Genomic DNA, 57,671 nt, shown 5'->3' with positions numbered 1-57,671 from the left:
CCCAGTTCACCGTCATGGTTCCCAACCGTGAAGCCGTGATCGCGCACCTGAAGGAAGCCGGCATCCCGACGGCGATCCACTATCCGCGTCCCATCCACGCCCAGCCGGCCTACGCCGAGTTCGCGGCGGCCGAAGGCGCGACCCCGGTGTCCGACACCCTGGCGGCCACGGTCATGAGCCTGCCGATGCACCCGGACCTGGACGAAGCGACCCAGGACCAGATCGTTGCCGCGCTGCGCGCCACACTGAGCTGATCCCCCCAAGGCGCGGCGCCGCATGCGGCGCCGCGCCCTCCGCGGTATCCCGCGCGCCAACGCGGTACGATGCGGCCATGAATATTCTGCTCATCAACCATTACGCCGGCTCGCCTCGGCATGGCATGGAATTCCGGCCATACTATCTGGCCCGGGAATGGGTGCGGCAAGGCCATCGCGTCACCATCGTCGCCAGCAGCGTTTCCCACCTGCGCCAACAAAACCCCGCGGTTTCCACGGGTGTCACGCGCGAAGCGATCGACGGCATCGACTACCTCTGGGTACGCACCCGCCCCTACGCCGGCAACGGCGCCAAGCGGCTGCTCAACATGCTGCAGTTCACCGCGAAAGTCCGCGGCATGGCGCGCGAGCTCGCGGCCATGCGGCCGGATATCGTCATCGCCTCATCGACCTATCCCTACGACATCTGGCCCGCCGCGAAAATCGCCCGCGCCGCCGGCGCCAGGCTGGTCTACGAAGTGCACGACCTCTGGCCCCTGACGCCACGATTGCTAGGTGGATTTTCCAAGCGCCATCCCATGATCTTCTCCATGCAGCTGGCGGAAGACTACGCGTGCCGGCATGCCGACAGGGTCATCTCGCTCTTGCCCGGCACCGCGCCGCACCTGCGAAGCCGCGGCATGGCGCCGGACAAGTTCACGTACATCCCCAACGGCTTCGATCCCGCCGAGGCGTCCGCCCCCCTGCCCGCGTCCATCGAGACGCAGATCACCGCCTTCGCGCAGGATTTCAAGGCGCTCTGTGTCTATGCCGGAGGCCACGCAGTCTCGAATGCGCTGGACCCGCTGATCGACGCTGCGGCCCGCCCGGAAGCAGCGGATGTCGGCTTCCTGCTCGTGGGCAAGGGCGTGGAAAAAGACCGCCTGGCGCATCGCGCCCGCACGCAGGGCCTGAAGAACATCCTGTTCCTCGATCCGGTGGAAAAACGGGCAGTGCCCACCTTGCTGAAGCTGGCCGACATCGCCTACATCGGCTGGCACGACAGCCCGCTCTACCAGTTCGGCACCAGCCCGAACAAACTGTTCGACTACATGCTCGCGGCCTTGCCCGTGGTCCATGCGACCAGTTCACCTTATGATCTGGTGCGTGACGCCGGCTGCGGCGTCAGCGTGGCCGCCGACGACGTGCCCGCCATCGCCCGGGCGATCGCCGAGCTCGCGCACCTGCCCGAGCACGAGCGCCACGAACTCGGCCAGCGCGGCAAGCGCTTCGTGCAGCAACACCACGGCTACCCCATTCTCGCCCGCCAGTTCCTGGAGTCGCTTGGCGATACGCCGCAAGCCTCCACTACAATTCCCGTTCCTCAACGCTTCTAACCGCCTGACGAGCCAACATGTCTTTCATCCCCTTTGCACTACCGGACATCGGCGACGCCGAAATCGCGGCTGTCACGGAAGCCATGCGGTCAGGCTGGCTCACGACGGGTCCCAATGCCCGCTCGTTCGAACAGGAATTCGCAACCTTCATCGGCGGAGGCGTGGAAGCCGTGGCCGTGAACTCCGCCACGGCCGGCCTGCATCTGGCGCTGGAAGCCATCGGCGTGGGCGAGGGTGACGAGGTCATCACCACCACCCACACCTTCACCGCCAGCGCCGAAGTGGCGCGCTACCTCGGCGCCGAGCCGGTGCTCGTGGATATCGATCCCGACACATTCTGCGTGAGCCCCGAGGCAGTCGAGCGCGCCATCACGCCCCGCACCAAGGCCATCATCCCGGTCCACTACGGCGGCCTGTCGTGCGACATGACGGCGATCCTGGATATCGCGCGCCGGCACGGCCTGCGGGTCATCGAGGACGCCGCCCACGCCCTGCCCTGCACCTGGAAAGGCGAGCTGGTCGGCAGCCTGGCCAGCGACATCACCGTCTACAGCTTCTACGCCACCAAGACGCTCGCCACCGGCGAAGGCGGCATGGTGGTGACGCGCGATCCGGCGCTGGCCAAGCGTTGCCGCGTGATGCGGCTGCACGGCATCGACCGCGACGCCTTCGATCGCTTCACCTCGAAGAAGCCCGCCTGGTACTACGAGATCGTGGCGCCGGGGTTCAAGTACAACCTGCCCGACACCGCGGCCGCGATGGGCCGTGTGCAACTGGCCCGCGTGCGCGCGATGCGCGACCGTCGCGCGGACATCGCCGGACGATACGACAAGGCGTTCGCCGCACTGCCCGTCGTGCTGCCCCCGAGCCCCGAACGGCTGGCCGGCCGCGGTTACGATGCGCAAGACACGCACGCCTGGCACCTGTACGTCCTGCGCCTGGCTCCCGAGGCGCCGCTCAGCCGTGACGATTTCATCGTTCGCATGACCGAAGCCGGCATCGGTTGCAGCGTGCACTACGTGCCGCTGCATTTGCAGCCTTACTGGCGTGACCGCTACGGCCTCCAGCCCGCGATGTTCCCGCATTCGCAGGCCGCCTACGAACGCATGGTCAGCCTGCCGATCTATTCGCGCATGACCGACGACGAGACCGCGCGCGTGATCGGCGCCGTGGAATCCCTGCTGCGCGCCTGATGAAACGGCTGTTCGACTTCATCGTTTCGCTGCTGGGTCTGATCATCCTGTCGCCGCTGTTTCTGGTGGTGGCGATAGCGATCAAGCGCGACTCGCCCGGGCCGGTGTTCTTCCGGCAGGTGCGCGTGGGCAAGGACGGCAGGACTTTTCGGATCCACAAGTTTCGTAGCATGACGGTAAACAATGCCGACAATACGAAAGAAATTACCGTCGGCGGTGATGCGCGCATCACCCGCAGCGGCTTGTGGATCCGCCATTGGAAGCTGGACGAACTGCCGCAACTTATCGACGTATTCACCGGTGACATGAGCATCGTCGGCCCCCGGCCCGAGGTGCCCCGCTACGTCGCGCTCTACCCAGAGGCGCTGCGACGTATCGTTCTGTCCGTCCGCCCTGGCATCACTGACCTGGCGTCTATCAAGTTCCGGCACGAGAACGACCTGCTGGCACAGGCCGAGGATCCCGAACAGGCCTACCGCGAACAGATCCTGCCGGAGAAACTCCGGCTGCAAAGTGAATATGTGCGCACGCGCACATTCATCGGCGACCTGGGAATCGTGATCGCTACATTCACTGCAATATTTAAGCGGTGAGTCAGTAACCGCGCGGCGCCCATGCCGGCGCAACGACTGCTTGAATCGACACATATGGATTCAGTCCGATAAGCGCGTCCGCGGCGCCCCCTGGCATATTCCGTTGAATAGACTGCCTGTCTCCTTCAATGTGAAAAGCCAACCCTAGTTTGATTACTGATACCGCTTCAGAACCTTCTTTAGCCGCTTATTCCGCCGACCAGACCGATACCCCGCCATTCAGAGTCGCCCTGCTCGGTGCGACTTGTAGCATCCATACCGTGCGATGGGCCAACGGCCTGAGCGAGCGAGGCCATGACGTCCACCTGTTGTCCCTGGACGACCCGTCACCCGACATCTTGCCCGCGGTGCATCAATACAAGCTTCCCTACGGGTCCCCTTTCGGCTATTTCCTCGCCGCCAGAAAGCTGCGCTGGCTGCTCGAGCGCATCAAACCCGACCTGCTCAATACCCACTACGCCACGGGCTACGGCGTGCTGGGCCGCCGCTCGGGTTTCATGCCGAACTTGCTATCCGCATGGGGCAGCGACATCTACGACTTCCCCGACAAGAGCCGCTGGCACCGCGGCACGCTCGTCAATAACCTGAACCGGGCCACCGCGCTCGGCGCTACAAGCCAGGCAATGGCGATTAAAATGCGTGCACTCTCGCGCACGCCGGTATTCGTCACGCCGTTCGGCATCGACGAAACCGTGTTTTCGCCGCGGATGGTTCAGCACGCCTCCGGCCGAATCATCATCGGCACCGTAAAGACACTGGAAGCGCTTTATGGAATCGACACCTTGATTCAAGCATTCGCCAGACTCAAGAAGCGGCTGGCCGCGGCCCATCCCGATGTGGCCAAACGGCTGATGCTGCGCATTTATGGCGGCGGCAGCCAGTTCCACATGCTGAACGCGATGGTCGCGGATCTTGGACTGAACGATTGTGTTGAACTCAAGGGGCAGATCCCGCATTGCCAGGTGCCGGCCGCACTGGATGACCTGGACATCTACGTCGCATTGAGCCGCCGCGACAGCTTTGGGGTCGCGATCCTGGAAGCCTCTTCATGCGGCGTGCCGGTGGTGGTATCGGATGCGGATGGCCCCGCCGAGGTCGTGCTCGACGGCGTGACGGGCTTTGTCGTCCCCATCGAGGATGCCGAGGCCGCGTCACGAAAACTCGAAGCCCTGGTGCTGGATCCCGAATTGCGCGCCAGGATGGGCGCCGCGGGCCGCATGCGCGTGCGTGACCACTACAGCTGGAGCCACAGCCTGGATCTGATGCAGCAGGTCTACCGCGAAACCCTGCGCCGGCATCGCGGCGCGGTGGCGCATGGGGCGCCATGACATTGCTGATCCTCCTCGTCATCCTGAGTTTCTCGATCATTCATCTGCTCGAGTACCTCAGCTATTACGCCCGCATCGCGGGCAGGCTCGCCGGCCGCCCCGTGACGGGCTATGCCGTCCAGAACGCCACCACCACGATCACTCGCTTTTTCTATCTGGCGCTGATGCCCTTGCTGGGATTCCTGATCGACAAGCAGATCCCGGTGTCCACCTACCAGAAGATGGGCCTGTGCGCCCTGCTGGGCGCGACCCTGCTGTCGCTGCTGGCCTTCTGTATCCGGTTCCACTGGATCACGCTGCTGGGGAACTTCATCCAGCGTCGCTCCGGCAAGCCCAAGTTGCGTACCGCCGACGTGCGCGCGCAACTGGAAATCCATTCCGTCTTTCCCAGGCTCCGAATTGTCGCGCTGGCCGCGGCCGTGTTCCTTTGCTACGCGCTGGGCGTGCTCGTGTCCTACTACTTCGCGCTGGTCTTCCACGACTACCGCAGCACCATCTCGCAGCTGTCCGGCATCGTGAATGGCTTCGCCACGGTGCTGCTCACGTTCGTGCTCGAACCCCGCATTGCCGCGATCGTGGACGATCATCCCTCCCATGACGTCTACCACGCGGTGCAGGCCATGCTGACAGGACGCCTCGTGGCCGTGGGAATATTCGCTCCGACGCTGTTCTGGAGCCTGGGAAATGCGCTTGGCTGAGGCCCGCGCGACGCCCCTGGCCGACGGACTCGTCCTCGCCGGGTTCGCCCTGTGCCTGGGCGGATCTTCCCTCTACCTCCCCTACCCGCTGCGCCCTTTCCACTGGGGATTGGCGCTGTTCCTGCTGGCGCTGGCAATGGACCGGTCCTGGCGGACGGCTGCCTGGCAGGGTCGACTGAAAGGGCCATTGCTCCTGCTCCTCCTTCTTCTGGCGATCCAACCGCTGTGGGTCACCGAGCCCGACCGGTACATCCGCTATGGCATCTATCTCCTGATCGGGGCGGCCTCCGCCGTCCTGGGCGAAACGCTCGCGCGCCGGCGCAAGCCCTTTCTGTTCCTGCTGCCCTGGCTACTGGCCTACTGGTTCGTCACCGCCTATTTTCCGATGTTCGACATCTGGACCGATGCCCAACGGTTCCGGCCAAGGTATCCGCTTACCGGCGGGGTGTGGGACAACATCAACGACATGGCCACCGTGCTGGTATTCGCCAACCTGATCTGGCTGCTCTGCAGGCGCCGTCTTCCGTTGTGGCTGTTCAGCGCCTGTTGGTTCTATGCGCTGCTGCTCAATCGGCGCGCGGACCTCGCCGCCGCGCTGGTGCTGGGCGTTGCCTACCTGCTGTGGTTCGTGGAAGGCCACAAGACCCGCGAGCGCCTGAAAATGCTGGCGGCATGGGGATTGGCAACCGTGGCCGCCATCTCCCTGATAAGCGAACCGCTGCACCTGGTATCACTGCCCAGCATCCAATCGACCGCCTCCCCGCCTGCGGTCGCGGTCGCACCGCCCCCTCCCGCTACCGTGCCATCGACCGCCGCGAGCATCTCCGCCCCCCCCGCCTCGGCGCCAGGCCCTGCCGCCCCTGCGCCGTCCCCGCCGGGCAGCGCCTCGCCGGCCATCGACGCCGCTGCGCCCACGGCGCCCGGCGCACGCTCGACGCCGGCACTCACGCCTGGCTCCCCGCCCGGGACCGCGTCAATGCCCCTCCACGCCCCTGAGGCGAATGTCCGTATCCGGGCCCAGGGCGGCGATGAATCCTCCGCCTTCCGGGCGCGGCTGACCATGGACATGCTCGCGCAATGGCGCGCGATGCCTTGGTGGCAATGGTTCACTGGCCTGGGCGCGGGGCAACTGGACCTGACCTGGCCTGGCAACAATGCCCCGTGGGCCTCCCCTCACTTTTTCTGGCTCGAGATGTTCTTTCACGTTGGCCTGCTCTGGTTCGCCCTGCTCGGCTGGCTGGCGGCGCGGCTGGATGGACGAGGCCGCGTCTGTCTGGTGGTTGCCGGCATCGCAGGCCTGGCACCCAGTTCCATGGTCTATTTCCAGCCTTTCTGGGTGCTGCTTGGCATGCTCGTCGCGAGCGTGCCGCAACGGCACGCCGCTCCCGCTCCGCGCGCGCCACGGATCCCCTGAGTCACGGACATCGTTTTGCCACGATAATCTGCGATGGGCCGCAGGGCCTGTAAAATTTCATGCATAGATAACAAGGCACCCTCCGACGCCCCCCATGATCCTTCCCCTAGCCATCCGGCGTCTTTTTGTAGATTTGCCCCGCCCCGCCAAGCAAGCCCTCGCTGTTTTGCTTGACGCGATCATTCTATTGATCTCGTTCTACCTGGCGCTGTGGTTGCGCTTCGAGTTATTTTTCCTGAATAACTCCTATTTCGCATTGTCGCTGGCAGCGTGCGGGGGTGGCGTGCTCGCCATGGCGGGATTCCGGGTCTACAACTACATCCTGCGTTACATGAACGAACGGGTGATCCTTGGTATCACCGGCGGCGTGGCGGTGTCGGTCATGGTCGTGACCGCGGCCAATACCTTCCTGCAATTGGTAGGGCTGTCACGGGCCGTGCTGGTCATCTACGGGTCGCTCGCGATCGCCGGATTGGTGGGCACGCGCTGGGTCGCACGACGCGCGCTGTTCACGGACACCAAGGACGTCAGCGACCTGCGCATCCCCGTCATCATTTACGGCGCCGGCGGCGCTGGCTCGCAGCTGGCCACGGCATTGCGCGCCGGTCCCCACTACCAGCCCGTCGCCATGCTGGACGACGACCGCCGCAAGCATGGCCTGATGATCGCCGGCCTGCGGATCCATCCCCCGGAACACCTGCCCAACCTGGTCGAAAGGCACGGCGTGCGCCAGCTGCTGCTCGCGATGCCGACCGCTGGCCGCGCCCGCCTGCGCGAGATCGTCGACTCCGCCGAACAGTACCGCCTGCGCATCCGGCTGGTGCCGAGTCTGCGTGAACTGGTCGATTCCAACGGCCTGCGCCTGCGCGATGTTCGGGTGGAAGACTTGCTCGGGCGCGATCCGGTCGCCCCTGTCCCGGACCTGCTGGGACGCTGCGTCACGGGACGCAGCGTCATGGTGACCGGCGCCGGCGGTTCGATCGGCTCCGAACTCTGCCGCCAGATCGTTGCCTTGAACCCGACCCGGCTCGTCCTGTACGAAATCTCGGAGCCGGCGCTGTATGCGATCGAACAAGAATTGCAGCAACTGATCGGCACGCGCCCCATCGACCTCGTGGCGGTGCTCGGATCCGTTCGCGACTACCCCCACAGCCTGCACAGGATGGGGCTGCATCAGATCCAGACCATCTATCACGCGGCCGCCTACAAGCACGTTCCGATGGTCGAGCAGAACGTCGCGGAGGGCGTCGCGACCAACGCCCTTGGCACCTTCTCGCTGGCGCGCGCCGCCATCGCGGCCAACGTCAGCGACTTCGTGCTGATCTCCACCGACAAGGCGGTCCGCCCCACCAATGTCATGGGCGCCTCCAAGCGCCTGGCGGAATTGATTCTGCAGTCGCTGTCCCAACGCCAGAACGCCACCCGGTTTTCCATGGTGCGATTCGGCAATGTCCTGGGCAGCTCCGGCAGCGTCGTGCCGCTGTTCCACCGACAGATCCTGGCGGGCGGCCCCGTCACGCTGACCCATTCGGATATCACGCGCTACTTCATGACCATTCCCGAAGCGGCGCAACTTGTTCTCCAGGCTGGCGCGATGGGGGAATCAGGCTCGGTCTTCGTGCTGGACATGGGTGAGCCGGTGCGCATCCGCGACCTGGCCGAACGCATGGTCCGGCTCTGTGGCCTGACCGTGCGCGACGCATCCGACCCCGACGGCGACATCGAGCTGCGCGTGGTGGGGCTGCGCCCGGGCGAGAAACTCTATGAAGAACTGCTGATCGGCGGGGACGTCAAATCGACCCTCCATCCCCGCATCATGCAGGCGCGCGAAAACGACTTGCCGTACGAACAACTACGGACCGGCCTGGACCGGATGGAACAATCGCTGGCTCACTGGGATCGCGAAGAGATCGTGGCCACCCTCAAGACCCTGGTCGCCGAGTTCAATCCCCAGGCGGAGGCCTCTGTCTCGCGCCGCGTCGCCAGTATTGCCCAATGACGGTACGGGTCGCACACCTCACCACCGCGCATCCGCGCTTCGACGTCCGGATATTCCACAAGGAATGCCGCAGTCTTGCCAACAGCGGCTATCAGGTCGACCTGTATGTCGCCGACGGAGCCGGCGACACCCGGCGCGATGGCGTATCCGTCATCGACCTGGGCCGCTCGCGTGGCCGGGCGCACCGCATGCTGGGCAAGACCTGGGCGGCCTGGAACGCCGTGCGCAAGACGGATGCGCGCATTATCCACATCCATGATCCGGAATTGCTGCCCGTCGCGCTGGCCCTGCGTTGCATGGGCCGCGACGTCATCTATGACGCCCATGAAGACGTCCCCCGTCAGATCCTGAGCAAGCCCTGGATCAAGCCGTGGATCCGGCATGCCATCGCCTGGTCGTTCGAGCGGCTCGAGAACTTCGTGGCCAGGCGTTGCGCCGTCGTGGTCGGCGCCACGCCTCATATCGCCAAACGCTATATCGCGCAGGGCATCCATAGCATCGACGTCAATAATTACCCGATACCGGGAGAACTCGGCGATGCCGGTCCGCCGGCGAATGGCGCGGAACCCCGCGCCGCCCGCCCGAGGACGATCTGCTATATCGGCGGCATCACCCGAATGCGGGGCGCGGTCGAGATGCTCAGGGCACTGGAAAAGACCGATGCCCGGTTGATACTGGCGGGCCCCATGGAAAGCGAGGCGTTGCACGCCGAGCTCGCCGCCCTGCCTACCTGGAACCGCGTGGACTACCGCGGAGTTCTCGACCGGGCCGCGATACGCGACGTGCTGCATGAATCGCAGCTCGGCCTGGTGCTCCTGCATCCCGTTCCCAATTATCTCGACGCCTTGCCGGTCAAGATGTTCGAGTACATGGCCGCGGGCCTGCCCGTGCTGGCCTCGGATTTTCCGTTGTGGCGAGGCATACTCGACGCCTCGAACGCGGGGATCTGTGTCGATCCGCTGGATATCGACCGCATCGCCCAGGCCATCAACACGATGCTGGATTTGCCCGAATCCGAACGACAGGCAATGCGTGCCGCCGGTCGCGCCGCGATACGGGATCGCTACAGCTGGAAAAACGAAGAGGCAAAGCTGCTTGCCGCCTATGCGGTAATCGCGGCGCCATAGGCGCCGGCCGGGTCAAATCCCGGGAGTCCGGCAGGGGTATTCAAGTATCATTACGCTCTGTTCAAGCGGATCGGCGGGATGAGCGCGCGCAGGCGCGGCCCGCCCGGAAAATTGCCGCTCCACCACGTTCGGCCTCAGCCTGACTGATTGTCCAATATGACTACCAAGATTCTTACCGTTCTCGGCGCTCGCCCGCAGTTCATCAAGGCCAGCGTCGTCTCCGCCGCGATCGCGGCGGACCCGCGCCTGCAGGAAGTCGTGGTCCATACCGGCCAGCATTTCGACAGCAACATGTCGGACGTGTTCTTCGACGAACTCGGCATGGACAAGCCCGCGCATCAGCTGGACATCCACGGTGGCGGCCATGGCGAAATGACCGGGCGCATGCTCGGCGCCGTCGAACAGGTGCTGCTCAGCGAGCGCCCCGACATCGTGATGGTCTACGGCGATACCAATTCGACCCTGGCAGGCGCCCTGGCGGCGGCCAAGCTGCACATCCCGGTCGCGCACATCGAAGCCGGCCTGCGTTCTTTCAACATGCGCATGCCCGAGGAAATCAATCGCGTCCTGACCGACCGCGTATCGCGCTGGCTGTTCACCCCGACCCGCAGCGCCAGCGAAAACCTCATCAAGGAAGGGGTCGCCGAAAGCGCGATTACCCAAGTGGGCGATGTCATGTTCGACGTCGCGCTGCGGCATGGCGCGCGCGTGACTGAAGCGGGCGGTGCGCTGGCGCGCCTGGGCCTGACGCCGGGCGAGTATGTCCTCATCACGGTGCACCGCGCCGAAAACACGGATGACCCCCAGCGCCTGCGCGCGATCATGCAGGGACTGGAACAGGTCGCCGCGAGCCGCACGGTGGTCTGGCCCATCCATCCCCGCACGCGCGCCACGCTGGCACGCCTGGGATTGCTGGACAACCTGCGCAATCGCTTCGTCATCACCGACCCGGTCGGCTACCTGGACATGGTGCAACTGGAAAAGTACGCCGCCCTGATCGCCACCGACTCCGGCGGCGTGCAGAAGGAAGCGTTTTTCCACCGCGTGCCGTGTGTCACCCTGCGCGATGAAACCGAATGGGTCGAGCTGGTGGAAGCCGGCTGGAACCTGCTGACGCCGCCCTTGTCCGCGGATGCCATCGTAGCCGCCTGCGAGCGCGCGTTGACCATCCGCCCGACCGAGATCCAACCCTATGGCGCCGGCGACGCGGCGACTATCATCGCCACGCATCTGGCAGGCTAGGCCATGTGCGGCATTATCGGCGGCTGGTGGCGAACCCCCTTGCCCGATCTGCAAGCGCGGATAGAGCAGGGCATCCTGACCCTCAAGCATCGTGGCCCCAACGACCACGGCGTCGAAACCTCGCGCGCGGCGTGGGGCGAAACCGTGCTGGGCCAGACGCGGCTGTCGATCATCGACCTCAGCGCTGGCGGACACCAGCCCATGCGCTCGGCCGACGGCCGCTATCTGCTGGTCTATAACGGCGAGATCTACAACTACAAGGAACTGCGGCAGGAGCTGCGCCAGGCCGGTTATCAGTTCCTGTCGGACAGCGATACCGAAGTCCTGCTGGTCGCCTGGATGCACTGGGGCAGCGCTTGCCTGAGCCGGCTCAAGGGCATGTTCGCCTTTGCCATCTCCGACGCGCGGGACGGCACGCTAAGCCTGGTCCGGGATGCGTTCGGGATCAAGCCGCTTTTTTACCGCCACGTCGACGGTCAACTGATCTTCGGCTCGGAATTGCCCGCCATCCTGGCGCTGACGCCGCAGGAACCCCGGCTCGACTGGCAATCCGCCTATGACTACCTGGTGCACGGCCGCTACGATCACGGCGATCGCACGTTCGTCGAAGGCATCAGGCATGTGCCGCCCGGCACCATCCTGACACTCTCGCCCCAGACTGGCGCGGTATCGACACCAGCAACCTGGTGGACTCCGTCCATCAAGGCCCGCGAGACGATCAGCATGGCCGATGCCGCCATGCAACTGCGCGAACGCTTCCTGCAGAACGTCAGGCTGCACTTGCGCAGCGATGTTCCGTTGGGCGCCGCCCTGTCGGGCGGCGTGGATTCCTCCGCCATCGTCTGTGCCATGCGGCACATCGAACCGGACCTGCCCATCCATACCTTCAGCTTCATCGCCAAGGGCTCGCAGAAATCCGAGGAACGATGGGTCGACCAGATCAATGCCAGCGTCGGCGCCACCGGCCACAAGGTGGTGGTCGAGCCTCATGAATTGGCGGCCGACCTGGACGATATGATCCGCGCCCAGGGCGAGCCGTTCGGCAGCACCAGCATCTACGCGCAGTACCGCGTGTTCAAGCTGGCCAAGGAGCACGGCATCACCGTCGCCCTGGAAGGCCAGGGCGCGGACGAACTGCTGGCGGGCTATAACGGCTATCCAGCCCACCGGCTCGTCAGCCTGCTGCAGCAAGGCCGCCTGGCACAGGCCTGGGCCTTCATGAACCGGCAGAAGGACTGGCCGGGCCGGCCCGCGAGCCGGACCATCATGCAGGAAGCCGTGGCGCTGATGCTGCCCGATGCGCTTTACCACCGCGCCCGCAACGCGGCTGGCCGCAAGTCGGCGCCTTCCTGGCTGAACGTCGAACAATGCATCGAGGCCGGCGTCATCACCCGGTTCCCGCGCGATAACTGGCCGTCACCGGAACGCGGCCGTTGCCTCATGGGCGAACTGGCGCAATCCCTGACCAGGCGCGGCCTGGGCTGGCTGCTGCGACACGGAGACCGCAACTCGATGAGGTTTTCGATCGAGAGCCGCGTCCCCTTCCTGACCACGGACCTGGCGGACTTCCTGCTGGGACTGCCGGAAGAACACCTCATTTCCGCCCACGGAGAGACCAAGCACATCTTCCGGGCCGCCATGCGCGGCATCGTGCCCGATGCCATCCTGGACCGGCGCGACAAGGTCGGTTTCGAAACCCCGGAACTCGAGTGGTTGCGCGCGCTGGCCCCGCAGATCCGTGGCTGGCTGTCCGAAGACACCGGCGCGTCCTTCCTGGACCGGACGCAACTGGTGACGGAATTCGACGCCGTCATCGAGGGCCGCAAACCCTTCGGCTGGCAGACCTGGCGCTGGATCAATTTCCAGCGCTGGATGCATGTCATGAACATCCGCACCTAGGCGTCGCATCGATGAGCAAAACCGTCGCCCTTCTGGTGCTCAATCCGTTCACCAACGACAGCCGCGTCCTCAAGGAAGCGCTGTCTCTCAAACGCGCAGGCTACGAGCCGTTCGTCGTCGCCTTGCACGAACAAGGGCTGGCCGAGCGCGAAACCGTGCACGGCATCCCCGTCAGACGCATACGCCTGCTCAGCCGCGGCTGGCCAAAAATCCTGCCGGTCCAGGTCTTCAAGTACTTTGAATGGCTGTGGCGGGCCTTTCTCCTGGCGCGCAAATCCGACGTGGCGCACTGCAACGACCTGCCCACGCTGCCTGCCGGCGCCATGGCCCGCATACTCAGCCGCAAGCGCACACGGGTCGTCTACGACGCTCACGAATTCGAGATCAACGACGTCGCGAACGAAGCGCGCTGGAAAATCCGCGTCAAAAGCATCATGGAGCGCTTCTGGATCCGGCACGCGGACGCCACCCTGACCGTCAGCGAGTCCATCGCGGATGAGTACGTGCGCATGTACGGCATCCCCAAACCCGCGCTGGTGCTGAACTGCCCGCCGCTGGCGCCGCTGCCGGACGCGGACCTTTTCCGTTCGACGCTGGGCATTTCGCCGGACAGCCTCATTTTCCTGTACCAGGGAGGCCTGGCTCCGGGCCGTGGCATCGAGTCGATCATCGGGGCGTTCAAGGACATGCCGGACGACTCGCGCGTGGTCGTGTTCATGGGCTATGGCCCGCTGGACGCCATGATCCGTGAGGCGGCCGCCGCGCATGGCAATATTTACTACCATCCGGCAGTGTCCCCGGACGTATTGCCGGCCTATACGGCATCGGCCGACATCGGGCTGTGCCTGATCGAGAACCTCTGCTTGTCGTATTACTACTGCCTGCCCAACAAGCTGTTTGAGTATCTGATGGCCGGCCTGCCCGTGCTGGTTTCCGACCTTCAGGAGCTGCGCCGGTTCGTGGAGTCCCATCCCGTCGGGCGCATCGTGCCTCGCAATGACGCTGGCACGATCCGCGACGCGGTCATGGCCGTGGACCAGGCCACCGCCCGCGAGCATGCGCAGGCCGTCCTGGCAGCGAGGAACGAGTTCCATTGGCAGGCACAGGAACAGGTGCTGCTTGCGGCGTACGACGCCGTCGCCAACGCTCGCAGACCGGCCTGACCCACACGCCCGCCTCAAGGATCGACCAAAAAAAATCGCCGCCCGAAAGGCGGCGATTTTGCGTGTGCGGATCGAAATCCGCACAACTTACTTGGCCTGCGAGTACGCCGCGACCTTGTCCGCGTGCTTGGCCATGGTGCGCTCAATCATTTCCAGATTGCTGCGGGTCCAGTCGATGGTGCGTTGCAGACCATCGGCGATCTCCACTTTGGCTTCGAATCCCAGTTCGCGACGGGCCTTTTCCGGGCTGCCGAAACGCTTGCCGGAGTTGTCCCACGGACGCTTGGGCAGGCGATCCAGTTCCGTCGAATTGCCGGTGATCTCGTTGATCTTCGCGGCGAGATCGGCAATGCTGGTTTCCTTGCCGCTGGCGATGTTGTAGACCCCGCCCGGCGTGCCATCGGCCGCGCAGGCGATGAGGCCATCGGCCACATCGGTCACGAAGATGAAATCGCGCGTCGCCACGCCGCCGTTTTCCAACGGCAGGGGCATCCCCTTGAGGGATTTGTAGACGAACGTCGGCGTGACATTGCGCCACACCGTCGCCGGCGTGCCGCGCCATTGACCGGCGCCAAGGATTTCACCCGGACCGTAGACGTTCTGGAAACGGGCGCGAACCGTCGGCAGCTGGTGCTGCTTGTGGTAGTACACCGAATAGAACTCGCCGAAGATCTTCGACATCGAGTACGGGCTGTCATTGTTGTGCAGCGACACGATGTCGGTTTCTTCCGTCGCCTTGGCATCGTCGAAGGTCTTTTCGGCGATCGAGCAGCCGGCGGCCGAATACACCACCTTCTTCAGGCGCTTGAAGCCCTTCAGGCGCTCGTACAGCTTGAGCGTCGTCAGGGTGTTGTTCTCATGGTCCGCCAGCGGATCGTGGATCGAGCTTTGATTGCCGTGATACGTCGACAGGTGGAAAACGTAGTCGTATTCGTCCTTGAGCGAGGCCAGCAGCGCGTCGTCGGTAATCGACGTGTGGCTGAAGCGAACCGCCGGGTGATCCGGCACATTGACCTTCTCCGCGGACAGCAGGTTGTCGACCACGTGCACGAGGTTGACGTTCAATTCCAGCAGGCGCTTGACCAGGTTGCTGCCGACGAAGCCGGCGCCGCCGACGACCAGCACATTCGAATTGGCGAGTTTGGATGCGTTCATGATTCTCTTACCTGAAGACGTCAGGCCTTGGGCGCTGCGAGGTGACTGAAGATGTCGGTCACGCCGTATTTGTCGTACCAGGCCAGTTGGCCCGTGATGGTGTCCTTGAAGCTGACGGCGGCCTTCCAGCCAAACGCTTCCTCGGTACGGCGCGGATCCAGCACCACGCTCTGCACGTCGTCCTCGCCCGCCGGCACCACCGGCACGGGTTCGGCCAACGTCGCACCCACGTACTCCAGCACGACATCGAACACTTCCTTGATGGAGTGCCCTTCGCCGGTGGAAACGTTGAAGACGCCCGTGGGTCGTCCTTCTTCCAGCGCCAGGTCGGCGATGCTCAGGAAGTCCGACATATCCAGGAAGTCCCGGACGGTATCGCTGCAGAAGCACTTCTGGCCGGCCTTCAGGCGCTTGTAGAACGTCGGGATCGGCCCGATCGCCAGGCGCGGACCGGTCACGTTGGCCAGGCGCAGCGAAACCACCGGCACGTCGCCCATGAACAGGAACGCCTCGCCGGCCGTCTTCGAAATGCCGTAGCTGGTGAACGGCGCGGTGGGGTGGTCCGCGGGGATGGGGACTTGCTTGGGGCGGCCGTAGCAAAGGGCGGTCTGGAAGTTCAGCAACCGCTTGACGCCCAGGCGCGACGAGGCCTTGGCCACGTTGATGGAGCCCTGCACGTTGGTCGCGGTGTCTTCCGACCAGTCGGACGGATCCTTGTACGCGGCGGCGCTGTGCACCACGTGCGTCGGCTTGAATTCGTCGAACACGCGGTTGACCAGTTCCGCGTCCGTCACGGAACCTTCCACCACGGTCAGGCCCTTCACGGGCGGCAGGACTTCTCGCTTGCCGGTCGCGAAGTTGTCGATGACCAGGATTTCATGGCCCTGCGGCAGCCAGTGTTCGATCAGGTTCGAACCCAGGCAACCGGCGCCACCGGTAATCAGGATACGCATGGGGATCACTTGTTCTCGTTGATCTTCAGGTGGGTATAGCCACCCGACACGCCGTACTCGCGGAAGTACGCGATGGCGGCGGCGACCGTTTCCTTCAGCGGGGTGAATTCGATCTTGCCGAAGTCCTGCACCGTACGGGAAGGATCCAGCAGGATGGAAGGCGCATCATCCGGACCCAGGTCACGGATTTCGGGTTCCGGATAGGACGGCAGGCCCATCGCTTCGACCACGGCGTCGTAGAGTTCCTTGATCGCCACGTCGGTGCCCGACGAGAAGTGGTAAGCGCCATGGCCCGTGCCATCAACGGCGCGGACGGTGGCGCGCGCCAGGTCCTTGACGAACACGAAGTCGCGGCGGGCCTTGGTGACGAAGCACTTCTTGCCTTCCGACAGGCGCTGGAAGAAGATCGGCAGCGGACCGCTGACGTTGCGCGGGCCAACCACGTTGGCCAGGCGGAACGTCACGAAATCCAGGCCCGAGTATTCCAGGTAGTCTTCGTTGGCCGACTTCGAGATGGCGTAGCTGCTGTTCGCCGGATTGCGCGGATGGTCCAGGCGCACGGGCTGCTGCACCGGCTTGACGCCGTAGCACAGGGCGGTCTGGAAGTACACGAAGCGGCCGACGTTGTTCTTCTTGGCGGCCTGGATCACGTTCGAACCACCGACACAGTTGGTCAGCGTGTCGTTGTACCAGTCGTCCGGGTCCTTGTAGGAAGCGGCCGTGTGCACCACGGCGTCCGGCTTCAGGTCACCGATGAGCTTGTTGACCAGCGCATGATCCGCGATGCTGCCTTCCACGAAGGTCAGGTTCGGATGATCCTTCAGGTGCGCGCGACGGCCGGTGGCAAAGTTGTCGATGCCGACAACCTGATCGCCACGCTCGAGCAGCAGTTCGGCGATATGCGATCCGATCTGCCCACAAATACCGGTAATGAAGACTTTTTTCATGGCTATGCCTCAATGCTCAAATTGTTTGCTGATGTACATCATGGAACTGCTTTTGCCACAACTCCAGGCTAAGGAAGGCCCAGATGTTGCGGCTGAATAGACCTTCCTGCTGCATCATCTTTTCGATGTCGAACCCGGGCGCGAGGTACTCGCGCGTCCGGGCGTTGGCGCTGCGGAAGGTGTCGAGGATGAATTCGCGCGCCTTCCCGCCCTGGCGCATCCAGACTTGCAGGGGTACGGGGAAACCCATTTTATCCTTGCGCTCGCGAATCGCCTTGGGCAAGGTATCCTGGAAGGCCAGGCGCAGCAAACGCTTGAGTTCCCCATTCTGGAACTTGACGTTGGCCGGCACCGTGGCTGCCAGCTCGATCAACTTGTGGTCCAGGAACGGCACCCGCGACTCGATGCCATGCGCCATGCTCATGCGATCCTCGACCTGCAGCAAGGCCGGCAGCAGGGTCTTGAAGTCGAAATGGGTGATCGAATCGAAATACGATTCCTTGCCGACGTTCTTGCCCCAGAAGATCTCCTTGAAATCGTCGAAGGACGATGCCTTGCCCTGGAACATGTTCCAGTTCACCACATTGCCGAACGTGTTCGAACGATTGATCAGGCGGAAATAGCGCTTGTCGCGGGAATCGAAGATCCCTTCCGCCATGAATTCCTGGATCAGCGGCTTGTAGTTGCGCAGCGTGCGCAGGTTGGGAATGATCGACTCGTACGTGACGATGTAGTTGCCGTCATTCATGGTGCCATCAAGGGCGCCCTTGATGCACTGTTCCCAATACGCGATCAGGTAACGCGCATAGCCGCCGAAGGTTTCGTCGCTGCCCTGGCCGCCCAGCACGACCTTGATATGGTCCTTGACCAGGCGCGACACGGCGTACTGCGGAAACGAGCCCGGCCCGGCCACCGGCTGGTCCAGATGGTAGATGACCTTGGAGATATCGTTGACGAAGTCGTTTTCGGTGATATCGACCTGGTGCAGCTGGATGTCGTGCTCGTCCGCCACCACCTGGGCGTAGTGCGATTCATCGAAGGCTTCGCCGATGGCGAACTTGCCGGTGAAGCCCTGGAAGCGCTGCCCGGCGCGCTCGCCACGCGCCATGGCCGCGACCAGGCTCGAATCCACGCCACCGCTGATATAGGCGCCGACTTCGACGTCGCTGCGCATGTGCATGCGGACGGAATCACGCAGGCGTTCGCGCACCTGTTCGACGAAATAGACTTCCGTGTGATTCCAATCCAGGTTGTAGTGCACTTCCCAGTACTGCCGCTGGCGCAGGTTCAGATCGGCATCGACATAACCACAATGCGCCGGCTTGAGCTGGCGAACACCGTCGAACAGCGTCTTCTCGCCCAGACAGAACTGGAAGGCGAAATAATCGTGCAAGGCGTTGGCGTCGGTCGCCACGCGATCCAGGAATGGCGTCAGGCCCTTGATTTCCGAGGCGAAGTAGAACCCGCCCTGGCTGACCGCGTAGTAGAACGGCTTGATACCGAACCGGTCACGCGCGACGAACAATTGGCCCCGCGCTTCATCCCAGATTGCGAACGCGAACATGCCTTCCAGCTTCTCCACGCATGCTTCGCCCCACTTTTCGTAGGCGCGCAAGATCACTTCCGTGTCGGACGTCGTGTCGAAGAACTGCTCGCCGATCTCCTTGCGGAGTTCGATGTAGTTGTAGATCTCGCCGTTGTAGGTGATCACGTTGCCGGATCTGCCCCGCATCGGTTGCGCGCCGGTATTCAGGTCGATGATCGACAGGCGCGCATGGGCCAACCCCACCTTGCCCTGCGGATGTATCCATTTACCGTGGCCATCGGGACCGCGATGCAACTGGCGTTCAATGCCCACGGCCAGTTGCCGGTCGATAGAACCGGCCGGACGACTATCCCGCCAGACTGCACCAAATATTCCGCACATGTTCTTGGATTCTAAAAATGGGTAATCAAAATAAAACAAACCAGGCGCATACTGACGCGGGCTCCTCGGCAAGCAGGCGGCCTATGCGCCTACGACCGCCGCCGCGTCACGCCGGCCCGCCAGCCGCTACAACGGTTGCTTCCACCAATTTCCATCAAGCAGGCCAAACCACTCCGCCATGCTGACCCAGCGCCAGATGGCCCACGAATTGTTGGCCTGCCCCGCCTGGTGCGCATCCCAGACCTGCTGCAGGCCGGCGCGGTCGTAACCCTCGATGTCCCGCAAGCGAGACGAAAACAGCCGCTCTTCGGCCCAGCCCTTGAGGCTGCCCCTGAGCCAATGGTCCAGCGGGGCGGCATAACCCACCTTGTCCGCGCGCCAACGGATCGAAGACGGCACACTGGCGCCCGCGGCTTGCCGCAGGACCCATTTCTGCCAACCATCCCGTATCAACAGGTTGTCCGGCAACCGCATGCAGAAATCCACCAGGTCATAATCCAGGAACGGCAACCGGCTCTCGCGGGAAAACGCCATGCTGTTGCGATCCGCATAGCGCAGCAGCATGGGCAGGCTGTTGTAGAGCAACGCCTCTCCCAACGTGCGCCGCAACCGCAACCCCGGCACGGGCTTCACCAACCCCTCAGTATAGGGGCCGTGCCACACCCCCGGGCGGGCCAATGCATAGCCAGCCACTTCCCGCAACGAATAGGCGGTGGCGGCGTTGAATCGGCGGCCGCTGTCCTGGTACCCCTGGGCCGCGATGCGCAGGCGCCGGTTGAACAGATAGGTCTCCTTGCCGGCGCGCCAGAACTGGCGCCGATCCAGCATATCCAGCTGGAACTGCTTGAACCAGAACTGATAGCCCGCCAGCAGTTCATCCGCGCCCTGGCCGTCCAGCAACACCGTGGTCTGGTTCTCCCGGGCCAGTCGCGCGACGCACCACTGCAGGTAGATCGAGGCCGACATGACCGGCTCTTCCTGGTGCCAATGCATCCGCATCGACTCCTGCTCCAGTCCGGTGGCCGAGGGCCGCACCTTGTGCGACGTAACGCCGGTGTAGTTCACCACCTCGTCGATCTGCGGCCCTTCCGACATGGTCGGGTCTTCATCGAAACAGGCCGAGAACGTATTCTGGACGAAGCCTGCCTTGCCGCGCTCCTTGGCCAGCACGCCCACGATCGTGGAGGAATCCAGCCCTCCCGACAGGCTCGAGCCGATCGCCACATCCGCGCGCAGGCGCATCTTCACGCTGCGCGCCAGCAATTCCTCGAACCGGCCAATGGCGTCGGCGGGCTTGATGGACTCATCCACGTCATTGTAATCGGGCGTCCAGTAGCGCCAGCGCGACCGTTCGGCGCCATCGGCGCCCAGCTTCAGGGCATGGGCGGGCGGCAACCGCTCGATGCCGTCGAAAAACGTGTCGCGCCCGTCCTCGTACCAATGCGCCTTGGAGAACGCATTCAAGGCCTCCATGCGCGCACCGACGATGAAATCCGGATGCGCCAGAATGGCTTTCATCTCGGAAGCGAGCGCCACAGTGCCATTCGGGGCGCGGCCGATGAATAGCGGTTTTTCGCCGAATCGATCCCGCGCGACAAACAGTTCGGCGCGCCGGGCGTCCCACAGCGCGAACGCGAACATGCCATTGAAGCGTTCAACGCAACGGTCACCCCAATGGGCGTAGGCGGCCAACAGCACCTCGGTATCGCTGTTGGTCCGGAACAGGTATCCCTCGGCCTTCAGCTCTTCCCGCAACTCGATGTAGTTGTAGATCTCGCCGTTGTAGACCAGCACCAATTGTCCATCCAATGCCGCCATCGGCTGATCAGCATGGTGCGAGGTATCGATGATCGACAGGCGACGGTGGGCGAGCCCCACGCGGCGATCGCCATGCACCCACGACGACGCATTGTCAGGACCGCGATGAGCCAGGCGGTCTCGCATCAGCGCGAGCACGGGATCGGCGATCGGCGCCCCCGGGGAAATCAGTGCAACGAAACCGCACATAGCGTATGTATTCCGATTCGATATCGCAGTATTGAGGCGCCCGGGGTGCTGTCGTCCCGCGCCGGCGCCACGGATGTCTTTGGGTAAAGGCCTGGAAAAATCAGAGGTACCGGCTTATCCAATAACGGGCCTTCTGCGGCAGCAGGCGCCATACGAAGCGCAGGCTGCGATAGCCGATCCTGCGCCCCTCCACCCTCAGCAGTTTCCATACCGTGGGCGGAACCACGTATTTCAGCGGCAGATCATTGACGACCTCTTCCCGCTTCAAGCCTTGCTTCAACAGCGAATCCATCAACAGCCAGGCCTGCGCATCCACGTACGACAACTGGCGCAGGCCGCCGCTGCGGCTTTGGGACAAGGCCGGCACGCTGTAAAGCTGGCAGCGTGGCCGATGCAGGTAGCGCGCCTCGAGATCGCTGTCCACGCCAGCCACGAAATTCCGGTAAGAATAACGGCCGCTGCCAATGATATCGCGATAGGCGCGGCTGGTAAGTTCCTCGAGATAATCCAGGTCTTCCAGCTTGGCAAAGACCTCGTCGATATTCGAATAATCCTGGCGCAGTGGAATGTAATGCACTCCCGCTTCCAGGACACCCGAGTATTCGCCTTCGAACAATACCAAAGCCGTCCCCAGACGCACCGCCTCGAAAATCTTGGGCGATATCTGGTTCATCTTGATATTGCGCTCGAGCGGCTCCAGCAATTGACGATAGACATCGTCGAAGGTCGCGCCCTGCTGGGTCCGCAGCAAGTCGTCGATGCGCGCCCGCAGCGTGCCATCGAAGTCAAAGACGTTGGAACCGCTCTCGGTGCCCAGCGTTGAACGCGCCGATCCCAGGAAGCGGTACCAGTCCGCGCCATAGATGCGCTTGGTGTCGTCGACTTCAATGTCGACATTCAAGCCGCGATCATCCGCCAGCTTGCGGACATCGACACCAATCTTGTACTTCTGCCAGCCCAGCGTGCCGTAGAAGTAGGGCAGCATGCGGCCGCGGTAGGCAATCCGCACCTGCCGTTCGCGCAACGGCGTCTGATATCTGTAGAGATGCGGGTCTTCCGGCACATAACCGGTCAGCGTGGGCAGGAAATCCGTTAACGGGAAACGCGCCCGCGGATAGACATATTCCAGGTACTGAGCAGGCACGCAGGTATAGACGATATCGAAACCGATCCGGTCCATCCATTTACGCGCCACCTCGGTGGTGTCGTATTCGTCCTGGATGAAAAGCACTTTCAAGCCACGGAAGCGTTCCAATGCGCGCGCCACGGACTCGGAAAGGTGGTTTTCGATGGAGATGCGGATCGAATAATGCACCAGCGCCACGTCATAGGCGCTCAGATCCGGATCGGGCCAGGCATCGCCATAAGGAATGCCGCCAGTGGCAGGCATGTAGTGGAAATTATGACGGGAATACTGCGAGAACGCCTCGGCATGCTCCGCAATCGTGCTGACGTGCGTGGACCTGTCGTCATACAGCATGACCGCATTCAGGCGTCCTGCCACGGGCCGCTCGCGGCAATCGCGCAGGCCCTGCAGGATCGCTCTTTGAACCGCGGCAAAACGCGCGTCGTACGACACCAGCGCCGCGGCCTCGTCGCGCAGCCGCAGCATCTCGGGATCACGACGGCTGGGCTGCGTCGCGATGATCGCGGCGGCGAACTCCTCGGCCGTGGTGGCCGTCTGGAACAACTCGGGTTGCTTGTCCAGCGCCGTGATCGGCACGGTCACCACCGGCAAGCCGCAAGCCACGTACTCGTACGCCTTCAAGGGCAGCGAATTGCGGATCCAGTCGTCGGCGATATAGGGAATCAGGCCGACGCTGGCGCGGCACATCTTGTCGCTGAACTCACGCGCCCCGAGCTCGCCGAAGTACTTGACGTTGGGATGCGTCAGCAACAGCTTCCAGCCCGCCAGATCGGCATCAGCCTTGCCACAGAACCAGAAGGTCCAATCGGGTAGCTGGTGCACGAGGCTGTGCAGCAGCTCGAAATCCAGCCGCTTGTTGATTCCGCCCTGGAAGATGGCGACCTTGTCCTGGATGGCAGCGTCGCCAACGGCACGGCGCAGATCCGCCAGGAACTGATGGTCGCAACCGTTCTCCGCGACGATCAGGTTGCCGCCATATTCGCCCACGTTCCGATAGGCGCCGGCCACGCCATCGCTGACCGCCACCACCAGGTCGACCGCGCTGTGCAACAGACGGCGCAGCGCTTGCGAGATGGCTTGCTGATTCAGGCTCCAGCCCTCGCTCGGGGTGAAGTAATCCTCGGTCGCGTGATAGACCGTATAGGCGTTGGGCAAGGCCTCGATCAGCGGTTGGTAATGGCAGCAATCGTATATCCACAGCAATGGACGCCGGATACCACGGCGTTGCAGCAGATCAAGAAACCCCGTGACCGTCGCCTGGCAACAATCGGAGGTGGAGTGCAATATCTCCAGGCCCTCCACGCCGCTCTCTTCCACTCGCAGGGAGCTGCCCGGCAATTCCCAGGGTTGCACGAAGAATACCGGTAGCAGTTTCGCAAAGCGGGTCGCGTAGTGGTAGCGGTTGCTGCGCGGCTCGGTATGCCAGTTCGACCAGGTGAGCATGATCACCGCGTCGAATTCCTGAGAGAGCAGATCGACGGGGGCAGTGCTTTGTGCGAGAACGGCGGATTGCGTGGAAGTCATGGCTGTTTATTCGAAGATGATCGTGGACTGGCACCTGAACTCTGGTTATAGAGCACCTTCAAAACTTCCCTTGACCCGCCGGAACGCTCTCAAGCCCGTATAAAAGATGATCGCCGAAAGCACCGCGACGTAAGCAAGGCCCGAAGCATGCGGCGACGCATGGTGAATCAGGGGCTGCCTATAACCTTCAACAATGATGTAGAGCGGATTGAATTCCGAGATCCGTTTCACCACATTCGGCATCATGTCGATCAAATAAAACACCGGTGTGGCAAACATCAGGACCATCAGCAGATTGGGCAGCACGAAGCTCACATCGCGGATGAAAACGGTAATGGCGGACAACCAGAGAGCCAATGCCGCGACAAAGAAGAACTGCAGGAAAATGACCAGAGGTACCCAGATGATGTGCCAGGTCGGCGCATTGCCATCCACAATCAGCAGGATGGTGAGAAAGATCAGACTCACTCCCAACGGCACGAACCCCATGGCGGCCGAAGCGAAGGGCAGGATTTCCGTCTTGAACGCCAGGTTCTTGACCAGCCCGGACGCGGCAACCACCGCGGTGGAGCCCGCGATGATCGACTCCGATATCGCCAGCCAAGGCCCGTAGCCGCTGATCAGCCAGGTCACGTAGGCCAGGGTGGTGTCGGCGCCCGGCAGCCTCGACTTATAGACGAAGCCGAATACGAACGTGAAGATCCCCAACATGATGAGGGGATTGGCGATTGCCCAGATGCTGCCCAGCCGGGATCCCAGATAGCGATCCCGCAGATTCAGGATGAAGAAATTGTAAGTTAGGGACAGATCCCGTTTATCGAAGCCGAGCATATCGTTATTGAGTCTGATCCATTACGGGAATTGCGCGAACGCGGGACGGGTACAACATCAGCGGCCGTCCGCCCGCAGGCGGTTTTTGCGTGAAAACCTCGAAAATGACGCTGCGATTGGCCTGTTCCTCACCGCCGTGCCAGACGCTCTCGGCCATCCGGTACACGCCCTGCCCCAGCACCAGCGGCCGCATCGCCATGTTCAACCTCACTTCCCCGCCAGCGCGGTGTCCGGCCGCGGGCACGTCGATGCGTGCCACCAGCACCCCGTCCAGCCTGGTGACCTCGAACGTCACGCGGGTCGTGGCATCGCATTCGGCAGCCCGGATTTTAGTACGGATGACCAGATCTTCCCCGGCTTCCACCAACATCCTGGCGCCGTTGCCGTCCCCCTGCAACAACTGCAGGCTGTCGACAGCCCAGCCGGGACGGCTGAACTCCTGGCTCGCCTCCGACTTGAACCGCTCCAGCAGACGGGCTTCGTCCTCACCCCGCACGGCATCGACGTACGCGCTGCAAACCATGGCGGGCGTGTCATCCATGATCACTTTGCCCTGGTCGATCCAGAGGCACCGGTTACACATGCTCTGGATCGAGTTCATCGAATGGGACACGATGATCACGATCTTGCCGCGCTCGCACAGTTCGCGGATCTTGGCCGTCGCCTTGTTCGCGAAGTGCGCGTCGCCCGCCGAGAGTGCCTCGTCGATGATCAGGATTTCCGGCTCCAGGCACGAGATCATCGCGAAACCCAGGCGCGATTTCATGCCGGTGGAATAGGTCCGGACCGGCAGGTCGATGAACTCGCCAGATTCGGCGAACTCGATGATCTCGTCGATCACGGCGTCGATCTGCTCGCGCGCGCGGCCCTGTACCTCGCCGTCGATATAGATGTTCTCGCGGCCCGTCGCATGCTCGCGCAGGCCGACCCCCAGGGTCATCACCGCCGTGACCTTGCCCTGCACCTCGATGGAGCCGCTCGTGGGGCGCGTCAACTCGGCCAGCATGTGCAGGAAGGTCGACTTGCCGGCGCCATTGCGTCCGACGATACCCACCCGCTCGCCCATGCCGATGTCCAGCGTGATGCCGTCCACCGCGATCTTCTGGCGCTTACCGCCCGCCTGTCCGATATCGCGCGGCAGCGTCGATCTCGCTTCGACCGCGGCCAGGTCATAGTGCTTGCGCAGGTTCTCGACACGAATAGAGAAACTCATCTTATTCCTTCCATTCCTCGAACGTGACGGGCAGCAAGGCAGCGGCCTCGGTATCGGGGCCTTCCACGTGCAATCGGTATCCGTTCCCGGTGGTCCAGCCTCTTGCGTCCAGGATCGACGCGTCGTCCAGCGACTTGTTCACCTTGAGCAGCCCCACATTCAACGAGTAGTCGCCCGGCGGCAGGGGCAGGGCATCGATGGCAAGCTCGATCACGTGCTTGCCCCGGGTGCTGGCAATCAGCGTCCGGTCGCCAAGCAGCAGGATCTCCCAGCCCACGCCAATACGCATCATTTCAATGGAATAGGAGAACGCCAACGGCACGTCCTCGTCCAGCTCGACCTCGAGCCGCAGCACGGTGTCGGCCCCCGAACGGGCGGTCTGGATTGCCGGATTGGCGCTCGAAAAGCGCGCCACGTCGCCCTCGGGTATCGGCAGGTCAAGGTACTTCACCACCGACTGGTCGCTGGGCCCGGACTGCACCAGGCGGCCGTTTTTCAAGATGTGCGATTGCTCGCACAAGCGCAGCGTCGACACCCAGTCATGGGTGACCAGGATTCCCGATGCCCCGTTGAGGAGCAGCTTGCGCATGCGCAGCCAGCACTTGGCCTGGAAATGCTCGTCGCCGACCGACAGCAACTCGTCGATCAGATAGACGTCGTGCTGCAATGCCGTGGCGGTGGCGAAATACAGGCGCGCCGCCATGCCCGAGGAATAGCTCAGGATGCGCCTGTCGAAATTCTCGCCCAGCTCGGAAAAGTCCTGGATGTCATCCAGCAAGGCGGCCTGTCGCGCCCGGGCCACTCCCATGATCGCGAAATAGCGGCGCGCGTACTCCCGGCCGGTGAGATGGCGGTTGCCCATGCCCCCCATTTCGAACAATCCACAGACGCTCCCCACCACCGCGACCTGCCCCGTGGTGGGCTGATAGACGCCGCCAAGAATGCGCAGCAGCGTGCTCTTGCCAGCGCCGTTGCGCCCGAGGATGCCGACGATCTTCCCCGTGGGCACCTCGAGGGATACATCTGAAAGGGCCTCGAATTGGCGGCCTTTGCTCGCCAGCCCGAACAATAGACGAACGAAGCTGTTATCCCGATCGATCGAGAATGTCTTGCTGACATTCTGACAACGGAGGGCGATCCCCCCGCCTTCAATTTTTGCCATTTCCATGCCTTGCTGAATGTCAGCAGAATTGCGCACCGCCGGTCCCGCCTCGCTCAGGACCTGAGCAACGGGTCCCCTTTTAGCAGCTTTAGGTAAATCTTGTCGAACCGTTTTGCCCCTTCCTCCGACGAATGCCACTTCAAGGCAAACGCCCGGCTGCGGCGTCCGATTTCCGCCCGCTCCCCGGGGTTGTCCAACAAATTCTTCACCACCTCGTAAACCGTCTCCGGCGTGGCATTGACCACCGGCAGCTCATCAACATATTCCGGACACTCTTCGCGCATGCTGTCGAGCCATTCAGGACGAAGAAAGCAGACGTATGGCTTGCCCAGCATCATGGCCTCGCGGCCATTCGCGCCGAAAAACCCGAACGTAAGCATATCCAGCACGATGTCCGCCTGCATCTGGTAATAGCGGATTTCCTTGTTCGGGACGTCCGAGAAAGTCAGGTGCTCGACCGGATAACCTTCCTGACGGAAACGTTCGATCAACGGCAAGTAGATATGGGTCGACTTGATATTGACGCCGCTCTCGTCCGTTCTGGTCGCACTGTTGCCCACCACGTGGTACAGCTTGATCGAATCGGCCGGCAGATCGAGGCGATATTTCTCGGGGATCGGCAAGGCGGGATCCCAGAATTTTCCGTCCAGGCAGAAAAACCCGGGGGCTTCGTGCACACGGGGATCATCGTTGTAATCGGCACGGTTGCCGCCCAACGTGCATTGGTAATCAGCGATGCTGTTGCGATAGCGCCCCCACGCCAGGTTCTTCTCGTCACTGCATACTTCGGGGTGGTTGCGCCAGTTACAGGATGCGCACACGGAAACCGGCTTCCATTGGCTGAACTTGGTTTGCGAGACACCATCCAGGCAACCAGTATGGGAATAAGCCACTTTCTTCCCCAAGCGCCGCAATAGTGATATCTCGAAATCCTTGCCGAACCGTTCCGCGATGAACGTTTGGAGTGGATAACCGAAAACGATTCCACCGATATTGGAAAAATGGAATATGTCGTACTTCCAAAGAGCCCTCAGATAGAACTCGAACTGGTTCCGGACGCTGGCCTCATCCTGCTCCGAGAAACGAAAATCCTCTCCGTGATAGTAGATCTGCGAACCTTCGTTCAAATCCCAGTTCAACACATCGGCGGTCCATCCGAGCTGGCGAAGTCCACGCGACAGATACCAGGCATGATAATAGGACTGACCGGAGTACAGGATCGCCTTGCGCGGAAAGAACTTTGCCCTGAACCTGAAAAACGGGATCACCAAATACTTGAGCAGAAACTCCCTACGCGCATAAATCTTAGGGTGCAGGACGATATCACTTATTTTCATAAATTACTGGTTTTGACATTCAACATTTCCCCCACCGCCTCGGTACCGCAGTGCATCAGCGCATCAATGATGGAGAGGCCGGGTTGGAAATCATCACTTTTGAATTGCTGGTAACGGGGATGCACGAAATTCTGATATTCAAGGCCCAGGCCATGCGTTTCGAATTTCTCGTCCTCCTGGTAACCGGAGGCTCCTCCCCCGCAAAGGTAGGCACTGGCGCCAACCGCGGCCACGGTGGCAACGAGCAGATCAGTGGCGCTACCCTCGGTAGCCAGGCTTGAAGCCCTGACCGTACTGCAATCGAGACCGATCCTGTCGCATATCTCGTTAATAGCTGTAATATTGTATTCGCTCAACAAGACCTGATCATTCATTATCAAGAGGTCGAGCCATGGTTGAATATTCTTGAAATGGCGAGCCTTGGCATATTGTGACATTACCGTTTTGCGCAGGCTTTCACGCCAATTTGGCTCGCGATCACTGAACCTGACTTCACGAATCGGTTTGACACCGTGGTAGGTCCGGTCCAGCGGCGCACTGATCCAACGCGCCTGGCCGCCAACCAGCAATTGCACCCGATTCGCCCAGCCGCCTCCGGTCTTCTGAAGTTGCGCGTCGTCCAGGAATACAAAAACGTCCGAGCGCGACATTTTTTCAAAATAACCCAGCCACGGGAAAAAATTCGGCTGATGAATGGCACATAGCCTGCGATCGACGCTGTTCATTCCTGATATTCCAACCAATCATTCAATTTCCGGCGCAGCGCCGGGATCTCGGCCATGGGCACGAATTGCCGCACGTGGCGCCGCTCTTCGCCTCGCTGCACGTAGGCTCCGCCCAGCGGTTCGACCTGGGCGCGAATCCAATTGAACATTTCACGATCGCTCATCGACGCCAGGTCAAGCCTGGGGGAATCCGCCTTCAACCGCGAATTCCTGCTGGCCGCCCGTTCGTCCTGTGGCACGCCGACCCCCGCCTGCGCCACGATGTCCCGAAGGCGGTCCCGGAACAGTTCCTCCGTCGCTACCAGTGCCTTTTCGTGCAGCGTCTTCCAGGTATCGGTATCGGTGATCGGAAAGACTGCCTGGGCGACAACCGCCCCGGTATCGAGACCCGCATCCAAGCGGTGAATCGTGACCCCCGAAAATGCTTCGTCCCGAATCAGGGCCCATTGGATTGGATTGGGACCTCGATTGCGGGGCAACGCCGCGGCATGGACGTTCAGCGCGGCGCCATCATCCATCAACCCCAATATCTCTGGCCGAATGATCATCGAGTATGAATTCGACAGCAGCCGATTCGGCGCAAGCGCGGCCAGCGCGGTTACGAACGCCGGAAACTCTGGTTCATCATGACGCGGCTGTACCAACAAGGGCAAGCCCAGCGCCTGCGCCTGGTCGCGTAGCCGATCGATGTATTGAGGCCGGATGCCGGCAGCGACGACGACGGTTATCCAGCCCGCAGGCAGATGCGGCAACACTTGCGCGAAGCCGGCATCGTCCACAAACAGCGCGATGCGCGGCTCACTCCTCGGTGTTTTCATTGACTCGCTCCATGCATACCCGTGCGCCTTCCCGGCCGCAGGCTCAAGCGAGCCGATGGCGCACGCTCTTGACGATCTCGCCCAGCCTGAGGCGTTTGCCAGCGGCATCCACGACGTCGCCGATGCGGCAGAATCCTTCGCCGGCGCACGCGATGTCCACGCTCATGTCGGCATGGATGGCGGCCACCTGTCCGGCCACCGCCAGATATGCGCCACCGGACTGCCAGGTGGCCGATTCGACATGGAAAAGATGCCCGTCATACTCGAAGAACGCGCCGCTGTATGGCGGACCGCTGGCATTGATCAATCTCACCACCTGCGGCGCGGGCAGCGCCCAGACCACCCTGCCGTCCGAAGGCCGGCGCGGATAGCACCTGAGCGGCGCCACCCCGGTTTCCGCCTGCCGATAAAGCACGTAGGACGGATCCGCGGCCAGCCGATCGAGCGCCTGCGTGAACAGCCCGGGAACGCTGGCCTCGATCCAACCCATGACTTCGCCGATACGCGTGTCGACCCCGATGGGCAACATCGCCTTGGCGATCACATCGCCGCTATCCAGTTCTCCGCCGACCATCTTGTGCACGCACAGGCCAATGGCGTTCTCGCCATGGATCATCGCCCAGGCCTGGCATGCGTTGCCGCGATAGCGGGGCAGATCGCCGCCATGGGCATTGAGAATGCCATGCTGGAAAAGGCCGATGGCGGCATCGGAAATAACCGTCGGGAAGTTCAGGCTGACGGCGACTTGAGCGTCATGTTGCGCCATCCAGGCCAGGCAGTCCTGGTCGATCCGGGCCGCGACATGCACCGGTACGCCCAGCGCCTCGCCCTTTGCGACGAAATCGGCGACGCCTTGCCGGTATTCCGGCGCCTCCTTCGCGGTCAGGATGTAGCTCAGCTCGTGGCCAGCGGCACACAACGCATCAATGCTCTTGAGCAGCGCCTCGTGGCGCCCGATCGCGGCGAATCTCATAGGTGCCTTGCCAACAGGTTCTCGAGAAACGTGCGGGCCCCCGCCGTTTCGCTACGGAAATCCAGCAGCTTGTCTGCGTCCCTTTGCACCGCGCGGCTCGCCTCATAGCGGTCCAGCGATTCGGAGTTCAAGTAGAGGTGGATCGGATGGAAGTCCAGCACATTGATGCCGTCCGGCTGATACCAGTAGTCCGTATCCGCGTCCAGCGGCCAGCCGTACAAGCAGGCCACATCATCCTCCCAGAGGTAGGGCACGCGCACCATTCCGGATTCCCAATAGCGCCACGGCCGCAGCGTCATGCCGGCATCCCAGGGAATCAGCATGTTGCAGTCGTACTTGAGGCCTTCCCCGGCGAATGCGGCCAGGATGCCGGTACTCTGGGCGACCGAATGGGACCTCACGGCCCGGCAGCCCGGCGCCAGGGCCAGCACATCGCGGACCACGGTGCCCGCGTCGCCCCGAGCGCCCGAGAACAACAACGGATTGAAATTGGGGTGCACGCCGATCTCGAACAGGGGATTGGCGCGAATGCGTTCGAGCATCGGGGTCGGATGCGTGGCGAACCAGGTCGCCGGCACGGCCGATCGTTCCAGCAGGTCGATCGTGTCCCCCAGCACGAAATCCGCCGCCCAATCGATATCCAGGGTCAGGAATATCTTTCCCTTCCAGGAGCTCTCATCGGACAGATCGATATCGGATATGCGCGCGAACCGGCTCATTTTCCACCCACATTCGAACGCCCGTACAGTTCGAGGCCCCGGTCGTATTTGCGCATCGTCTGCTCCGCGCGTCCCTGGACGCACCTCAGGATGCGGTCCCGCGGGCTCGCGGGCGTCTCGACCCACCACGCCGGATGGGTCAGCACCTGCAGGCATCGATCCTCGGCCCGTTCCAGCACGTCGGGCAGGCGGCGATGCCGCCAATATCCGTTCGAATCCGAGCAATAGCCCACCGACGTCTGGAAGTACTCCGCATAGGTATTGATCAGCCCGGCATAGGTGGCATTGCGCTGCTGCAACATCCACGCATCGGGATTGTGGAACGAGAAGGCCTCCACCGGGGCCTCGAATACGCCCGACAACATGTCCGCCTCGAACCGGAGCTTGCGCTCCAGCGTGGCCACATCCGTGATGCCGTGGAAATCATTGTCGAAATGCAGCCCGATACGATGCCCCAGCGCAAGGATCTCGCGGACCTTGCCCGCTACCTCGGCCTCGAGCAGGTTGTAGAACTCGCAATGTGGCAGCAGGAAATAGGTGCTGGCGACTCCCTCTTCCGCTTCGATCAGGGCCAGTTTGTAGGCGGCGTGAACGGAGAAATCCACGTCATGCCGCCACAATACGAAGCGCTCGTCGGCGCGGTAGTCGGTGTAGCCGCGGAAGACATAGTGCTCTTTCGCCTTGCGCAGCAGCAGGCGATAGTTGTCCCGCGTGAAATCGCTGTAATGGAACTGTTCCGCCAAGCTCATGCGGCCACCTCCCGTGCGAAGAATTCCGCCCATGCCACCACCGGGATATCGACGCCGGCTTGCTCGATCCGTTTGGCGACCTGCGCATGAAAGCTCTTGGTCGCGATGAACAGGCGCGCCGGCGGCGCATTCTTCAAGGCTTCGAAATTCTCGATGACCACCGGGCAGCCCGGAAAATACAGTCCGGTCATCGTCGGGTTGTCATCAAAGAAACGCATGCGCTCGCACAATCGCGGGTCCAGCGTCGCCAGCAGATTGATCATTCTGCCGGGCACATAGATGCCCGCGCTGCCCGGCTCCCGCAGGAAAGCCTCCATCTTGCCCGTCGCGGCTTGCGCCATGGCGCGGAACCCGTCGAACTCGAGCGCCGCCGACGTGAGATCGCCAGCCGGGACGTGAGCGTCGCGCAGCGCGCGAGTGATGCGGCAATACAAGCTGCCGCCAAACCCCGAGGCCTGCACTTCGCCCTGCATGCCGGCCGCGGCCACCACACGCGTCAGGCTGCCCGCATTGAAGTAGCTCCAATGCTCATGCAACAGGCAGGACACATCGCCATTGCGCAGATAGGGAGCGCAATCCGGCACGGCGATATACGCCACGCCGTTCTCGGACAGACTGTCGCCAATGGTTCGCATGAATGCGACGGGATCCGGAATATGCTCCAGCACCGCGTAGGCAATCACAAGGTCGAACTTGCCCGCGACCTCGGGATGCGGAAAGAACCCGTTCACGACAGGCACGCCGTGACGCCGGCCGCCATCACGCCCCTGGGCGCCGGGTTCGATGCCCAGGACTTCGGCCCCGCGCCTTCAGCAGCGACAGCAGATAACCGGTGCCGCAGCCGATTTCCAGCACGCGCTTGCCGGAAAAATCCGGCTCGTGCCGTTCGATGTAGGACAGGAAATCCTGCGCATACTGCTGCCCGATCCCCTGGTCGTCCATCATTCCCGTGATTTCCGACCCTTGCTGGTAACAGATCTCGAGCGCGCGCTCGACGTCGAGATTGGCGCGCTGGCGCACCAGGCCCAGCGCCGGATCGAATTCGAGTTCGAACGACAGCCTGTCGGGCAGCCCATGGGCCGCGTTGCTCGGCTCCGTCTGGCAGCGATAGAAAAACGGCAGATCGCCGACCTTCCAGGATTGCGCCGTTGCATTCATCGACATGACGGCTCCTAGATGCGCTCGATCGGACTGTCAGGCAAGAGCACCTCGGCCAGCCCCCGCACCACGCGCCCGGACCGGTAGGGAAACCGGGGCTCCACGGTCTCACCCAGCACGTGCTTGCGAATCAACGCGTCAGGCTCGTTGTAGCCGACCATCGCGCGCAGCGACGTGGTGCCGGAAAAACGCGGATTGATTTCGAAGACATACACCTTGCCACGGGCATAACGGCACTGGATGTTCACGGCGCCCTGGCACTTCAACGCGGTGGCGATCTCCTCGCACACACCCGTCACTTCCGGGAAAGGCCCGACGTCGCCTTGCGACACGCCGCTGCTGATCGCCAGGATCGCTCCCAGGTCGGCATCACCGCTACGGTTGCGGACCCGGACGCGATTGCTCAATCCCGAAAGGATCATGCGGCGCACGGCGATGGAATTGAGCAGATTCCCATCCATGTCGAACAGCACGCCCACGGTGAATTCCGAGTCGGTGTCGCCGACGTATTCCTGCACGATGTAGGAACCGATGTTCTCGAGCAGCGAGGTGCCCAGGAAAGTCAGCTCCTTGCGATCCTGGGCGAGGAAGATATTGGCGGATCCGCCGCTTCCCACCGATGGCTTCAAGACCGCAGGAAAGAAGTCCACCTGCTCGAGATCGGCGAGTTCATTGATCACCACCGTGCGCGGCACGGCGAATCCGCACTCCATCAGCCACTGGGAGGTCTTTGCCTTGTCCATGCACAGGTCGATGACCGGCGCGGGATTGATAGGCAGGAATACGCCGGCGCCGCGAATGCGTTCACGATTCGCGCTCATGACTTTCAGCTCGGGTTCACTACCGTGAAACATAGCCTTGATATCATGCTTCGAGCAAAGCGCCAGCAGCGCATCCACATAGCGGGGATCGTTGGCCGGCGGCAGGATATAGGGAATATCCACCTCGGCCAGGCCCTTGCTGAACGGGTTCATGTCACCGCCGACGATCAGGTACGGCGTGTCGGCCATTCGCAGGGCCTTCAGTATCTGCTCGCCATGGCCACCACCACCGATGCCCGTGACCAAAACCGGAATTTTTTGCATGCTTAAGACCCTTGCTGTAATGGGTTGACCCGTGCCAGTACCGAATGGACGGACGGATGCACGTCAGGGTAACGCTGTCGCAAGGCAGACAGATCCTGCTCGAGACGCACGATTTCCACCTGGTTCACCGCGGTGTCGAAAATGGCGAATGCCGACCAGCCGAAATCGCGCGGCAACCCGCAGGAACCAACATTGCAAAGCAGGTTCCTCGTGGTTCGCGCAATCAGCGGCCGATGTGTGTGGCCCATGAAGATCGCGTCGAAGGGCAAGGCCTCGAAGCGCGCGAAATCCGCATCCGGATAAACATACTCCGTCAGCGGCTGCCAGGGCGATCCATGCACCAGCAACAGGCGCAAACCGTCGATTTCACGCGTGACATATGGCACCCAACCGTTCAGTTCGCATCGCGACGCCGCGTCGAGGCGGCCCGCCTGTTCGCGCAGCCGATAGACCTCGTCCTTGCCATCCGTCAGCGGCAGCCCGCCCAGCAGCATCGCCTCGTGGTTGCCCATCAGGCATTCGATGCCGCGCTGCTTCAACAGATCGAGGCAGGCAAACCCGTCGGGAAAATAGCCAAAGACATCACCGAGGCAAACCGTCTCGTCACAGCCACGCCGGTCGATTTCAGCCAGGCAGGCCTGCAGGGCGGGCAGATTGCCGTGAATGTCAGAGATCAGCGCGAGCCGCATGGGCACTCCCCGAGAGTTGCCTGGCCATATCCGCCACGCCTTCCTCAAGTGTAACGGTGGCGCGCCACCCCAGGCCCGCAAGCGCTGCGGCACCATCGAAACGGGCGTAGTAGCCATCCTGCGGATCCGGCTGCCCGGCCGCCCTGACCGCGAGCGCGCCCTTGGCGACAACGGCATTGACCAGGTCGCCGAGCCCGCGCATGGAGATCGGGCGTCCGCCCGAGACATTGAATATGCCGTTGACCCGCGGCCGCGCCAGCGCGGCTTGCGCCGCCAGCGCCACATCATGGGCATGGACGAAATCCTGCTCGCGCGAGCCCGTCCCGAAAAACAATAGATCCTCGCCCCGCAAGGCCCGCTCCACGAATATCTTCAGCACGGTACGGGTCGCCTGGCCGGGACCATAGGGCGCGCAGATACGCAAGATCGCGTAGGAGTCCAGTTGACGCCGGATCTCCTGTTCCGCCCAGATCTTTTCGCCGACATAGCCAGCGGCTTGCGACAGCGGAGCCGCTTCGATGACCGGATCACTTGTCAGGTCCGCGTATACCGAACTGGACGAGCAATACACCAGTCTTGCGCCGCGCAGGCGGCACAACGCAATCACGGCCTCATCCATGGCGCGGTTGCGGGCGGCGATGGCCTCCGATTCCGCTGAGCCGAAGACGGCCGGAAACGAAGCGGCGCAATGCACCACGGCCTGCAACGGCCCCAGGCGTTCGAGCGCCGCCAGCGCCTCGGGCTCGGCGAGATCGATCGCGAACGCCTTGACCGGCCCCCCACTCTCCGCCCGGCGCGACACGCCCAGAACCTCGAGGCCGGCGCCCGCCAACAGCCGAGCGACATGGCTTCCCACCAGGCCCTGGTGGCCAGTCACCAAGACGGGCGCAGTCATGGGAACGAACGGCCGGACGCCGCGGAAGTCGGGCTATCGAGGTATTGCGTCATCCACGACTCCACATTCAACAACGACCAGATCAGCAGGCGGCGGTTGCGCTCGCCCGACAGGTGCTCGTTGACCAGTTCGCGCACCGTGCCGGCATCCATGTAGTCATAGATGCGGGCATGATTGTTGAACAGGGTGCGCTTGACGAAGTCGATGCTCTCTCCCTTGAACCAGCTGGCGTCGGGCGCGGAAAATCCCTGCTTCTCGGCCTTGGTGATATCCGGCGGAATGTACTGCTGCATGACATCCCGCAGGATCTGCTTGCCATCCCGCGTTTTTTCGAAATACTTATTGGTCTTGTGACCTTGCTCGTTTTCGTTCAACTTGATGACATCGGCCAGATTATTCAGCTTGAGCCGCACCGGGCAATTCATCGCGAAATCGACCAGATCATTATCAAGAAACGGCACGCGCGATTCCAGGCCGTGCGCCATGCTCAGCTTGTCTTCCACCACCAGCAAGCCGTGCATGAAGGTCTTGGCTTCGAAATACAGCGAGTGGTTGATGTAGTCTTCGGGCGAGTAGAGCTGGTCGGCGTGGGTATGGAACACATCGCGGAAAATGTCGCGCGTCCAGACGCCCTGGATGTCCGACTGGATGGGCCGGAACAACTGCTTCAAGGTGCTGTTGGGCACCAGCCGCTGCCAGAACTGGTAATACTTGTCGACGTAGTGCTCGAAGTCGTTGTTGACGACGGCTCGGTAGTAGCGCCAGGGATACCCGCCAAACAGTTCGTCGCCGCCAGCGCCGGACAGCACCACCTTGACGAACTTGGATGCCAGCTTCGCGGCATAGTAGTTCGGATAGCTCTGACCGACGCGCGGTTCCTCCAGATGCCAGGCCAGCTTGGGCAGGACCCGCTCCATGTCGCCGGACTTCAACACCATTTCATAGTGCTCGGTCTTGAAGTAGTACGACATGTACTCGGCCTTGCTGCGTTCATCGAAACCCAGCTCGATGCCCGAAGCCGAATTCAGGTCGAAGCCACAGGTGAACGTCTTGATATACGGATGCGACGCCGCGGCAATGGCGGTGATCGATCCGGAGTCCATTCCGCCGCTCAGATAGCTGCCCAACTCGACATCGGTCACCAGTTGGCGGTTCACCGCCTGCTTGAACAGGCGACGCAACTCCTCCCGGTATTCCTCGTCGGACTTCGGCGTTGTCGGCTCCGTGAAGCGGAAATCCCAATACTGCGTCAGCTTGAGCTGCGGCCGGGCCTTGCCGAAGTCCACCACCCCGTAATGGCCTGCCGGGAACATGGTGACGTCATCGAGCAGCGTCCGATGGGTGAAAATATTCTGGAACGTGAAGTATTCGAGCAGCGCCGCGCTGTCCAGCTTGCGCTGGAATCCCGTGTCCGCCAGGATCGCCTTCTGCTCCGAGCCGAACGACAACGTATTGCCCTGAACGCTGTAGTACAGCGGCTTGATGCCATACCGGTCGCGCCCGAACAGCATGCGACGCTCGCGCCGATCCCACAGCGCAAACGCGAACATCCCGTTGAAGCGCTTCAGCGCCTTTTCAATGCCCCAGGTGATAACGGCATTGAGCAGCACTTCGGTGTCGGTGCGCGAACGGAACGCGCATCCCTGCGCCTCGAGCTCGGCCCGCAACTCGCGAAAATTGTAGATTTCGCCGTTGTAGCTCAGGACGTAGCGCAAATCGCCCGATACCATTGGCTGATGGCCCGCCGGCGACAGGTCGATGATCGCCAGGCGGCGATGCCCCAGGCCGACATTGCCTTCGATCCACTGTCCCTCGCCGTCCGGCCCACGATGGGCGATGGCGTCGGTCATGCGTTGCAGCACCGCGGGGGAAACCGCGGCGCCGTCCAGATGGATCAAACCAGCAACACCACACATAGTCAGCCGTCAATGCGTCAGACGCGTCAGTAAATGAAAAAGCCACCGGCCCCAAAAAGTAGCCGGCGACTGGATGAAATGCGAAGCGACGCGCGGCACTCCGGTCAGGAACCGGAGCCTCCCTGCGAACAGCGCGAATCAGCGGCCCAGGGCCCGGATCGCCTCTACGACATAGCGATAGTCGTCTTCCGTCATGCGGTTATGCAGCGGAATCGCCATCGTGTAGTCGTTGCAGTCCCGCGCCCCGGGGAAATCCTCCGGCGTAAAACCGTACTGCTGACGATAGAACCCCAGCATGTGCACCGCATGCGTCCCGGGTCGCGTCGCGATGCCCTGCTCCTGCAGGCGTTGCATCATGTCGTTGCGCGGCATGGGCGCCTTTTGAGGATCGACCCAGGTCACGAACGATTGCCAGCCATGGCGTGCGCCGGCCGGTTCCTGCGGCAGGCGCAGCCAGTCGATGCCGGCGAGTTGTTCGCGGTAGAACTGCGCCCAGCGGGCACGTTCGTCGATGAAGGTGTCCAGCTTGGCCAGCTGCACCACCCCGACCGCGCCCTGCAGGTCGGTCATGCGGTAGTTGTAGCCCAACAAATCGAAGTCCGCCAGGATCCACGGACGCGGGCCATGGTGGCGCTGTTCCTCGGAAATGCTGGCGCCATGGTTGCGCATCTGGTTCATGCGCTCGGCCAGCTCCGGATCGTTGGTCGTGACCATGCCGCCCTCGCCCGTGGTCACCGACTTGCGGGGATGAAACGAAAACACGCCGATATCGCCCAGGCTGCCCGCTGGCCGGCCATTCCAGGCGGCGCCGGCCGCGCAGGCGGCGTCCTCGACGATCGCCACCGAGGCCGGCAGCGCGGCGCGCAGAGCGTCGATATCCGCGCACAAGCCGAACAGGTGGACGGCAATAACGGCGCGGGTGCGTTCGGTGACCTTGGCGGCGACCTGCGCGATATCGATATTGAAGGTCTCGCGACTGACATCGACCAGCACAGGCGTGCCACCGCAGTACAACACGGCGTTGGCCGTGGCCACCCAGGTGAAGGACGGCACGATGACTTCGTCGCCGGGGCCGATGCCCAGGCCCGCCAGGGCCAGGTGCAGACCGGTGGTGCAGGAGGTCACGGCGAGCGCGTGCTTGACCTGGTGGCGCTCGGCGAACGCCTTCTCGAAAGCGGCGACCTTGGGGCCTTGCGTCAACCAGCCGCTCATGAGCGGCTCACGGACGGCCTGCCACTCCTCCTCGCCCGTCATCGGCAGGGAAATGGCGATATTGCGCTTCGCGGTAGGATTGCTCACGCGTTATCTCCGTTGGCGGCGCGCCAGTCGATCAGCTTCTGCAGACCTTCGTTCAGGTTGTATTGGTAGGTGAAGTCCAGGTCGGCGGTGGCCTTCTTGGGGCAGCCGATGCGGTTCTGGACCATGCGGCGGGCGTCATCGGCGCTGTAGGGCCGGTATTCCACGGTCAGGTCCGATTGCTTCATATCGAGGATCGTGTCGCACAGTTCCTTGATGCTGGTCTGTACGCCCGTGCCCACGTTGTAGAACTGGTCGGTGGCCTCGGAAGTCAGGGACAGCACGTTGCAGCGCGCCACGTCTTCGACGTAGATGAAATCGTAGGCCTGCGTGCCATCGCCATTGATGATCGGCGCCTCGTTGGCGTCGATCTTGTTCAGCATGATGGGAATGACGCCCGTGTAGGCAGCCGTCTGGTCCTGGTGCGGTCCGTAGACGTTCATGTAGCGCAGGCCCACGTAGCTCAGGCCGTAGCGATCATGGAACGCGTGGCACATGGCTTCGCCCGCGATCTTGCTGGCGCCGTAAAAATTGCGGTTGTTGAAGGGATGCTCTTCGGTCATCGGCACTTCGACCGCGTCGCCATAGACGGAGGCCGAGGACGAATACACCAGGCGCTTGATGTTGTTCTTGACGCAGGCTTCGAGCACATTGAAGGTGCCTTCGATGTTCACGTGGAACGCCGTGCGCGGGAAATCCTTGCAGTGCAGCAGCCACATGGCGGCCAGGTGCACCACGCCGTCCATGCCGTACATGGCGTCGTTCAGCAGGTCCACATCGCGGATATCGCCGCCATGCGGGTACATCCGGCACCGGGGATCCTTGAGGTATTCGGCGATATTGCTCTGCTTGCCCCGGGCGAAATTGTCGTAGATGACAACTTCAGCGACCGGATGCTTCAGCAATTCGGCAACGACAAAACTGCCGATGAACCCGGCCCCGCCGATTACCAGGATTTTCGAACCCTCTAGCTTCATGGAAATGTGCCTTTCGATTGCGACGCGAAGCTTCCGATTTTATCCGCAAATCGCATACTGCCCCGGGGTAGCGGCCCCTTTATCAATCCCCCAAGGGGTTGCGACCCGACCCGAAGCGCGCGCACACATGCGCCCGTCGACAGCGTAATAAAACTCACTATTAATTGCCACCCTGATTCAGGAAGACCGGAATCAGTCGGACAGCCCCCGTCCCCGCTCTTGGCGTTTCGTTGAATTGAGTCCACAATGAATTCACAACGACGCCTGACAAGGAGACAACCATGCGCATAGCCGATGCCCAGTGGATTCCTTCAACCCAGCACCAGACTTGGGATGCGTTGACCGACCCCGCGGTGCTGCAGCGTTGCATCCCGGGGTGCGTCAACGTCACGCAGCGCAGCCCCACCGAGTACGCCGTCACCCTGCGGGCCAAGGTCGCCGGGATCGATACCGACTACGAGGGCGAGATCCTGCTCTCGGACGTCGATCCCCCCAATAGCTGCACCCTGGTATTCGAGGGCAAGGGCCGCGCCGCCTGCCTGGCCATCGGCACCGCCCAGGTCAATCTGTCAACCAAGGACCAGGGCACCCGGGTCGCCTACACGCTGGCCGGCATGACCGGCGGCAAGCTGGCCGAATGCGGCGAAGGCCTGGTGCTGAAGGCCGGCGAGAAGATCATCGAGAAGTTCTTCACCGCCTTCATCGACCACATGGCCGGCCAGCCGCGGGTGGCGCCGCCCCCGCCGCCACCCGAACCCGAACCGCGCGGCCTGTCCAATTCCCGCTGGTCCTGGGCGCTGGTCGTGCTGGTGATCGCCGTATTCTGGAGCTATCACGCGTTCTATAAGTAAAAACCCCTGGGGGCCGGTGATATCCTAGGCGGCATGACCGCCCCGTCCCCCCCACCGCCCGCCCCGGAACCCGCCCATTCCCGCCGCGACCTGCTGATGGGCATGGCCGGGGTAGCCGCCACCGTCGTGCTGGCGGCCTTCGACTCCACCATCATCAGCACCACCTTGCCGCGGGTGGCCGAGGCCCTGGATGGCATGGCGCTCTACGCCTGGGTGGGCACCGGCTACCTGCTGGCCACCGCCGCGTCCATCATGATCTTCGGCCGCCTCGGGGACATGTTCGGCCGCAAGCCGCTGATGCTGGTCTCCGTGCTGATCATCGCGTTGGGCTCGATCGCCTGTGGCCTGTCCCAGACCATGGGACAGCTGATCCTCTTTCGCACCCTGCAGGGCATCGGCGGCGGCATGATGATCGCCACCGCCTTCGCGGCCCCGGCCGATCTGTTTCCGGACGCCAAGCAGCGCGTGAAATGGATGGCCCTGGTCTCGGCGGCCTTCGCCATGGCCAGTGGCATCGGGCCGGTGCTGGGCGGCGCCGCCACCCAGGCCCTGGGCTGGCGCGCCGCGTTTTTCATCTCCCCCATTGCCGCCGCGGTGGCCCTGTTCCTGCTGGCCCGGTACTTCCCGCGCATCCGGCCCGTCCACACCGGTGAACGGCGGATCGACTGGATCGGCGCGGTGCTGCTGGTGCTGGCCGTGGGCGCGCCCCTGGCGGCGCTGGAATTGGGTTTCGCCAAGGGCGAGCATGCCCACCCCACCATGGGACTGGCGCTGGCGGCGGCGGGCATTGCCGCCATCGCCCTGCTGATCCCGATCGAACGCCGTGTCGCCTCACCGATTTTTCCCTTGCGCGTGCTGGCCGGCCGCGAACCGCAGCTGCTGAACCTGGCCGCAATGACCGTCGGCGCCGTGATGTTCGTGCTGATCTTCTACAGCCCCCTGCTGCTGCAGCAGGTGCTGGGCTACACCCCGAGCGAGGCCGGTCTGCTGCTGACCCCGCTGGTGGCCGCGATCTCGGTGGGCAGCATCATCAATGGTCGCCTGTTCCCCCGCCAGACGGAGCCGCAGCGCCTGATGGTGTTCGGCGCGGGCCTGCTGGCCGTGGGCACGCTGATGGTGCTGCTGATTTCGCCGGGCACGTCGGCCTGGTGGATCCTGGCCGCGTTCTTCGTCAACGGCTGCGCGCTGGGCTTCCTGCTGCCCAACCTGACGCTGTTCATGCAGATGCTGAGCGAACGCCGCGACGTGGGCGTGGCGTCCGCCCTGGTGCAAACCACCCGCGCCATCGGCAGCGCGCTGGGCACCGCCGTGGTCGGCATCCTGATTTCGCACGGCACGATACTAAACGGAGTGCGCACCGGCCTGGTGCTGTGTATCGTCCTGTGCCTGACCTGTGCGGTGCTGGCGCATCGGGTCAAGATGAAAAACCTGGCCACCAACCGGGCTCAATCCTGATTCAAGACCTATCATGCGTCGTCGCGATTTGCTGGACCTTCTGCTCCTGGCCGCCGTCTGGGGCGGTTCCTTCCTGTTCATGCGCCTGGCGGTGGGCGAATTCGGGCCGGTCGCGCTGATCGAGCTGCGCGTCGGCCTGGCCGCGCTGTTCCTGCTGCCGGCCGCGCTGTGGCGCGGCAAGCTGCCCATCATCGGCAGGCACTGGAAGGCGATCCTGGTGGTGGGCGTCCTGAACGCCGCACTGCCGTTCCTGCTGTACGCGTATGCCGCGCAATCGCTGGGCGCCGGATTCCTGTCGGTCGCCAATGCGGTGACGCCCGTCTGGGGCGCGGTGGTCGGCTGGCTGTGGCTCAAGGACAAGCTGCCCTGGTCGCGCTCGCTGGGCCTCGCGATCGGGCTGGCGGGCATCGTGGTGCTGGTCTGGGACAAGCTCGACTTCCAGGCCGGCGGCACCGGGCCCGCCGTGCTGGCGGCGGTGTCGGCCCCGGTCTTCTACGGCATCGCGGCCAACTGGACCAAGCGTTTCCTGACCGGCGTGGACGCCTTGTCCAACGCCACCGGCAGCATGCTCGCCGCCAGCCTGGTGCTGCTGCCGCTGGCGCTGGCCACCTGGCCGCAGGCGCCGGTGTCGGCCCAGGCGTGGGGCGCCACCATCCTGCTGGCGGTGGTCTGCACCGGCGCGGCGTACATCATCTTCTTCCGGCTGATCGCCAACGTCGGCCCGACCGGGGCGGTCAGCGTCACGTTCCTGGTACCGGTCTTCGGGGTGGTCTGGGGCGCGTGGTTCCTGGACGAGGCCATCACCGCCTCCATCCTGGCCGGCGCTGGCATCATCCTGGTGGGAACGGCGCTGGCGCTTGGCCTGGTCGGCGGAAAGCCACGCGCCACGCCCGCCGAGGGCCGCTGATTCCGCCGCCCCGGACCCGCCCGGGGCATGGCGCCTCCTAGCCGATCCGCACGCCGGCGGTGCGCGCCAGGGGCTGGCCGTGCTGGTCATTGGCCGACATCATCGGCACGGCCGCCGCCAGCGGCCAGGGCACCGCCAGGTCGGGATCGTCCCACCGCAGGCATTGCTGATGCGCCGGCTGGTAGTAGGCCGTCGCCTTGTACGACACGACGGCACGCTCGGACAGCGCCAGGAAGCCATGCGCGAAACCTTCCGGTATCCAGAGCTGCAGCCGGTTGTCGCTGGACAGGCGCTGGGCGACCCACTGCCCGAACGTCGGCGAACCGTGGCGCACGTCCACCGCGACGTCATAGATCTCGCCCTCGGTCACGCGCAGCAACTTGCCCTGCGGGTCCACGGTCTGATAGTGCAAGCCACGCAGCACGTGGCGATGCGACTCCGACTGATTGTCCTGGACGAAGCGCAGCTCCCGCCCCACCGCCGCATCCAGTTCCGACTGGCGATAGGTCTCGAAGAAACAGCCGCGCGCGTCCCGGTGGATGTCGGGTTCGATCAGCAGCACGTCGGGCAGGGACAGGGGGGTGATGATCATCAGAACGGCAGCCGCTTGAGCAGGCGCATCAAATAGTCGCCATAGCCGCTTTTCTGCAGCGGACGGGCCAGCGCTTCCAGCTGCGCGGCGTCGATCCACTGCTTGCGGAAGGCGATCTCCTCGGGACAGGCCACCTTGAGGCCCTGGCGGCGCTCCAGCGTGGCGATGAACTGGCTGGCCTCGAGCAGGCTGTCGTGGGTGCCGGTGTCGAGCCAGGCGTGGCCCCGCCCCATGATCTCGACCTGCAGCCGGCCCTGATCGAGATACGCCTGGTTCAGGTCGGTGATTTCCAGTTCGTTGCGAGCCGACGGGCGGATGCCGCGCGCCAGTTCCACCACCTGGTTGTCATAGAAGTACAGGCCGGTCACGGCATAGCTGGACTGTGGCGCCGCCGGCTTCTCTTCGATGCGCAATGCCTGGCCGCGGTCATCGAACTGCACCACGCCATAGCGCTGCGGATCCTGCACGTGATAGGCAAACACGGTGGCGCCTTGCCGGCGCGCATCGGCCCGCGCCAGCAGCTGCGGCAGGTCATGGCCGTAGAAAAGGTTGTCGCCCAGCACCAGGGCGCACGGCGCATCGCCGATGAAGTCGGCGCCGATCAGGAAGGCCTGCGCCAATCCGTCGGGCGACGGCTGCACCGCATACCGCAGATTCAGGCCCCACTGGCTGCCATCGCCCAGCAGGTGGGCAAAACGCGGCGCGTCATCGGGCGTGGCGATCACCAGGATGTCGCGTATGCCCGCCAGCATCAGAGTGCTGAGCGGGTAATAGATCATCGGCTTGTCGTACACGGGCATCAGCTGCTTGCTGATGGCCAGCGTGGCCGGATGCAGCCGCGTTCCGGAGCCGCCGGCGAGGATGATGCCCTTGCGCGGTGCGGACGCACTCATGGCAGCGCATCCCCCCGCCGATGGGCGCGCGCCACGATCTCGGCAACCCACTGCGGATTGTCCAGATACCAATGCAGGGTTTTCTCGAGCCCGGATTGAAAGGTCTCGACGGGGCGCCAGCCCAGTTCCTGCCGCACCCGTGCGCTGTCAATGGCGTAGCGGCGATCATGGCCGGCACGGTCCGCCACCATCTTGATCTGCGTCTTGTACGACGCGCCATCGGCGCGTGGACGCGCCTGGTCCAGCAACGCGCAGACCGACAGCACCACCTCGAGATTGGTGCGCTCGTTGTCGCCCCCCAGGTTGTAGGTCTCGCCCGGACGCCCGTGCGCCAGCACCTTGCACAGGCCACGGCAATGATCCGCCACATAGAGCCAATCACGCACGTGCAGGCCATCGCCGTACACCGGCAACGGCTTGCCGGCGAGCGCGTTGTGCAGCACCAGGGGAATCAATTTTTCAGGAAACTGCCGCGGCCCGAAATTGTTGGAGCAATGCGTCGTCAGCACCGGCAGGCCATGGGTCTGGCCGCAGGCCCGCACCAGGTGATCGCTGGCCGCCTTGCTGGCGGAATAGGGATTGTTGGGCCGGTAGGGGCTGGACTCGGTGAAGGCCGGGGCGTCGGGCGAGAGCGAGCCGTAGACCTCGTCGGTCGAGACATGCAGGAAGCGGAAATCGTCGCGCGCCGGACCGGCCAGGCCCGCCCAATACGCGCGCGCCGCCTCCAGCAGGCCATGGGTGCCGCAGATGTTGCTCTGGATGAAATCGCCTGCCCCCGCGATGGAGCGGTCCACGTGCGATTCCGCCGCGAAATGCAGGATCGCGCGCGGCTGATGCGTTTGCAGCAAGCGGGTCACCAACGCGATGTCGCCGACATCGCCCACCACGAATTCATGGCGCGCGTCGTCCTTCAACCCGTCCAGGTTGTGCCGATTGCCGGCATAGGTCAGCTTGTCCAGATTGATCACGGGCTCGTCCCCCTGCGCCAGCCAATCCAGCACAAAGTTGGAACCGATGAATCCGGCGCCGCCGGTGACGAGAATGCTCATTGCGTAGTGCCCGAGTGAAGGCTGCCGCCTTCCAATCCGGCAGTTTACCGCCGCGGCCGCCGGATCAATACTTGTCCGACGTCCCCGTCAGCGCCACCCCGATCCGCAGCAAGGTATAGGACGCCGCGTCCACCCAGCGCCGCACCCAGCCGCGCCGCTGGTAGTCCAGCGGCCGGATGAAACGCCCGCCCGCCTGGATGGCCGCCTCCAGCCGCTCCTGCAGGTCCCAGGCGAACGGCTGGTCGTCCACCACCACGTTGGCTTCGCGCGCCAGCAGCAGGCTGAAGGGGTCCAGGTTGGACGAACCCACCGTGGCGACGTTGTCGATCACCGCCACCTTGGCGTGCAGATAGCTCGGCATGTACTCGTAGATCTCGATGCCGTCACGCAGCAGCTGGTCGTACAGTGAGCGCGTGGCGTGGTACTGCATGCGGTATTCGACCTTGCCCTGCAGCAGCAGCCGGACCCGCACGCCGCGCGCGGCGGCCTTGGCCAGGGCGCGGCGGAACTGACGGCCGGGGAAGAAATAGGCGTTGGCGATGAGGATGTCGCGCCGCGCCTGGGTGATGCCGTAGAGATAGGCGCGTTCGAAGGTCTGGCGGAAACGCAGGTTGTCGCGCAGCACCAGCGCGGCGCGCAGGTCGCCACAGGGCGCGACGTGCGCGTGGCTGGGCTTGGTCAGCCGCATGCGGTTCCAGTCGCGCGGATGGCGCCGCAGGCGCGCCCAGTTCAGGCGGACCCACAGCAGGTCCTGGGCGTAGGCCGCCTCGGTCACCAAGGGGCCGCGCACCTGCACCGCGAAATCGAAGCGCGGCGCCGAGATGCCATCGGTGGGATCGAGGTCGTCGTAGTCGTCGATGATGTTGATGCCGCCGATGAAGGCGACGCTGCCATCGACGATGGTGACCTTGCGGTGCAGCCGCCGCAGGCGGCTGCGCGAGGGAATGAACCGGGCGAACCAGCGCGGTTCCGGGCGGAAGACGCGGCATTGCGCGCCCGCGCCGGTCAGGCGCTCACGCAGGGTGTCCACCGTCTCGGCCGCGCCGAAGCCATCGAGCACCACGCGCACCTTGACGCCGCGCGCGGCCGCCGCCATCAGGCAGTCCAGCACCTTCAGGCCGGTGCGGTCCAGCATGAAGATGTAGGTTTCCAGGTGGACGCTGGACTGCGCCGCGTCGATCGCCTGGCACAGCGCCGGGAAAAAGTCGGTGCCGTTCTGCAGCAGCCGGATATCGTTGCCGTCGGTCCACTCCAGCCTGACCTGCTCGGCCTTCACGGGAGTTCCAGCTCGGCCAGCAAGGGGGAATGATCGGACAGCCGCGCCCATTCGCGGCCGCGCAGCACGCGCGCGCTGCGCACGGCGAAGCCGCGCTGGTAGATGCGGTCCAGGCGGAACCAGGGGAACACGGCCGGGAAGGTGCGCGGCGGCGGCAGCAACAGGCGCGAGCTGCCGTCCATGCCGAGCTGGTTGTTGCGCTCCAGCACCGACACGCCGCTGTTGGGCAGGCCGCGCAGCGCGTTGCTCAGACGCTTGACCGAATCGCGCAGCCGCGGCAACTCGCCGCCATGGCTGCGCGGCGCATGCGAGAACACCTCGTACAGGCCCAGCTGCTGCACGAACAACGGCGCCAGCCGGTCGCCCCAATCATTGAAATCGCCGGCGATCAGGATCGGCTCGCCGTCGGGCACCATGCGCCGGATGCGCTCGGTCAGCGCCAGGATCTGGCGGCTGCGGCTGCCGGCGAACAGGCCCAGGTGCACCACGAAGCAATGCACCGACCGGCCGTCGAGCTCGATGGTCGCGTGCAGCAGGCCGCGCTGCTCCAGCCGGTGGTCGGAGATGTCCTGGTTTTCGTGGTCAAGAATGGGAAAGCGCGACAACAGGGCGTTGCCGTGGTCGGTCTCGTGGCGGATCGCGTTGCGGCCATAGGCCACGTCCAGCTTGAGCGCGGCGGCCAGCGATTCGTGCTGGGCGTCGAGCAGCGATTTCTGCTCGTTGCGGCCCTGCACTTCCTGCAGGAAGACCAGGTCGGGGCGCAGGCCATACAGGCCCAGGCGCAGTTCATTCAGGGAGTCGCGGCGGCCCAGCGCCGAGCGGCCCTTGTGGATGTTGTAGCTGACGACACGGATGAGCGACATGGAAGAGATGGCGCCTCTCAAGACAGTGAAACCGCCCGCCGCGGCCCACAAAAAAAGGAGCCCCGGCAAGCGCCGCCAACCCAGGCGGCGTCTGCCAGATTACTCCAATTCCATGCCCCCTTCCCACCTCGGAGACACCCTGAAACGAGAGTGTCCACGCCGGGCGGGGCGCCAGAAAGCCCAAGCCACAAGCCCGAGACACCATCCCTAGCCAGGCCGCCGGGATCCGGCTCCGCCGGTCCCGCGCGGCGCCCCCTTGAGGGGGAGCGCCGCAGGCGCTCGGGGGTGGGCCTACTTCGCTTCCGCGTTGCGCAGGCGGATGTGCAGCTCGCGCAGTTGCTTCTCGTCGACTTCCGACGGCGCCTGGGTCAGCAGATCCTGGGCGCGCTGGGTCTTCGGGAAGGCGATCACGTCGCGGATCGATTCGGCGCCGGTCATCATCGTGACGATGCGGTCCAGGCCGAAGGCGATGCCGCCGTGCGGAGGCGCGCCGTATTGCAGCGCGTCCAGCAGGTAGCCGAACTTCTCGCGGGCTTCCTCGGCGCCGATCTTGAGCGCGCGGAACACCTTGCTCTGCACTTCCTCGCGGTGGATACGGACCGAACCGCCGCCGATTTCCCAGCCGTTCAGGACCATGTCGTAGGCCTTGGCGAACGCCTTGCTGGGATCGGTCTCGAGGAAGTCCTCGTGGCCGTCCTTGGGGCTGGTGAACGGATGGTGGGCGGCGGTGTAGCGGCCGTCTTCCTCGTCGTATTCGAACATCGGGAAGTCGACCACCCACAGCGGCTGCCAGCCGGCGGTGAACAGGCCGGTCTTCTTGCCGAATTCGCTGTGGCCGATCTTCACGCGCAGCGCGCCGATGGCGTCGTTGACGACCTTCTCGCGGTCGGCGCCGAAGAAGATGATGTCGCCGTCTTGCGCGCCGGTACGCTTGACCAGTTCGGCCAGGGCGGCGTCATGCAGGTTCTTGACGATGGGCGATTGCAGGCCGTCGCGGCCCTTGGCCACTTCGTTGACCTTGATGTAGGCCAGGCCCTTGGCGCCGTAGATGCCGACGAACTGGGTGTAGGCGTCGATCTCGCTGCGCGACATCTCGGCGCCACCGGGCACGCGCAGGGCGACCACGCGGCTGCCGGGCGCCGTGGCGGCGGCGGCGAACACCTTGAAGTCCACGTCGCGCATGACGTCGGTGATGTCGGTGAACTCGAGCTGCACGCGCAGGTCGGGCTTGTCCGAGCCGTAGCGACGCATCGCTTCGGTCCAGGTCATGATGGGGAACGGCGCGGCCAGGTCGACGCCCTGCACCACCTTGAACACGTGGCGGATCATGTTCTCGAAGATCTCGCGGATCTCGAACTCGTTCAGGAACGAGGTTTCGCAGTCGATCTGGGTGAACTCAGGCTGGCGGTCGGCGCGCAGGTCTTCGTCGCGGAAGCACTTGGTGATCTGGTAGTAGCGGTCGAAGCCCGACACCATCAGCATCTGCTTGAACAGCTGCGGCGATTGCGGCAGCGCGAAGAAGTGGCCGGCGTTGACGCGCGAGGGCACCAGGTAGTCGCGCGCGCCTTCGGGCGTGCTCTTGGCCAGCATCGGGGTCTCGATGTCGATGAAGCCCAGCTGGTCCAGGAACTTGCGGGTCTCGATCGAGACGCGGTAGCGCAGCATCAGGTTGCGCTGCATCTGCGGACGGCGCAGGTCCAGCACGCGGTGCGTCAGGCGGGTGGTTTCCGACAGGTTGTCGTCGTCCAGCTGGAACGGCGGCGTGACCGACGCGTTCAGGATCTCGACTTCCTTGCACAGCACTTCGATTTCGCCCGAGGCCAGCTCGGCGTTGGCGGTGCCCGCCGGACGCTCGCGCACCAGGCCGGTGACGCGGATGCAGAATTCGTTGCGCAGGCGCTCGGCGGTGGCGAAGGCGGCGTTATCCGGATCGAACACGATCTGCGCCAGGCCCGCGCGGTCGCGCAAGTCGATGAAGATGACCCCGCCGTGGTCGCGGCGGCGGTTCACCCAGCCATACAGGGTGACGGTCTGGCCGAGATGGTCGCGGCAAACCTGGCCGGTGTAGCAGGTACGCATCGGGATAACTCCGTTGTGTGCTTGGTAGTAGCGTAAAGGGTTACAGGTCGACGCCCGGCGCGCGCTGCGCGTCCGGCGTCGGAGCGGGCGGCGCCGGCCGGGCGCCCGGCATGGCCGGACCCGGGGCGACGACGCCCATGGAAACGATGTACTTCAAGGCCGCGTCCACGCTCATCTGCAGGTCCACCGTGTCGGCACGGGGCACCATCAGGAAAAAGCCGGACGTGGGATTCGGCGTGGTCGGCACGTACACGCTGATGTGGTCCCCGGGCAAGCGCTCGGCCACTTCACCGCTGGGCGTGCCGGTGACGAATGCGATGGTCCAGCTGCCGGCGCGCGGATACTGCACCAGCACCGCGCGGCGGAACGCCTGGCCGTTCGGGGCCAGCACGGTATCGCTGACCTGCTTGACCGAGTTGTAGATCGAACGCACCAGGGGAATGCGGCCCAGCAGGTTTTCCCACTGGTCCACCATGGTACGGCCGATCAGGTTGGCCGCGAAGATGCCCGTCAACAGCACCACCACGATGACCAGGACGAAGCGGAAGCCGGGAATGTCGACGCCGAACAGCGATTCGGACGACAGGAAGCCAGGCACGAACCCTTCAAGGGTGGCGACCAGCAAACCCAGCACCCACACCGTGATGACCAGGGGAACCCAGATCAGCAGGCCGGTGATGAAGTACTTTTTGATGACGCGCATTCGCATCGCGCGCGTGCTCAGGAAGTGGTGGCCGGTCCCGCGGCGGGCGCGGGGGCAGCGGCCGGAGCCGGTGCGCTGGCGGCCGGCGCGGCGCCTTCAGCGGGCGCCGACGGGGCGCTGGCGCCGGTGGCCTGCTGGCCGCCGCTGCCATTGCCACGGAAATCGGTGACGTACCAGCCCGAGCCCTTGAGCTGGAAGCCAGCCGCGGTCACTTGCTTGGAAAACGTGCTCTGGCCGCATTCGGGGCAAACCGAAAGCGGCGCGTCGGAAATCTTCTGCAGAACGTCTTTGGCATGGCCACAGGCGCTGCACTTGTAAGCGTAGATGGGCATCGAGGGCTCCCAGGCGCGGGCCCGGTATATCTATGACCGTCGGCCGGACACTGCGCGAAACCAGGGGCGCGAGGGTCCTCCAACAGGAGGCCCCGGGGCCGGAACTGGCTTGGACCGGACAACGGCCGGGCACGGCCGGAAAAATACGGGAAAGTCTTGAATTTTAGCGGTTTTTCGTGAAAGGCCGGCGGCACCCCCGCGACGGGGCGCCCAGGGGCTCCGCCGAGGGTGCGCGCCCCGCTCGGTCAGACGGGCAGCAGGAACATCAGGGCAGCCACCAGCGTCGGCCCCAGGGCGGACAAAAACAGCCGTCCGGACGAGATGCTGCCGTCCGGGAAATGATTTTTCAGGATGGCGAAACCGGCCGGATTCGGCGCGTTGGCGATCACCGTCAGGCCGCCCCCCGTCACCGCGCCCGCCACCAGCATGTAGCGCCAGGCCTCGCTGGTGCCTTCCACCAGCGACCCCAGGTAGGTCAGCGCGGCATTGTCGGTGATCGCCGTCAGGGCGGTCGCGCCCCAGAACAGCACGAACGGCTCCAGCCCGCCCAGCAGGTCCTGCAGCCACCACTTCTGCAGGCCGCCCAGCACCACCAGGCCGGCCAAGAAGAAGCCCACCATCAACCCCTCCTTGATGAGCAGGCGGTTCTGGTGGCGCTTGTAGGCCTCGGCAAAACCGATGAACATCATCAGCAGGCCCAGGAAGATCGCCGGATGGTGGGCGCTCAGCACCACCGCCACCAGGAACACCAGGTGGATCAGCATCACCAGCGCCGGCACCGGCGGCCGGTTGTCCTTGCCTTCGGGCGCGTCGACCCCGCCGCCCGTGCCCACCGAGCGCTCCAGCAGCGCCTTGCGGCAGATGAAGGTCAGCAGGCCGGCATTCAGGCACACCGCGACCGCCGCGCGCCAGCCGAAATGCTGCGCCATGAAGGCCGAATCCCAGCCGAAGGTGGACGCCACCATCAGCACCGGCGGCGCCGCGTACGAGGTCAGCACCCCGCCGATGGAAACGTTGACGAACAGCACGCCAAGCGTCAGGTATTTGAAGCCGGCGCGTCCGCTGGTGCGGAAATAGGCATCGCGCAGCAGGATGGCCGCCAGCGTCATGGCCGCCGGTTCGGTGATGAACGAGCCGCCCAGCGGCACCAGCGACATCACCACGAAGAAGGTCGCCAGTTCCCGTGGCAGAGGCAGCACGCGCGCCGTGCCGCGCACCAGCAGCCCCACCAGCTCCAGGATCGGCCGGCTGGCCGCCACCACCATGATGGTGAACACGAACAGCGGCTCGGTGAAGTTGCGCGTGTCCATGTAGCCGATGGCCGCGGACGGCCCCGACAGCGCCGCCATCGCCACGATCAGGGCGAACGCCCACACCCCGAACACCGCCTCGACCTCGGCCAGCAGGTGCCAGAAACCGGCATGCGGCCCGCCGCGATGGGCCAGGCGGGCGAACATGGGAACGGAAAAGGTGTGCAGCACCGCCACGACGAACAGGAGTGTGGCGATGACTTCTATGGGCTGAGGCATCGAAAGCGCTTCCGGAATGGGAATCCGGGCCACGCGCACGCGGTCCCGAATCGGCGGACAAGGGTCGCACTATAGCGTAGCGACCTCGCCTCGCCCTACAGGGACAACACCAGGATCCGCCCGTTTTTCAGGCGATCGGCGCGGGCGGCTCGCCGCCCTGCTGCGCGTCGCGCATCTCCATCAGCAGGCTGTGCAGCATCTCGGTCGACAGGCCGTGCAGCACCAGGCGGTAGCCGGCGCGCAGCGTCGACATCGGCACCAGCGGATGGCTGTTGTTGACCAGGATCAGGTGCTGCGGCGCGCCCAGCAGCTTGGCCGCGTAGATGCCGATGGTCTCGTCCAGCTGCAGCGAATTGGCCGCGCGCCAGAAGTCGTTGTCGGTCAGCATCAGCTGGTACAGCGGCGTGAACAGTTCGATGGCGCTCTGCAGGTCGAGGAAATTCAGCTTGCCCTGCGGCATGTCCTCGAGCTTGAGGCCCGGATCGCGGATCATCGAGAAGTCGACGCGCTCGGGCGCGTGCATCTCCACGCCGGCATCGCGCAGCGCCTGGTTCAGCCGGATCACGAAGTTGAACAGATTCAGGTCGTGCTTGACGAACAGTTCGTCCTTGAGATCGTCGATCTCCATCGGCTCGAGCGGCGTGGTGGCCACGCGCACCGGCGAATTGGCCGCGATGAACGCCAGGATCTGCGCGCCCAGGTGGAAATGCCGCAGGATCAGCCAGTTGGCCTCGGGCGACACGAAGCGCTTCAGGCCCCACGCCAGGATGCGATGCAGCAGCCGCGAATGCGACCAGCGGCGCGGCAGGAAGGTCTTGATGACCTGGATCAGGATGATGAAGGCGCGCGCCAGCGGCCGCAGGAACGGCAGCAGGTACTGGCGCGAGCCGCAGCTCGAATCGGTCAGCCAGGCCTTCTTGACCTTGTCCGGCAGCGGCGTGCTGCGGTCCAGGTACAGCGCCAGCCACGGGCTCGGATCGGCGGGATCGTGCCCCTTGGCAAGGAATTCGGGTTCCTTGTTCATGCGGCGTCATCCTCCATCACGTGATGAAACTGCATCAGGTACAGCGCGGCGGTGCGGCGCGCGGTGTCGACGATGCGCTGCTCGGCGCGGCCGTCCTCGTCGCAGTCCAGCGCCAGTTCCACCGCGGTCAGCCAGCGCGCCAGGTGGTTCTCGTCGTTGTGGCCATGGTATTCCAGGAAGCGGAAGGCGTCCGGCGGCAGCTTCAGGCTGGCCTTGAGCAACGGCAGCAGGGCCGGCACGATGCGCTGGCCGGTGCCCTCGATGATGTAGATGGCGCCCAGCAGCCCGATCGGGTCGCGCGTGGCGGCCAGGCTGTGCAGATAGGCGTTGAGCGCCTCGCCGCCGGGGTTGCGGCGCAGCGCGTCGATGTTGTCGATGGCGCCGCCGGCCGTGCGGTAGTCCTGGAACAGGATCTGGAAGTCGTTCTGCTCCTCGCCGGCGTGCATGTCGATCAGCGCGGCCAGCGGCTGGTACTGCTCGGTCAGCGAGGCCGCGCCTTCGCGCATCCACTTGCTGCCCTCGCGCACCTGCGGGATCCAGTTCTCCATCCAGTTCAGGTAATCGGCGGTCTCGAAGCGGCGGTTGCGCAGGCGCCGCACCACCGGCGTGCGCCAGACGCGCGAGCGGTAGTCGTGCCAGATCGCCGCCAGTTCGGTCAGCAGCTGGCCCAGGCCCTGCGGCGCCATGTCCGGATCGTGCGGCGGCGCGATGGCGTCGGCATCGGCGCTGTGCGCGTCCTCGCGCCCGGCCACGGCCGGCGTGGCGCCGACGGCGACCGACGGCGCGGCGTCGTGCGCCGCCTCGGCTTCCAGCAGCATGTAGGCCGCCATGAAGCGGCCCGACTCGGGGATGTAGCAGAAGATCTGCTCGCCCGGCTTGATCTCGCGCGTTTCCAGGAACTCGGCCAGCATGATGAGGATCGACGCCGCGCCGGTGTTGCCGCGCCAGGCCAGGTTGCTGAACCAGCGCTCGCGCGGGATCACCAGGCCGGCCTTCTCCATCAGGTCCTCGACCACCGGAATGAATTTCTCGGACGAGTAGTGGCACAGGAAGTGATCCACCTGGTCCGGATCCAGCCAGCCGTCGCGCACCAGCTTGGCGTACTCGTGGATGCCGATGTCGAACAGGTGCGGCAGCAGGCGGATGTCCTGGCGCAGCGACAGCGCGCCATCGGCCTCGGCCTCGTTCCACGACGGGTAGTCCAGGTGGCCCTTCTGGCGGTCGGCCGACAGGCCCAGCTGCATGCAGACCGGATAGTCGCCCGAGAACGAACGCTGGTGCACCCACTTCAGGCGCAGGCGCACGCCCTGGGACGCGCCCGGCAGCGGCCGGCCGCCGCGTCCCAGCAACAGCGCGCCGGCGCCATCGGACAGCATCCAGCGCAGGAAATGCGCGTCGAAGTCGGCGTCGTAGCCGCGCGCGGCGAAGCGCGAGCGCTTGAACAGGCGCGACGGCAGTTCCGCCGCCACCGCCAGCGCGCTGGCGTGGCCGCCCATCTCGACGCCCTGCGCCGCCACCTGGATCGCCGACACGCCCGCGGCACAGATGCCGTGCACCGACAGCGTCTCCATCGGATGCGCGGCCAGCTCGCCCTGGATCATGTTGGCGAAGCCCGGCATCAGCGCGTCGCCGCCCGACGAGCCGCTGGTCAGCAGCGACACGTCCGCGAGGTCGCCATCGTTGCGCCGCAGGCAATCGCGGATGGCGTTGGCCGCCAGCTGCGCATTGGTGAAGACGGTGGCACCCTCGGCATCGATCGCGTAGTAGCGCTGCTTGATGCCGTTCTCGGCCAGGATGCGGCTCTTGATGCGGCTGGACATGCGGTTCAGCGGCGCGATGTAGCTGTCCATGGCCTCGTTGGACACGGGTTCGCCCGGCATGAAATAGCCGGCGCTTTCCAGGTAGACACGATTGAACGCGATAGGCATGGCGGGTCTCTAGTGGCAGGTATGGGGTTGCGGCGCTAGCGCACGTGCTCGGGCGCCATACAGGAACGGCTGCGAAAGCGCGGCAGGAAGGTGCCCAGCACGAACACGCGGAACATGTACGGCGTCAGGCCGCCTTCGTTCAGCGCGGGCGTCACGCGGGCCCGGTAGTGGTCGCGGTGCAACCGGGTCAGTTCGGACCAGTGCGCGCGCGGGCTCTCGTGGTGCGCGGTATGCAGGCCGATGTTGAACAGCAGCGGATTGACCAGTCCTTCGAAATTGCGGGCATAGTTCAGGCCCGCCACGGCGCGCGGCCCGCCATCGGCGTGCGCGTGCTGCAGGTAGTTGGTGGCCAGCAGCCAGTGCAGGCCATGCAGTTGCGGAATGATGACGAACACCAGCGCCTTGACCGGATTGATCGCCAGCAGGCCGCCCCACAGCCCCAGCCAGGCGCCGTACTGGCACATGCAGTAGCGCCACGCGCCCGGCCAGTGCCGACGCAGCCGCCCGAGCCAGGCGAAGAACAGCGGATACAGCACCCACACGGCCTGTACCGGATGGATCAGGTAGCCCCACAGGTGATTGGTGTCGCCGCCGAAGCGATAGGTGCGCGCCACGTCGCGCGCGCCGTGCTTGAAGCGGTGATGGTTGGCCACGTGCGCCGGATAGAACACGAAGGTGGGATGCCCCTGCAGCAGCGTGATCCAGAAGTCGGTGGCACGGTTGCTCCAGCGGCCATGCCACATGCGGATGTGCGTGTGGTTGTGGTGGATCACGCCGATGCCCAGCGTCAGGAACAGCATCAGCGCGTACAGCGGCCACCAGAAGCCGTGCAGCCACTGCCACGCCGCCAGGGCGGGCAGCGCGGCCAGGTAGGCCAGGCTCTGCCAATCGCGCCGGTTGCGCAGCGCGGGCAGCCGGCGCCGCTTGCTAAGCCCGTCCGCCAAGCGATTCTCGCTGCCGGAAAGCCTCCAGCTGGGACGTCGCCGCCTCGGCCTTCAGCCGGGTGCGGAACAGTCGGTCCATGAAGGTGAACTGGAAGCCGAAATTGCCGTTGTAGCAGGCATGGTGCAGGTGATGCCGGCGGCTGGCGGCGAACCAGTGCGAATACGACACGTTCGGGAAGAAATCGTAGTTGGCGTGGCCGATGCAGTTGAAGAACAGGCTGAACAGCGGCACCGACGCCAGCGACCAGAAGCTGAAATCATGCACCACCATCGGCAGCATGATCACGTTGCCCAGCATCAGCGCCTCGATCGGATGGAAGCTGTAGGTCGAGAACGGCGTGGTCACCACCGAGCGGTGGTGCGGCAGGTGGAAGCGGCGCAGCAGCTTGGTGTGCAGCAGCCGGTGGTTGATCCAGAAATGCACGTCGTTCCAGGCCACCAGCGCCAGGATCTCCAGCGTGATCTTCTGCCAGCTGGCGTCCGGATCCAGGTGCGCCCAGCCCAGCTGCAGCAGGCCCCAGGGAAAGATCATGCCGGTGCCGAACAGCAGGATCGACACGCCCGACTGCGTGAACTCACGGCGCAACTGGCCCGGCGCCAGCGGCCGCGGATCGAGCGGCCGGCCGATGCCCAGCGCCGGCAGGATGTGCTGGGTCAGCAGCCAGGTGGCCGCGCCGAAGAGCAGGTAGATGCCGCCGAAGAACAGCAGGCCCGCCAGCATGACCTGCCAGGCGGACAACGCGACAAAAGCTTGGGCCATGAAGGTTTTGTTTCACCCCGGAGAATGGCCGCATCA

The 57,671-nt window shown here is 64.1% G+C and carries 51 protein-coding genes (1 of these 51 cut by a window edge); 15 read left to right on the top strand and 36 right to left on the bottom strand.

The features are described from left to right. The 12 genes from AC1HFW_RS22170 to AC1HFW_RS22115 all read left to right on the top strand — a co-directional run. Nucleotides 1–254: the final stretch of a DegT/DnrJ/EryC1/StrS family aminotransferase gene (locus tag AC1HFW_RS22170; protein WP_479285241.1), read on the top strand. The gene continues 847 nt to the left of window position 1, outside the view; the window shows 254 of its 1,101 coding nt (coding positions 848–1,101); its start codon lies beyond the left edge, outside the window; its stop codon occupies nucleotides 252–254. Between the two features lie 77 nt (nucleotides 255–331). Further along, nucleotides 332–1,591, top strand: coding sequence for a glycosyltransferase family 4 protein (locus tag AC1HFW_RS22165; RefSeq protein WP_479285240.1), 1,260 nt, complete (start codon nucleotides 332–334; stop codon nucleotides 1,589–1,591). 17 nt (nucleotides 1,592–1,608) lie between these two features. Then, nucleotides 1,609–2,784: a DegT/DnrJ/EryC1/StrS family aminotransferase gene (locus AC1HFW_RS22160; RefSeq protein ID WP_479285239.1), complete on the top strand. Its 1,176-nt coding sequence runs from the start codon at nucleotides 1,609–1,611 to the stop codon at nucleotides 2,782–2,784. Further along, nucleotides 2,781–3,377, top strand: a complete 597-nt coding sequence (locus AC1HFW_RS22155) for a sugar transferase (RefSeq protein ID WP_479286539.1) — start codon at nucleotides 2,781–2,783, stop codon at nucleotides 3,375–3,377. Before AC1HFW_RS22160 ends, AC1HFW_RS22155 begins: the two co-directional genes overlap by 4 nt. A 149-nt stretch (nucleotides 3,378–3,526) precedes the next feature. Continuing rightward, the gene (locus AC1HFW_RS22150) at nucleotides 3,527–4,705 is read left to right on the top strand and encodes a glycosyltransferase (RefSeq protein ID WP_479285238.1); all 1,179 of its coding nucleotides are present in this window, start codon (nucleotides 3,527–3,529) and stop codon (nucleotides 4,703–4,705) included. Beyond that, complete coding sequence (locus AC1HFW_RS22145) at nucleotides 4,702–5,403, top strand: lipid II flippase family protein (protein WP_479285237.1); 702 nt, start codon at nucleotides 4,702–4,704, stop codon at nucleotides 5,401–5,403. Before AC1HFW_RS22150 ends, AC1HFW_RS22145 begins: the two co-directional genes overlap by 4 nt. Further along, complete coding sequence (locus tag AC1HFW_RS22140) at nucleotides 5,390–6,817, top strand: hypothetical protein (RefSeq protein WP_479285236.1); 1,428 nt, start codon at nucleotides 5,390–5,392, stop codon at nucleotides 6,815–6,817. Before AC1HFW_RS22145 ends, AC1HFW_RS22140 begins: the two co-directional genes overlap by 14 nt. 94 nt (nucleotides 6,818–6,911) lie before the next feature. Further along, nucleotides 6,912–8,816 carry a polysaccharide biosynthesis protein gene (locus AC1HFW_RS22135; RefSeq protein WP_479285235.1) on the top strand — a complete coding sequence of 635 codons (1,905 nt, stop codon included), beginning with the start codon at nucleotides 6,912–6,914 and terminating at the stop codon, nucleotides 8,814–8,816. Further along, a complete protein-coding gene (locus AC1HFW_RS22130; protein ID WP_479285234.1) occupies nucleotides 8,813–9,943 on the top strand; it encodes a glycosyltransferase in 1,131 nt (376 codons plus the stop codon). The genes AC1HFW_RS22135 and AC1HFW_RS22130 overlap by 4 nt, the downstream gene beginning before the upstream one ends. Nucleotides 9,944–10,099: 156 nt before the next feature. After that, on the top strand, nucleotides 10,100–11,185 hold the full coding sequence (gene wecB / locus AC1HFW_RS22125) for a non-hydrolyzing UDP-N-acetylglucosamine 2-epimerase (RefSeq protein WP_479285233.1): 1,086 nt from the start codon (nucleotides 10,100–10,102) through the stop codon (nucleotides 11,183–11,185). A 3-nt stretch (nucleotides 11,186–11,188) separates the two neighbouring features. Continuing rightward, the gene (gene asnB / locus AC1HFW_RS22120) at nucleotides 11,189–13,084 is read left to right on the top strand and encodes an asparagine synthase (glutamine-hydrolyzing) (protein ID WP_479285232.1); all 1,896 of its coding nucleotides are present in this window, start codon (nucleotides 11,189–11,191) and stop codon (nucleotides 13,082–13,084) included. Between the two features lie 11 nt (nucleotides 13,085–13,095). After that, the gene (locus tag AC1HFW_RS22115) at nucleotides 13,096–14,247 is read left to right on the top strand and encodes a glycosyltransferase family 4 protein (RefSeq protein WP_479285231.1); all 1,152 of its coding nucleotides are present in this window, start codon (nucleotides 13,096–13,098) and stop codon (nucleotides 14,245–14,247) included. Between the two features lie 87 nt (nucleotides 14,248–14,334). On the opposite strand, the gene AC1HFW_RS22110 is transcribed toward AC1HFW_RS22115, so the two are convergent. The 23 genes from AC1HFW_RS22110 to AC1HFW_RS22000 form a co-directional block, all read right to left on the bottom strand. Further along, nucleotides 14,335–15,402, bottom strand: coding sequence for an NAD-dependent epimerase/dehydratase family protein (locus AC1HFW_RS22110; protein ID WP_479285230.1), 1,068 nt, complete (start codon nucleotides 15,400–15,402; stop codon nucleotides 14,335–14,337). A gap of 20 nt (nucleotides 15,403–15,422) precedes the next feature. Then, complete coding sequence (locus AC1HFW_RS22105; protein ID WP_479285229.1) at nucleotides 15,423–16,355, bottom strand: NAD-dependent epimerase/dehydratase family protein; 933 nt, start codon at nucleotides 16,353–16,355, stop codon at nucleotides 15,423–15,425. A gap of 5 nt (nucleotides 16,356–16,360) precedes the next feature. Further along, on the bottom strand, nucleotides 16,361–17,302 hold the full coding sequence (locus AC1HFW_RS22100; protein WP_173000110.1) for an NAD-dependent epimerase/dehydratase family protein: 942 nt from the start codon (nucleotides 17,300–17,302) through the stop codon (nucleotides 16,361–16,363). A 16-nt stretch (nucleotides 17,303–17,318) separates the two neighbouring features. Then, nucleotides 17,319–19,229: an asparagine synthase (glutamine-hydrolyzing) gene (gene asnB / locus AC1HFW_RS22095; RefSeq protein ID WP_479285228.1), complete on the bottom strand. Its 1,911-nt coding sequence runs from the start codon at nucleotides 19,227–19,229 to the stop codon at nucleotides 17,319–17,321. Between the two features lie 126 nt (nucleotides 19,230–19,355). Then, entirely contained in the window at nucleotides 19,356–21,236 is a 1,881-nt protein-coding gene (asnB, locus tag AC1HFW_RS22090) for an asparagine synthase (glutamine-hydrolyzing) (RefSeq protein WP_479285227.1), read from the bottom strand. A gap of 100 nt (nucleotides 21,237–21,336) precedes the next feature. Further along, on the bottom strand, nucleotides 21,337–23,907 hold the full coding sequence (locus AC1HFW_RS22085; RefSeq protein WP_479285226.1) for a glycosyltransferase: 2,571 nt from the start codon (nucleotides 23,905–23,907) through the stop codon (nucleotides 21,337–21,339). 45 nt (nucleotides 23,908–23,952) lie between these two features. After that, a complete protein-coding gene (locus AC1HFW_RS22080; RefSeq protein ID WP_479285225.1) occupies nucleotides 23,953–24,738 on the bottom strand; it encodes an ABC transporter permease in 786 nt (261 codons plus the stop codon). 4 nt (nucleotides 24,739–24,742) lie between these two features. Then, complete coding sequence (locus AC1HFW_RS22075) at nucleotides 24,743–25,951, bottom strand: ABC transporter ATP-binding protein (protein WP_479285224.1); 1,209 nt, start codon at nucleotides 25,949–25,951, stop codon at nucleotides 24,743–24,745. Between the two features lies 1 nt (nucleotide 25,952). After that, nucleotides 25,953–27,113 (bottom strand): ABC transporter ATP-binding protein, encoded by a 1,161-nt coding sequence (locus tag AC1HFW_RS22070; RefSeq protein ID WP_479285223.1) that lies wholly within the window; start codon nucleotides 27,111–27,113, stop codon nucleotides 25,953–25,955. 53 nt (nucleotides 27,114–27,166) lie between these two features. After that, the gene (locus tag AC1HFW_RS22065; protein ID WP_479285222.1) at nucleotides 27,167–28,450 is read right to left on the bottom strand and encodes a glycosyltransferase; all 1,284 of its coding nucleotides are present in this window, start codon (nucleotides 28,448–28,450) and stop codon (nucleotides 27,167–27,169) included. Beyond that, nucleotides 28,447–29,175, bottom strand: coding sequence for a WbqC family protein (locus tag AC1HFW_RS22060; protein WP_479285221.1), 729 nt, complete (start codon nucleotides 29,173–29,175; stop codon nucleotides 28,447–28,449). Before AC1HFW_RS22060 ends, AC1HFW_RS22065 begins: the two co-directional genes overlap by 4 nt. Beyond that, nucleotides 29,172–29,993, bottom strand: a complete 822-nt coding sequence (locus AC1HFW_RS22055) for a methionyl-tRNA formyltransferase (protein WP_479285220.1) — start codon at nucleotides 29,991–29,993, stop codon at nucleotides 29,172–29,174. Before AC1HFW_RS22055 ends, AC1HFW_RS22060 begins: the two co-directional genes overlap by 4 nt. Before the next feature lie 43 nt (nucleotides 29,994–30,036). Continuing rightward, a complete protein-coding gene (locus AC1HFW_RS22050) occupies nucleotides 30,037–30,966 on the bottom strand; it encodes a methionyl-tRNA formyltransferase (protein WP_479285219.1) in 930 nt (309 codons plus the stop codon). Continuing rightward, nucleotides 30,963–31,685, bottom strand: coding sequence for a polysaccharide deacetylase WbmS family protein (locus tag AC1HFW_RS22045; protein ID WP_479285218.1), 723 nt, complete (start codon nucleotides 31,683–31,685; stop codon nucleotides 30,963–30,965). The genes AC1HFW_RS22050 and AC1HFW_RS22045 overlap by 4 nt, the downstream gene beginning before the upstream one ends. Continuing rightward, the gene (locus AC1HFW_RS22040; protein ID WP_479285217.1) at nucleotides 31,682–32,434 is read right to left on the bottom strand and encodes a hypothetical protein; all 753 of its coding nucleotides are present in this window, start codon (nucleotides 32,432–32,434) and stop codon (nucleotides 31,682–31,684) included. The genes AC1HFW_RS22045 and AC1HFW_RS22040 overlap by 4 nt, the downstream gene beginning before the upstream one ends. Beyond that, the gene (locus AC1HFW_RS22035; protein WP_479285216.1) at nucleotides 32,431–33,174 is read right to left on the bottom strand and encodes a class I SAM-dependent methyltransferase; all 744 of its coding nucleotides are present in this window, start codon (nucleotides 33,172–33,174) and stop codon (nucleotides 32,431–32,433) included. The genes AC1HFW_RS22040 and AC1HFW_RS22035 overlap by 4 nt, the downstream gene beginning before the upstream one ends. A 19-nt stretch (nucleotides 33,175–33,193) precedes the next feature. Continuing rightward, the gene (locus tag AC1HFW_RS22030; RefSeq protein WP_479285215.1) at nucleotides 33,194–33,598 is read right to left on the bottom strand and encodes a class I SAM-dependent methyltransferase; all 405 of its coding nucleotides are present in this window, start codon (nucleotides 33,596–33,598) and stop codon (nucleotides 33,194–33,196) included. Between the two features lie 8 nt (nucleotides 33,599–33,606). After that, entirely contained in the window at nucleotides 33,607–34,677 is a 1,071-nt protein-coding gene (locus AC1HFW_RS22025; RefSeq protein ID WP_479285214.1) for an ATP-grasp domain-containing protein, read from the bottom strand. Nucleotides 34,678–34,679: 2 nt separating this feature from the next. Further along, nucleotides 34,680–35,366, bottom strand: a complete 687-nt coding sequence (locus AC1HFW_RS22020; protein ID WP_479285213.1) for a metallophosphoesterase family protein — start codon at nucleotides 35,364–35,366, stop codon at nucleotides 34,680–34,682. Next, nucleotides 35,344–36,261, bottom strand: a complete 918-nt coding sequence (locus AC1HFW_RS22015) for an NAD-dependent epimerase/dehydratase family protein (protein WP_479285212.1) — start codon at nucleotides 36,259–36,261, stop codon at nucleotides 35,344–35,346. The genes AC1HFW_RS22020 and AC1HFW_RS22015 overlap by 23 nt, the downstream gene beginning before the upstream one ends. Next, the gene (asnB, locus tag AC1HFW_RS22010) at nucleotides 36,258–38,177 is read right to left on the bottom strand and encodes an asparagine synthase (glutamine-hydrolyzing) (protein ID WP_479285211.1); all 1,920 of its coding nucleotides are present in this window, start codon (nucleotides 38,175–38,177) and stop codon (nucleotides 36,258–36,260) included. Before asnB (AC1HFW_RS22010) ends, AC1HFW_RS22015 begins: the two co-directional genes overlap by 4 nt. 138 nt (nucleotides 38,178–38,315) lie before the next feature. Then, nucleotides 38,316–39,476 carry a DegT/DnrJ/EryC1/StrS family aminotransferase gene (locus AC1HFW_RS22005; protein WP_479285210.1) on the bottom strand — a complete coding sequence of 387 codons (1,161 nt, stop codon included), beginning with the start codon at nucleotides 39,474–39,476 and terminating at the stop codon, nucleotides 38,316–38,318. Continuing rightward, nucleotides 39,473–40,450, bottom strand: a complete 978-nt coding sequence (locus AC1HFW_RS22000; protein WP_479285209.1) for an NAD-dependent epimerase/dehydratase family protein — start codon at nucleotides 40,448–40,450, stop codon at nucleotides 39,473–39,475. The genes AC1HFW_RS22005 and AC1HFW_RS22000 overlap by 4 nt, the downstream gene beginning before the upstream one ends. 281 nt (nucleotides 40,451–40,731) lie before the next feature. On the opposite strand from AC1HFW_RS22000, the gene AC1HFW_RS21995 reads away from it, so the two are divergent. From AC1HFW_RS21995 to AC1HFW_RS21985, 3 genes are all read left to right on the top strand, one after another. After that, complete coding sequence (locus AC1HFW_RS21995; protein WP_241073753.1) at nucleotides 40,732–41,301, top strand: SRPBCC family protein; 570 nt, start codon at nucleotides 40,732–40,734, stop codon at nucleotides 41,299–41,301. Between the two features lie 96 nt (nucleotides 41,302–41,397). Next, on the top strand, nucleotides 41,398–42,756 hold the full coding sequence (locus AC1HFW_RS21990) for an MFS transporter (protein WP_241074462.1): 1,359 nt from the start codon (nucleotides 41,398–41,400) through the stop codon (nucleotides 42,754–42,756). A 13-nt stretch (nucleotides 42,757–42,769) separates the two neighbouring features. Next, nucleotides 42,770–43,663, top strand: a complete 894-nt coding sequence (locus tag AC1HFW_RS21985; RefSeq protein WP_479285208.1) for a DMT family transporter — start codon at nucleotides 42,770–42,772, stop codon at nucleotides 43,661–43,663. Nucleotides 43,664–43,700: 37 nt separating this feature from the next. On the opposite strand, the gene rfbC is transcribed toward AC1HFW_RS21985, so the two are convergent. The 13 genes from rfbC to AC1HFW_RS21920 form a co-directional block, all read right to left on the bottom strand. After that, nucleotides 43,701–44,255, bottom strand: coding sequence for a dTDP-4-dehydrorhamnose 3,5-epimerase (gene rfbC / locus AC1HFW_RS21980; protein ID WP_479285207.1), 555 nt, complete (start codon nucleotides 44,253–44,255; stop codon nucleotides 43,701–43,703). Continuing rightward, on the bottom strand, nucleotides 44,255–45,148 hold the full coding sequence (gene rfbA / locus AC1HFW_RS21975) for a glucose-1-phosphate thymidylyltransferase RfbA (protein ID WP_479285206.1): 894 nt from the start codon (nucleotides 45,146–45,148) through the stop codon (nucleotides 44,255–44,257). The genes rfbC and rfbA overlap by 1 nt, the downstream gene beginning before the upstream one ends. Then, the gene (rfbB, locus tag AC1HFW_RS21970; RefSeq protein ID WP_479285205.1) at nucleotides 45,145–46,197 is read right to left on the bottom strand and encodes a dTDP-glucose 4,6-dehydratase; all 1,053 of its coding nucleotides are present in this window, start codon (nucleotides 46,195–46,197) and stop codon (nucleotides 45,145–45,147) included. Before rfbB ends, rfbA begins: the two co-directional genes overlap by 4 nt. A 64-nt stretch (nucleotides 46,198–46,261) precedes the next feature. After that, nucleotides 46,262–47,473 carry a cardiolipin synthase ClsB gene (gene clsB / locus AC1HFW_RS21965; protein ID WP_006391984.1) on the bottom strand — a complete coding sequence of 404 codons (1,212 nt, stop codon included), beginning with the start codon at nucleotides 47,471–47,473 and terminating at the stop codon, nucleotides 46,262–46,264. Further along, nucleotides 47,470–48,336, bottom strand: a complete 867-nt coding sequence (locus AC1HFW_RS21960; protein WP_006391985.1) for an endonuclease/exonuclease/phosphatase family protein — start codon at nucleotides 48,334–48,336, stop codon at nucleotides 47,470–47,472. Before AC1HFW_RS21960 ends, clsB begins: the two co-directional genes overlap by 4 nt. A 291-nt stretch (nucleotides 48,337–48,627) precedes the next feature. Then, on the bottom strand, nucleotides 48,628–50,415 hold the full coding sequence (aspS, locus tag AC1HFW_RS21955) for an aspartate--tRNA ligase (RefSeq protein WP_061072946.1): 1,788 nt from the start codon (nucleotides 50,413–50,415) through the stop codon (nucleotides 48,628–48,630). Between the two features lie 40 nt (nucleotides 50,416–50,455). Next, nucleotides 50,456–51,118, bottom strand: a complete 663-nt coding sequence (locus AC1HFW_RS21950) for a DUF502 domain-containing protein (protein ID WP_006391987.1) — start codon at nucleotides 51,116–51,118, stop codon at nucleotides 50,456–50,458. A 17-nt stretch (nucleotides 51,119–51,135) separates the two neighbouring features. Then, nucleotides 51,136–51,450, bottom strand: coding sequence for an FmdB family zinc ribbon protein (locus tag AC1HFW_RS21945; protein ID WP_006391988.1), 315 nt, complete (start codon nucleotides 51,448–51,450; stop codon nucleotides 51,136–51,138). A gap of 245 nt (nucleotides 51,451–51,695) precedes the next feature. After that, a complete protein-coding gene (locus tag AC1HFW_RS21940) occupies nucleotides 51,696–52,979 on the bottom strand; it encodes a putative Na+/H+ antiporter (RefSeq protein WP_006391989.1) in 1,284 nt (427 codons plus the stop codon). Nucleotides 52,980–53,106: 127 nt separating this feature from the next. After that, nucleotides 53,107–54,003, bottom strand: coding sequence for a DUF6999 family protein (locus AC1HFW_RS21935; RefSeq protein ID WP_116520426.1), 897 nt, complete (start codon nucleotides 54,001–54,003; stop codon nucleotides 53,107–53,109). After that, complete coding sequence (locus AC1HFW_RS21930; RefSeq protein ID WP_061072945.1) at nucleotides 54,000–55,931, bottom strand: StlD/DarB family beta-ketosynthase; 1,932 nt, start codon at nucleotides 55,929–55,931, stop codon at nucleotides 54,000–54,002. Before AC1HFW_RS21930 ends, AC1HFW_RS21935 begins: the two co-directional genes overlap by 4 nt. Before the next feature lie 35 nt (nucleotides 55,932–55,966). After that, entirely contained in the window at nucleotides 55,967–56,875 is a 909-nt protein-coding gene (locus AC1HFW_RS21925; protein WP_006391992.1) for a fatty acid desaturase, read from the bottom strand. Beyond that, the gene (locus AC1HFW_RS21920; RefSeq protein ID WP_006391993.1) at nucleotides 56,859–57,635 is read right to left on the bottom strand and encodes a sterol desaturase family protein; all 777 of its coding nucleotides are present in this window, start codon (nucleotides 57,633–57,635) and stop codon (nucleotides 56,859–56,861) included. Before AC1HFW_RS21920 ends, AC1HFW_RS21925 begins: the two co-directional genes overlap by 17 nt. Between the last annotated feature and the right edge of the window lie 36 nt (nucleotides 57,636–57,671).

Source organism: Achromobacter sp. ISS7, assembly GCF_056523125.1.
This window is presented reverse-complemented; position numbering and strand designations above follow the sequence as displayed.

Coding starts and splice junctions, on each gene's coding strand:
- AC1HFW_RS22020 (WP_479285213.1), bottom strand. CDS start 35,366: ATGCGGCTCGCGCTGATCTCTGACATTCACGGCAATCTGCCCGCCCTG.
- AC1HFW_RS22050 (WP_479285219.1), bottom strand. CDS start 30,966: ATGAGATTCGCCGCGATCGGGCGCCACGAGGCGCTGCTCAAGAGCATT.
- AC1HFW_RS21940 (WP_006391989.1), bottom strand. CDS start 52,979: ATGCCTCAGCCCATAGAAGTCATCGCCACACTCCTGTTCGTCGTGGCG.
- AC1HFW_RS22165 (WP_479285240.1), top strand. CDS start 332: ATGAATATTCTGCTCATCAACCATTACGCCGGCTCGCCTCGGCATGGC.
- AC1HFW_RS21950 (WP_006391987.1), bottom strand. CDS start 51,118: ATGCGCGTCATCAAAAAGTACTTCATCACCGGCCTGCTGATCTGGGTT.
- AC1HFW_RS21990 (WP_241074462.1), top strand. CDS start 41,398: ATGGGCATGGCCGGGGTAGCCGCCACCGTCGTGCTGGCGGCCTTCGAC.
- AC1HFW_RS22130 (WP_479285234.1), top strand. CDS start 8,813: ATGACGGTACGGGTCGCACACCTCACCACCGCGCATCCGCGCTTCGAC.
- AC1HFW_RS21935 (WP_116520426.1), bottom strand. CDS start 54,003: ATGAACAAGGAACCCGAATTCCTTGCCAAGGGGCACGATCCCGCCGAT.
- AC1HFW_RS21960 (WP_006391985.1), bottom strand. CDS start 48,336: ATGTCGCTCATCCGTGTCGTCAGCTACAACATCCACAAGGGCCGCTCG.
- AC1HFW_RS22025 (WP_479285214.1), bottom strand. CDS start 34,677: ATGCAAAAAATTCCGGTTTTGGTCACGGGCATCGGTGGTGGTGGCCAT.
- AC1HFW_RS22030 (WP_479285215.1), bottom strand. CDS start 33,598: ATGTCGATGAATGCAACGGCGCAATCCTGGAAGGTCGGCGATCTGCCG.
- AC1HFW_RS22160 (WP_479285239.1), top strand. CDS start 1,609: ATGTCTTTCATCCCCTTTGCACTACCGGACATCGGCGACGCCGAAATC.
- AC1HFW_RS22110 (WP_479285230.1), bottom strand. CDS start 15,402: ATGAACGCATCCAAACTCGCCAATTCGAATGTGCTGGTCGTCGGCGGC.
- rfbB (WP_479285205.1), bottom strand. CDS start 46,197: ATGAGCATTCTCGTCACCGGCGGCGCCGGATTCATCGGTTCCAACTTT.
- AC1HFW_RS22060 (WP_479285221.1), bottom strand. CDS start 29,175: ATGAACAGCGTCGATCGCAGGCTATGTGCCATTCATCAGCCGAATTTT.
- AC1HFW_RS22085 (WP_479285226.1), bottom strand. CDS start 23,907: ATGACTTCCACGCAATCCGCCGTTCTCGCACAAAGCACTGCCCCCGTC.
- asnB (WP_479285211.1), bottom strand. CDS start 38,177: ATGTGTGGTGTTGCTGGTTTGATCCATCTGGACGGCGCCGCGGTTTCC.
- AC1HFW_RS22075 (WP_479285224.1), bottom strand. CDS start 25,951: ATGAGTTTCTCTATTCGTGTCGAGAACCTGCGCAAGCACTATGACCTG.
- AC1HFW_RS22000 (WP_479285209.1), bottom strand. CDS start 40,450: ATGAAGCTAGAGGGTTCGAAAATCCTGGTAATCGGCGGGGCCGGGTTC.
- rfbA (WP_479285206.1), bottom strand. CDS start 45,148: ATGAGTGCGTCCGCACCGCGCAAGGGCATCATCCTCGCCGGCGGCTCC.
- asnB (WP_479285227.1), bottom strand. CDS start 21,236: ATGTGCGGTTTCGTTGCACTGATTTCCCCGGGGGCGCCGATCGCCGAT.
- AC1HFW_RS21995 (WP_241073753.1), top strand. CDS start 40,732: ATGCGCATAGCCGATGCCCAGTGGATTCCTTCAACCCAGCACCAGACT.
- aspS (WP_061072946.1), bottom strand. CDS start 50,415: ATGCGTACCTGCTACACCGGCCAGGTTTGCCGCGACCATCTCGGCCAG.
- AC1HFW_RS22140 (WP_479285236.1), top strand. CDS start 5,390: ATGCGCTTGGCTGAGGCCCGCGCGACGCCCCTGGCCGACGGACTCGTC.
- AC1HFW_RS22055 (WP_479285220.1), bottom strand. CDS start 29,993: ATGAAAACACCGAGGAGTGAGCCGCGCATCGCGCTGTTTGTGGACGAT.
- AC1HFW_RS21985 (WP_479285208.1), top strand. CDS start 42,770: ATGCGTCGTCGCGATTTGCTGGACCTTCTGCTCCTGGCCGCCGTCTGG.
- AC1HFW_RS22040 (WP_479285217.1), bottom strand. CDS start 32,434: ATGAGCTTGGCGGAACAGTTCCATTACAGCGATTTCACGCGGGACAAC.
- asnB (WP_479285228.1), bottom strand. CDS start 19,229: ATGTGCGGAATATTTGGTGCAGTCTGGCGGGATAGTCGTCCGGCCGGT.
- AC1HFW_RS22015 (WP_479285212.1), bottom strand. CDS start 36,261: ATGACTGCGCCCGTCTTGGTGACTGGCCACCAGGGCCTGGTGGGAAGC.
- AC1HFW_RS21945 (WP_006391988.1), bottom strand. CDS start 51,450: ATGCCCATCTACGCTTACAAGTGCAGCGCCTGTGGCCATGCCAAAGAC.
- AC1HFW_RS22065 (WP_479285222.1), bottom strand. CDS start 28,450: ATGAAAATAAGTGATATCGTCCTGCACCCTAAGATTTATGCGCGTAGG.
- AC1HFW_RS22100 (WP_173000110.1), bottom strand. CDS start 17,302: ATGAAAAAAGTCTTCATTACCGGTATTTGTGGGCAGATCGGATCGCAT.
- AC1HFW_RS22145 (WP_479285237.1), top strand. CDS start 4,702: ATGACATTGCTGATCCTCCTCGTCATCCTGAGTTTCTCGATCATTCAT.
- AC1HFW_RS21930 (WP_061072945.1), bottom strand. CDS start 55,931: ATGCCTATCGCGTTCAATCGTGTCTACCTGGAAAGCGCCGGCTATTTC.
- AC1HFW_RS22045 (WP_479285218.1), bottom strand. CDS start 31,685: ATGAGCCGGTTCGCGCGCATATCCGATATCGATCTGTCCGATGAGAGC.
- AC1HFW_RS22115 (WP_479285231.1), top strand. CDS start 13,096: ATGAGCAAAACCGTCGCCCTTCTGGTGCTCAATCCGTTCACCAACGAC.
- AC1HFW_RS22080 (WP_479285225.1), bottom strand. CDS start 24,738: ATGCTCGGCTTCGATAAACGGGATCTGTCCCTAACTTACAATTTCTTC.
- AC1HFW_RS22135 (WP_479285235.1), top strand. CDS start 6,912: ATGATCCTTCCCCTAGCCATCCGGCGTCTTTTTGTAGATTTGCCCCGC.
- rfbC (WP_479285207.1), bottom strand. CDS start 44,255: ATGATCATCACCCCCCTGTCCCTGCCCGACGTGCTGCTGATCGAACCC.
- AC1HFW_RS22070 (WP_479285223.1), bottom strand. CDS start 27,113: ATGGCAAAAATTGAAGGCGGGGGGATCGCCCTCCGTTGTCAGAATGTC.
- AC1HFW_RS21920 (WP_006391993.1), bottom strand. CDS start 57,635: ATGGCCCAAGCTTTTGTCGCGTTGTCCGCCTGGCAGGTCATGCTGGCG.
- wecB (WP_479285233.1), top strand. CDS start 10,100: ATGACTACCAAGATTCTTACCGTTCTCGGCGCTCGCCCGCAGTTCATC.
- AC1HFW_RS22105 (WP_479285229.1), bottom strand. CDS start 16,355: ATGCGTATCCTGATTACCGGTGGCGCCGGTTGCCTGGGTTCGAACCTG.
- asnB (WP_479285232.1), top strand. CDS start 11,189: ATGTGCGGCATTATCGGCGGCTGGTGGCGAACCCCCTTGCCCGATCTG.